This window comes from Bacteroidota bacterium, assembly GCA_016715425.1.
Lineage (GTDB): Bacteria > Bacteroidota > Bacteroidia > Chitinophagales > BACL12 > JADKAC01.
The window spans coordinates 333,358-391,028 of the sequence record JADKAC010000008.1 but is presented as its reverse complement, the minus strand read 5'-3'; the positions used below and the strand labels follow the sequence as shown (position 1 = coordinate 391,028).

Here is a 57,671-nt window from a genome sequence, read left to right as displayed (position 1 = left end):
AATAAATAAACAACCATTCACCCGCTATATTGAAATACAAGCGAAAGTGGATGCAGAAGATAATGTATTGGTAACAGCACAACTTCCGGGTATAATTAAATCTGTGTATGTAACCGAAGGGCAGACAGTTTCCAAAGGTCAGTTGCTTGCAGAAATAGATAATGAAGCGGCAAGAAAAAATGTAGAAACTATTAAAACACAATTGCAATTTGCGAAAGACATTCATGTAAAACAAAAAGCATTGTGGGATCAAAACATCGGCAGTGAAGTACAATACTTATCTGCAAAAAATAATATGGAAACTTTGGAAGCTTCTCTTGCTGCAGCAAATGAACAATTGCAAATGTCGAGATTAACTTCACCCATAAATGGTGTTGTGGATGAAGTGGATATTAAAGTTGGTCAGATTGCATCGCCGGGCATGATGGGTATTCGTGTTGTAAATATGAGTAGTCTGAAAGTTATAGGTGAAGTTTCTGAAGCACATTCGGCATCTGTACAAACAGGGAATAAAGTACTCATTTATTTCCCTGATTTGCAGCGTGAAGTGGAATCTAAAATTTCATTTACTTCCAGAGTAATTAATCAGAATAGCAGAACATTTACTACTGAAGCAAAAATTTCCAGCGATGGAATTTATAAACCGAATATGATTGCCATTTTAAAAATTGCAGATTATACAAGTCAGGATGCAATAATTGTAGATATAAATCTGGTGCAACAATCCAGTGATGCCAGTTATATTTTTGTAGCAGAACAACAAGGTGATGCATGGACAGCACAACGCCGCAGTGTTACTACCGGCAAAGTATATAACGGAAAAATTGAAATTACTTCCGGCTTACAAGAAGGCGATAAAATTATTACTCAAGGTTATCAGGAACTTGTGAATGGACAGCCAATAACGATGTAATTCGGTTTTAAAAAAAAAATTGACCAACAGCTAATTTATTATAAACATACTTCCATTATGAAAGAAGTTTTTAAAGAGTTTAAACCCTCCAGTTGGGTAATTGATAACCGCACTACAATTTTTATTATATCGCTTATCATTACCGTGTTGGGTATAACCACCTATCAGAGTTTGCCAAAAGAACTCTATCCCGATATTACATTACCTACCATTTATGTATCCACTATTTATCCCGGTTCATCACCTACGGATATTGAAAATCTGATTACCAAAGAATTAGAAAAAGAGATTGGCGCAGTAAATGGAATAAATAAAATTACCAGTAACTCGGTACAGGATTTTTCGAGTATCATGGTGGAATTTGTTTCAGGAACAGATATCAATGATGCCAATCAAAAAGTAAAAGATGCGGTAGATAAAGCAAAACCAAATCTGCCAAGTGATCTTGATCCGCAGTATGGTCCCAATGTTTTAAAAGTAGAATTTTCTGAGATACCAATCATGTTTGTAAACGTGAGTGGCGATTACGATTTGGGTACATTAAACCGGTATGCAGAATTGCTGCAGGATAAAATTGAAGAAGTACCTGAAATATCAAAAGTAGATGTAATCGGTGCGCCGGAGCGAGAGATACAAATCAATATGGATATGTATAAAATGCAGGCTTCACAGGTTACTATTTATGATATCTATACCGCCATAAGTAATGAGAATAAAATTGTTTCCGGAGGTTCTATTCGTGTAGATGAAATGCGACGCAGTATTTCCGTAAATGGTGAGTTTGATAATGTAGATCAGATAAAAAATATGTTGATTTTGAATATGCAAAATGAACCTATTTATTTGAAAGATATTGCTGAAGTAAAAGATAGTTTTAAGGAGCAGGAAAGTTTTGCAAGATTAGATGGCAAAAAAGTAATCACGCTGAATGTTATTAAAAAAAGTGGTGAGAATTTAATTGATGCATCGGATCATATTAAAACATTATTAGAAGAACTTCAACTTAAAGAATTACCATCCGATCTGGAAATTACTGTTACCGGTGATCAATCCTCAATGACTCGTACGCAATTGCAGGATTTAATTAATTCCATCATCATCGGTTTTATTCTTGTAACTCTTACCCTCATGTTTTTTATGGGAGCTACAGATGCGATGTTTATCGGTTTATCTGTGCCTCTTTCCATGTTTATTGCATTTATTGTTTTGAGTTTAATTGGTGGTGCAATGAACTTGATTGTGTTGTTTGCATTCCTGCTCGGTCTGGGAATAGTAGTAGATGATGCGATTGTTGTAATCGAAAATACACACCGTATTTTCAACAATGGAAAAGTACCTATTCGCATTGCTGCAAAGCGAGCAGCGGGGGAAGTATTTGTTCCGGTAATGGCAGGTACCTTAACCACACTTGCCCCATTCTTTCCTCTCTTATTTTGGCCGGGAATGATTGGTTCGTTTATGCGTTTTTTACCTATTACTTTAATTATCACATTAACAGCATCACTACTAGTTGCCTACTTAATAAATCCTGTATTCGCCGCAACATTTATGAAAGCGCATAATAAAGAAGATAAACCAAAACGTCGTCGTCAGTTTGTTTTCTCTGCTGTGGTTGTTGCATTCGGTTTAATCATTTCTTTCAGTGGAAATCCATTGTTGGGAAATATCATTATTACCCTTGTTGGATTTTTCTGGTTGTATAGTCTTGTATTGATTAGAGCGATAAGATGGTTCCAGGAAAAAGGATGGCCAGTTGTTCAAAATGGTTATTCCAACATTTTAAGATGGACATTAAGACATCCTGTACTTACATTCGGTGGAATATTTTTATCCTTGATTATTGCCATTGTGAGTTTGATGATTTCAAAACCGGGGGTAGAGCAATTTCCAACGGGTGATCCCAATTTTATCTATGCATATATCGTAATGCCAACAGGAACAGATCAAGCAATTACAGACTCTGTAACACAAGTAGTAGAAAAACGAATTACCAATGTGTTGGGAGAAAATAATGAGTTGGTAGAATCAGTTATTTCCAATGTTACTATCAGTGCAAGTGAAGACCCGTTTGATCAAAGTGCTTACACCAATAAAGGAAAAGTAACTGTTGCGTTTATTGAAAGTTCTATTCGTCGCAACAGAAAAACAGCACCGTATATGGTGGAATTCAGAGAAGCAGTAAAAGGAATTCCGGGTGCAGAAATAACAATAGCGGGTGAACAAAACGGACCACCACAAGGTAAGCCAATCAACATAGAAATAACTGGTGATAACTTCGATGATATCATTGCAACTTCCGGAGATGTAAAGCGCTATCTGGAATCTTTAAATATTCAAGGCATTGAAGAATTAAAAACAGATTTACAAGCAAATAAACCGGAAGTGGTAATTGATTTGGATCGTGAGCGAATGAACCGTGAAGGTGTGTCCACAAATACTGTTGGATTTGAAATAAGAAATGCAGTATATGGCTTTGAAGTTTCAAGATACAAAGAAGGCAATGATGATTATCCGATTGTGGTGCGTTACGATGAAGAACAACGCAAAAGCATTGATCAGTTAAAAGATCTGAAATTAACTTACAGAGATATTACTACGGGTAGCGTGCGTCAAGTTCCGTTAAGTGCATTTGCCGATATAAAATATTCTAGTACTTATAGCGGTATAAAACGTATTGATCAAAAACGTGTGGTAACTATTTCATCCAACTTACTTACTGGTTATGAATCGCAACAACCTGCAATCATGAATCAGATAAAAACTGCATTGGCCGACTTTGATACACCACCGGGAGTAACCATTGGATACACCGGTGCAAGCCAGGATTTTGAAGAAACAATAAGCTTTATAAGTATTGCCTGGATTATTTCATTATTCCTGCTAATTATAATTTTAGTAGCACAATTTAATTCTATTTCAAAACCACTAATTATTTTCACTGAAATTATTTTCAGCATCATTGGTGTGCTGCTCGGATATGGTCTTACGGGAATGAATTTCTCTGCAGTAATGACCGGTGTAGGTATTGTTGCATTGCTCGGTATTGTGGTGAAAAATGGGATCCTGCTTGTTGAATTTACGGATGTATTGGTGGAAGAAGGAATGAGTGTAAAAGAAGCTGTGGTAGAAGGTGCCCGAATTCGAATGACACCAGTGGTTCAAACAGCATTGTCCACTATTTTTGGGATGATACCCTTGGCAATAGGATTTAATATTGACTTCGTTGGTTTATTTACACAATTGCGTCCCGATATTTGGTTTGGTGGTGAAAATGTAATTTTCTGGGGACCACTTGCATGGACAATTGTTTTCGGACTTGGCTATGCAACTTTTGTAACACTATTAGTAGTTCCGGTAATGTATTTATTAAACGAGCAATTTAAAACTTGGCTCTACAGTAAATTTGGAATTAAAAGAACAAAAGTAATTACAGCTCCAACTCCCGTTTCAATACAGGATGTAAATATTTAATTCATATTATTATTTATAAAAGAATGCTGCTGAGTTAAGCGGCATTTTTTTTTTGCTTACTTATCAAATAATAATTTTAAGAAAACTATAATGCTTATTTTTATTTAGTACATAATAACAGGATTTGATGAAACACTTCATAATAATATTTTTTCTTTCAACAGTATTCGGTTTCAATAATGCAAAAACACAAACACCAGAAATAATTTGGCAACATACTTATGGAGGCAATAGTGATGATAGGGCACAAGATATTTTAGCTACGGATGATGGGGGATATTTAACGATTGGATATACAAATTCTACTGATGGAGATATTTTATTTAATCATGGATTAAATGAAATGCTTGTTGTAAAAATTGATAGTGTAGGAAATACAGAATGGATTAAAACTTATGGAGGTTCAGATAGGGATTATGGATATACATTAAGTGTGGGAATTGATGGTGGATATTTATTAGGTGGTGAAACCGGATCAAACGATGGTGATATTTCTTTTAATAATGGTCAAGATGATCTTTGGTTAATTAAAATAAATGAGTTTGGGGATATTGAATGGGAAAAAACGTATGGTGGAAGTTTTGAGGAACTCGCAAAGGATATTGAAATTACTTCAGATGGTAATTACATCATAGTGGGGGGAACAAACTCTTCTGATGGAGATGTTGCTGAAAATAAAGGCAGTAGTGACTATTGGATTATTAAGCTTAATCCCTTCGGCGAAATAATCTGGGAAAAAACTTATGGATCCAGTGAATTAGAAGGTGCTTATGATGTGCAAGAGGTTTCAGATGGTGGTTTTATAGTCGCAGGATATACAGTAGGCAACGATGGAGATGTAACAGAAAATAAAGGTGATAGGGATTATTGGATAATTAAATTAGATAGTGAGGGTGAATTAGAATGGCAAAAAACGTATGGTGGTTCTAACACAGACGAGGCCTATTCCATAGTCGAAAAACCGGGTGGTGGGTATTTATGTGTTGGCGTATCTTATTCTAATTACGGAGATGTGAGTGGGTCGCATGGTTTTGATGATTATTGGCTTATTTCATTAGATAGTAATGGAGAGTTAGAATGGCAAAAAACATATGGAGGAACCAATGCTGAGGATGGAAGATGTATAATAACCAATTACCTTACTCAATTCATAATAGCAGGTGTATCAAATTCTGATGATGGTGATGCTACAGAAAATAAGGGACAGGGAGATTATTGGATTTTACAAATAGACAGCGCAGGTAATATTATTTGGCAAAAATCAATAGGAGGATCCGGACTTGATTTTGCCTATAAAGTAATTCCAACTTTAGATAATCATTTAGTAGTTACCGGTTACTCCGGTTCTTCAGATTATGATGTATCTGCTACCTATAGCATATTTAATTTCTGGGTAGTAAAACTCGGCATTTGCGAAGATGTGTTTTATGCAGATGAAGATGGTGATGGTTTTGGTAATGTGATGCATGATACACTTGCTTGTGTTTTACCTGCGGGGTTTGTTGCGGATAGTTCGGATTGTAATGATGCAGATAATTCAATGTATCCAACAGCAATTGATATATGCAATGGAATAGATGATAACTGCAATGGTCTTATTGATGAAGATGCAATTTTTATTGCGTATTACTTAGATGCGGATGGTGATGGTTTTGGTGATGCAGAAACTGAAGAAATGTTTTGTGATATTCCTTTTGGTTATGTTACCGACAATACGGATTGCGATGATACCAACGAAAATATTTATCCCGGTGCAACAGAAATATTAAATGGGTTGGATGATAATTGCGATGGAGTTATTGATGAAGGATTAAGTGTAATTACACTTGCGCAAAATGCAATTAAATTATTTCCTAATCCCGCAAATACAGAAATACATATTGAACATTCACTTCATATTATTTCTATCATCACCCGCAATAATTTAGGTGAAGAAGTTGCAATAGAATTTATAAATGATGTTGCAGATATTTCTGCAATTCCACCCGGAGTTTATTTTTCAGAAATAAGAGCGGAAGAGGGAATTGTTGTTGTGAGTTGGGTGAAGGAATGACTTAGACAGTTGACAATTGACAGTGGACAGTTGACAATGAAAAAAAACTTAGACCGTTGACTTTGATTATTGACAAAAAAATTCAAGTTTCAAGTTTCATGTTCCCGGTTAAATAAACTCTATATTGATTATTCATCACTGATTTTATTACCATTAACCATTTATAATTTACAATTGCATTCTGGTAATTGCATTTTTCGCCTATTGCCTATTGCTAATTGCTTATTCACTATTCACCACTCACTAAAAAAACTCATCACTCATTTTTTCTTCACTACTCACTACTCACCATTCATAATGTCACCCCTTCGGGGTTCGGTTTTTTTTGTTACAGTTGTTTGTTATAATAATGTCACCCCTTCGGGTTTGGTCCGGAAATAATTCAAGTTGTTTTCTAAAATTTGAATTCGATAAATTATCTAATGCTTCCACGTTAGCTAACAAGGTTACATTAGCAAATTTTCAAATTCGCACATTAGCCACATTTGCCCATTATTATTATTGTCTGAATTAGGATTAATCGGATTTAAAGATTTATAGGATTTTTTTTCATTTGCACATTCTCACATTTGCACATTCTCACATCAAACACATCGGCTAATCGGCTAATCATCAAATCTGCTAATTAACTTCGCCTCATGCGTTTCATCACATATCTACTTTTATTTTTCAGCATCACAGCAAATGCGCAATCACCATTTATTATTTACAATACTGAAAATTCTTTGTTACCCGATAATTTAGTGAATACAGTTTATATAGATGCCGACCAAAATAAATGGATAGGTACACAAAGTGGTTTAGTGAAAATTGATATTGATAATAATTGGACTGTATTAAATACCACTAATTCAGGATTGCCGGAAAATGATATTCGTGCAGTGTATGTGGATGATGAAAATATATTATGGGTAGGAATGTTTCAAAACGGATTATCAAAATTTAATGGTACTGATTGGTTAAATTACAATACCACCAACTCAGAATTACCGGATGATTTTGTGCGGGCAATTATTAAAGATGCGAATGATACAATTTGGATTGGTTCCACCGGTGGACTTACAAAATGGAATGGTGCGGATGAATGGTTTACTTATACGATTAGTAATTCAGAAATTAAATCCAATAACATCACCGATATTTTAATTGATGATACAGGTAAAAAATTTATAGGAACAATTAATGGCGGACTAACCACTTTGGATAATGGTGAACTGCAATATTTCCGCACAGAAAATTCTGATATCGGAGATAATACAGTCTTGGGATTAGCAAAAGATGATTCTTATAATATTTGGATGGCAACAGCTTTCGGCGGATTATCAATTTATACTGCCGATGGAAATTTTTTAAATTTTGGTATAGCAAATTCCGATATTCCCGATTGGGAAGTTGCTGATGTTGCTGTAGATGAAAGTCAAGGTTTTCTTGCAATGAATGTTACCGGACTTGCACTTTTCAATGCTACAGATTGGGAAAACTTTACTGCGGAAAATTCTGCATTACCCGATGATAATCTTAACTCAATTGCAATGGATGCAAATGGTATTGCTTGGATAGGATCAGAAACTGCGGGTTTAGTTACTTACGACAAAAACATTATTCAATCAGTAAATACTATTTCTCAAAATGCTATTTCTGTTTATCCAAATCCAGCAAATAATTATCTGAACATTAAATCTGATTTTGAATTTCCTTTTGATATAATAATTGTAAACAGCAATGGAGAAACAGTAATTACTGTAACTAACTATTCTGAAAATACAATTGATATTTCCAATCTCACCAACGGCATGTATTTTTTAAAAATGCATTCGCAAAAAAATACTTGCTTTCAATATTTTATTAAAAGCAGGTAGTAATTTTTTTATTGTTTTACCTTTCTTATTAAATGAGGAAAATGCAATTAACCACATAATAGATACATAGATTAAATTCTACTGAAAACTTATCTTTTTTTCTATGTATTTATGTGGTTAAAAATTCATAAGTAAACTGAAATTAAAACGGATAATCCCCTCTCTTCCGAAGAGAGGGGCAGGGGTGAGTTGGAAGAACTATTTCACAAATAAATAAAATGAAAACTTATCTTTTTTTATTTCTATGTATCTATGTGGTTAAAATTTTTCTATTTATTATGTGGTTAAAAATTTCATAAGTAAACTGAAATTAACACGGATAATCCCCTCTCTTCCGAAGAGAGGGGCAGGGGTGAGTTGGAAGAACTATTTCACAAATAAATAAAATGAAAACTTATCTTTTTTTATTTCTATGTATCTATGTGGTTAAAATTATTTTTACTGCCATCTCACCAACTCTGCAATGCAATCCACTTCATCAATAATTAAAGTACCTTGTATTGTTAATACCTGATAAGCCATTGTAAGTACAGTATCATTCAGCGAACCACTGCCGGAAAATTCATAAAACACATCGGGTGCAATTGAAAACTGTTGAACCGGTATTACCACTTTCATTCCGGTAACTAATCCCGTTACTTCAAAACCTGCTTCATATAATCCTGGAAAACCAAAAATGATTTCATTACTGTTTCCATATTTAAAAAGTGTGAGTGAGTAATCAGATGTGAACGCACCACAATCATCATACACATTATAGTCGCCGATATATTCATCACGCACATCATAATAAGGCACGTTGTCATGGCAGGAATATCCAAGCACAATTATAATTGCTAAAGGAATTAATCGTAAATAATTTTTCATAATCATTTTTTTGTGAGAAGCCAAAGTTTATGCCAATGTTGCTTTCGTAAATAATTGCTTATACAAACTCAATGGCATATTAATTAAATTTGTAATTATTAAATTTTAATGATGACCACAATTTCTACTGATAAAAATACGCATTTTAAAAAGCAAATTTTAAATGGCATTCCAACTGAACTACCCGCACCAAAAATTTGGGACACTGCAATTAATCATGCACCCATCCGAAAAGATATTTTAAATAAGGAGGAAAAAATGTTAGCAGTGCGCAATGCATTGCGATATTTTCCTGAAAAAATGCATGCGGTTTTAGCAAAGGAATTTGCAGAAGAATTAAAAACATTCGGTCGCATTTATATGCATCGCTTTCGTCCTGATTATGCAATTCATGCTCGCCATTATTCTGAATATCCGCATGTATCAAAACAAGCAGCATGCATTATGTTGATGTTGCAAAATAATTTGGCTTATGCAGTTGCGCAACATCCCCATGAACTCATTACTTATGGTGGCAATGGAGCAGTATTTCAAAACTGGGCCCAGTATCTTTTAACCATGCAATATCTCGCAACGATGACGGATGAACAAACATTGGTTTTATATTCCGGTCATCCGATGGGATTATTTCCTTCGCATAAAAGAGCACCTCGAGTTGTAGTAACAAATGGTATGATGATTCCGAATTATTCTAAACCCGATGATTGGGAAAAATATAATGCACTTGGTGTAACACAATACGGACAAATGACAGCAGGATCTTTTATGTATATCGGACCGCAAGGCATTGTGCACGGAACAAATATTACTGTATTAAATGCTGCAAGAAAAATTGATGCAAATACAACAGATTGCACAGGAAAAATATTTGTAACTGCAGGCTTAGGTGGTATGAGTGGTGCGCAACCAAAAGCAACGGTAATTGCAAAAGGTATTTGTGTGGTTGCGGAAGTAAATGCTGCGGCTACACAAAAGCGACATGCACAAGGTTGGGTGGATGAAGTGTATGATGATTTGCAACAATTAGTCATACGTATGGAAGCTGCAAGAAAAAATAAAGAAGCTGTTTCGCTTGCTTATCAGGGAAATGTAGTTGACTTGTGGGAATACTTTGCAGATAATAATATTAAAATAGAAATCGGCAGCGATCAAACTTCATTACATAATCCATTTGCAGGTGGTTATTATCCTGTGGGTTTAAGTTTTGAAGAGAGCAAAAAAATGATGGCAGAAAATCCAACGTTATTTAAAGAAAAAGTATATGAAAGTTTAAGACGACATGCAAGCGCAATAAATAAACTCACTACAAATGGTATGTACTTTTTTGATTATGGCAATGCATTTTTATTAGAAGCATCCAGAGCAGGTGCTGATATTATGAAAACTGAAAATACATTTATCTATAACAGTTATGTGCAGGATATTCTCGGGCCTATGTGTTTTGATTATGGCTTTGGGCCTTTCCGTTGGGTGTGTTGTAGCAATGATCCAAACGATTTGCAAACAACAGATAACATCGCCGCTGAAGTATTAAAAGAAATGTATAACACTGCGCCGGATGAAATTAAATTGCAGTTATCAGATAATATCAATTGGATAACATCTGCAATGGAAAATAAAATGGTAGTGGGTTCGCAAGCAAGAATTTTATATGCAGATGCAGAAGGCAGAACAAAAATTGCGACTGCATTTAATGATGCAATTCAATCAGGAAAAATTTCTGCACCTGTTGTTTTAGGAAGAGATCATCACGATGTTTCCGGAACAGATTCACCGTATAGAGAAACAAGTAATATTTATGATGGCAGTCAATTTACTGCCGACATGGCGATACAAAATGTAATTGGTGATAGCTTCCGTGGAGCTACTTGGGTGAGTATTCACAATGGTGGTGGTGTGGGTTGGGGTGAAGTAATAAATGGTGGTTTCGGAATGGTGTTAGATGGTAGCGATGAAGCAAAAACAAATCTGCAACAAATGCTTTTCTGGGATGTAAATAATGGTATTGCTCGCCGTAGTTGGGCAAGAAATAATGAGGCCATGTTTGCCATTAAAAGAGAAATGGCAAGAACAAAAAATTTAAAAGTGACTTTGCCGAATATTGTGGATGATGATATTTTATCCAGTCTATTTTGATTCCATTGACTTATCAATAGTTTTATTTATTTCTGTGAAAGCATGTTTTGACAAAACCCTTTTAGTTTCGAGATATTTCCTTGACAACAAGTCCCCGGAAACAATTGCACATGGCTTTCCGGTTGCTGCCTCCATTACAAGAGTTAAAGCTTGTGGTAGTGATGCATTTGCTGGAAATAACATTTTAGCCAGATAAAGCACATCATCCTTTTTTGTCATAACTGCGGTATCAAACTCCACATCACTTACAAGGGTATATTTATATTTATACATTCCTGCGATGTCTTCTGCCGTGCATTTTTCATTTATATCACTTTCCCGGATATAAAGGGTTTTTTCCGTCAATAGCTTTACATATTCATCAGGCACCTCATCTATAGTTACACTCATATTCTTATCTGTAAGTCTTCCCTGCATATACCAGGTAGCATATTGAACAGCACAGGCAAAATCAGCAACACTGGGAAAAGAACAATTCATTCCTGCCAAGATGATTGGGAATTTATATATATCTTCTATTAAATTAAAAAAGATATAAGAATTATGTAATCCGGAACTATACCTATTTGATGTATCTAACTTATCATTAAAGATGGCGGAAGCGTCAAACTCTATTCCTTCTACCTGATGATAACCCGAACCATTTTCGCTTCTAGCGATACGGCCAATGTAAACAACTGCATACTTCTTTTTATCTTTTTTCAAATCCAAAGTTTGATCTAAAGTTTTTATTGAAAAAGTAGTTTGCTTCGGCCACATTGCTTGTACTGCTTTCTTAAAATTTGCATTATATTGATCAATGGTATGCTTATATAAAGTAACATCTCCTTTCTCTCCTTTCTTTTCCAGTTTTTTGATAACATCTTTATCATATTCTTCTTTTACTATTATTACTTTTCTTTTATAAAATTCTTCAATTTCTTTTGTTTTACCATAGGCACCTTGTGCATTTGAAACAATGCTAGTAAATAATGGTATTGCAAGATGTAGTTGAGCAAGAAATAACGCAGCAATGTTCTGGGATAAAAGAGAAATGGTGAGAACGGAAATTTCTTAATCGAATAATATGGATAATACTGTACCTTCTACATTTTAAATTGCAATAAACGCTCTTCAAAAACTCTGGATGTTATCTCTGTATTTTCCAATAATTTAAATTTGGTATTTATTTCTTGCGGATGCAATTCACTTTTTTGCGTAGCTAAATTGTAGTAATGAAAATACGTCCACATCAACGCCTTGAGTTTTGTTTTTTCGTTGTTCCACATTTTAAATTCTACCAATGTATTATTTGCATTCCATTCCACAATCGTACTTTCAATAATTACTTTCTCCATTGTCAACGCAGGTTTCAGATAAGCTATTTTATGCTGACCAACCACCCATGCGCAACCGGTTGTTTTTGAATAAGCAAATAAATCCAAATTATAATATTGCAGCAACTGATCTTCACGGGCATTTAAAAAATAATCTATGTACTTCGAATTATTTAAATGATTAAATGGATCACAATCAGAAAAGCGAATTAATAATTCCGAGGATAAGAGGATAGGCAAACTATCTGCATTATTTTTTTCCATTGTCTTTTTTTATTCTGCCGGCTTGTTTCAATGCATCATTCAACAAATATTCTATCTGCCCGTTCAGACTGCGAAACTCATCGGCAGCCCACTGCTCCAGCGCCTTCATTATTTCCGGCGACACACGCAATGCAAATGGTTTCTTTTTATCAGCCATTGTTAAACAATTTCTTTTTCTGATGCAAATTTTCTGATAGCAATTGCCATCATCTCTGCATTTTTTGAAGTTATAACCAATGAGGTATTATCCCTTTTTAAAAATTCAAAACCGTGCCCATCCTTTAATACTAATCCTGTCATTTTTTTGCGCACACTTTTTCTATAACCCCATCCATTAAATTCACCAAAGGGACTAATTTTTCGATTTTTCCATTGTGTAATTTCTGAGTAAGTCAAGGTTTTTTCATTCCAGATAAATGGTCTGTATTTATAATGAATACCGATACTGTCAATTCGAATTTGCAATGGGGTATTAAAAATTAAAAAGTAAACCAACACTTCAATTACCATTGCAATTATGGCTACAATTATCAGCTCTGAAGTTTCATCACTACCTGCTTTATATTCGGAAGCTATGGTAAATATTAATATGGAAAACACAGTGAATGCAGAAATTAAAAACAGCATTTTAATACCTAAATCGCTGATATAATGTTTTTCCGAATATTCCATAGTTAGTGATGTAAAGTACCTGCGTTCACAATTGGATTTACTGCTCTGTCAGAACATAACACAACCAACAGATTACTTACCATTGCTGCTTTTTTCTCCTCATCTAATTCAACAATATTGTTTTGACTTAACATCGCCAGCGCCATCTCCACCATACCAACCGCACCTTCCACAATTTTAGCCCTTGCAGCTACTACAGCTGTTGCTTGTTGACGTTGCAACATTGCTCCCGCAATTTCTTCTGCATACGCAAGATGTGTAATACGCACTTCTATAATTTGTACGCCGGCAAGTTGTAATCTTTCGGTGAGTTCAGTTGCTAATTCGTTGCTAATTATTTCTCCGCCGCTGCGCAAAGTAATTTCCTTTTGTGCATCATCAAAATGATCATATGCATAACTACCTGCAAGATGTCGCAATGCAGAATCGCTTTGCAATTTTACATAGTGCTCATAATTATCTACTTCAAATTTTGCTTTGGATGCATCACGCACTTGCCAAACAATTACGGCTCCGATAATAATGGGATTACCTTCTTTATCATTCACTTTTATTTTTTCACCTTCAATATTTCTTGCACGCAAAGTGATTTTATATTTTGCATAAAAAGGGTTTGCCCAGTAAAAACCATTTTCTTTTACGGTGCCCACATACTTTCCAAAAAGCGTAATCACTTTACTGTCGTTTGGGTTAATGATGAAAAATCCAATCATCATAAAAAAGGTAATAATAAACAAAGCAGCAAATGCCGGATTGAATGTGAAGGTGGCCCAAATAATGGCGCCCAACACAATAAAGAATACAATAAGCATCAGGTATCCTGAGCTGGGTTTAATGATTTTATCAGTTATCATAGTTTTCAATTTGATATCAAAGTAATATCAAATTAATTTAATAACCAAATTTATTTTTGAAATCGCTAAAAAAAAAATAGCCACGAATGCACGAATATTTATATTACACGAATGCACGAATAAAAAGGAAATCTATTCGTGCATTCGTCATTCAGCAAATTGATTCGTGCATTCGTGGCTGCATTTCATTTTTTATTATTTGCCTAACTCAATGTATTTTTTTTGTGTTTAAATTTTTTATCTGCGTAAATCTGCGTCATCTGCGGGGTTAATTTTTTTTTGTGCAAAGGCCGCAAGGTCACTGGATGGTTTGGCGTGGACGCCAACCTTGGAGAAATAGACAATTGACAGTTGACAATAAAAAAAACTCAACACTGATTACTGATTACTCATCACTGATTTTTTTACTCACAACTCACAACTCACCATTCACTATTCACCACTCACTTCTCACTATTCACTATTCACTATATGAAACGAATCTCTATCATTCAGAAACGGTAATTTCTCTCTCACTTCATGTAAAAAATCGGATGAAAGTGTAGCGGTATAGACGGCACGGTCGTGAATCATTTCCCACAGTATTTTTCCCAATGGATCTATTAATAAAGAATTACCGCTGTGATAAATATTATTACCATCGGAACCAATTCTATTTACACCTGCAACATAACATTGATTTTCTATAGCTCGAGCCGTGAGTAGTTTCGTCCACGCATTCATTCTGCGTTCGGGCCAACTTGCAACATATAATAACAGATCGTAATTATCCTGATTGCGAGACCAAACCGGAAAGCGTAAATCATAACAAATCAGCGGACATATTTTCCAACCTTTATGTTCAACAATTATGCGCTCAGTACCTTGAGTATATATTTCATTTTCTCCTGCTAAAGAAAACAAATGGCGTTTGTTGTAAAAATCATAAGTGCCATCAGGCCGCATCCAAATTAATCGGTTATAATAATTTTCATTTTCTTCTATTATAAAACTGCCGGTGATAATAATATTCATTTCTGCGGCAGTTGCTTTCATCCATTCAATCGTGGGGCCATCCATTTTTTCTGCAAGTTTAGATGCCTGCATACTAAACCCTGTAGAGAACATTTCGGGTAATATCACAATATCCGTATAGCCGGAAGTTTCAATCAGTTTACTGAATAATGCGGTGTTGCGTACTTTATCCTCCCAGGCGAGGTCGCTTTGTATAATTGTTATTTTAAGATCCTGCATTGATGATTAATTATGTTGTTTAATATAGTGCTAAAGGTAAAGAAGGCAAGTAATATTATAAATATAAAATCGGAATTCAATTGTATTTACTGGTTACAATTACTTTTTTAAAACTATCACAGGAAATTGCATTATTGCTTTACCTGAAATAAAATGTGTCAAACGATTTTGCCATCCGGGTTTATAAAGCAACTTAAATTTTAAATTTTGCAAATCGCTATATCTTCTGTGATGATAATGGTTACTCATCTCCGGGAATTGCAGATTGTTGTAATAAACAATTGTTCTTTCTTTTGCTTTTATAAATTCCGATTCAGAATAAAAAGGAGTATCTATAATTATTATTTTTCCATCATCAGCTAAATAATTCTGCAATTGAGACATAAGATTTATAAAATCAGAAAAGTATTGTGCAGATGCGCAGAGCAAAATAGTATTAAAACTTTTAGGTTGAAAGAGATTATCCGACACATCGCCAAATATCCAATTGAGATTAGCTAACTGAAATGCATTTGCTGCTTTATGTAATTCTTCTTTAAAAATATCTACACCATAAAATTCTGTATCGGCAAATTCTGTTGCAAGTAAATGTGTCAACCAACCATTCCCACAACCTACATCTAAAATGAGATTTTGATTATTTTTTTCCCTGAGATAAGTAATTAAAAATTGAGTGGAAACATTTCTGCTTTTCCAAAAATTAAACAGCGGATCATGTGTATTTACATGCGGTAGCGATTGCAGTACTGCTCCATCATAATCCCAACCTTCTGCTTTGCGAACAGCTGCATACACATTTGCAAAAGCTGAATTTTTACATTGGGTTAATAACAATCCGTTTTGTTGCTGTGAAAAGGGCTTTGCAATTATGCTGTAATTATGTTGCTGCATACAGGAACAATAAAACTACAAATACATACATTAAATTTTTTGCAGAATAGCAGCCGCTTTTTCCAATGTTCCATCCGACTTTGCAAAACAGAATCGCAACATCGTACCTTGAGAATTATTATGATAAAACGGACTCAGCGGAATAGAGGCTACTTTATGTTTTTCTGTTAATTCATTTGCAAAATCTGTATCCTTTTTATTGCTGATTGCACTGTAATCCAATAATTGAAAATAAGTGCCGGCAGCGGGTTTCCATTTAAAGCGTGAGCCTTGTAGTAAATTTATAAACTGATCTCTTTTCTGCTGATAAAATTCAGGAAGCATGGTGTATTGCTGTTTGTCTTTCAGAAAATCTGCCAATGCATATTGCGATGGTGTATGCACAGAAAATTGCATAAATTGATGTACTGCTCTGATTTCTTTTGTCAACTCTTTTGCTGCAATTACATAACCAATTTTCCATCCTGTATTATGAAATGTTTTTCCGAAAGAAGAAATAATTACACTGCGTTTTGCAAGCTCGGGATAATGTAACACACCTTCATGACGTACAGCATCAAAAATAATATGTTCATATACTTCATCACTGATAATAATGATATCGGTATCCTTCACAAGCTTTGCAAGTTGCAAAAGATCATTCGGTTTTAAAACAGTGCCACTTGGGTTTTGTGGTGAGTTTAAAACAATTGCCCGAGTATGCGCATTAATTCTTTTTTTCACCAAGTCCCAATTGATTTTATAATCAGGTGCTTGCAATTGTATAGGCACTGGGACACCGCCTGCCATTGTAATTCCGGGCACATAACTATCATAAGCCGGTTCAAATACAATTACTTCATTGCCTTCATGCAGCAATGCCTGAAATGCGGAATACAAACCATAAGTAGCACCGGAAACAATTGTTATTTCAGTTTCAGGATCTGGTGTTATTGAATAAATTTCTTCTGTTTTTTCTGCTATTGCTTCCCGTAATTGCATCACTCCCGGCATGGGTGCATATTGATTCATGCCTTGATGCATATAATGATTTACCAACTCAATTAATTTTTCTGAACTAGGAAAATCAGGAAATCCCTGCGCAAGGTTTATAGCATTGTGCTGATGAGCTAACGCCGTCATCCTAGAAAAAATACTGATGCCTGCGTTGGGTAATTTCGATCGAATTGTACCGGGGAATTGTAACATAGTCTTTTATTATAAATAAGTGTCGCCGAGATAACGCTTAATATCAGAAGTAATTTCTTTTAAATGTTGTTCCTGATCTTTTTTGCAAACCAATAATACATCTCCACTATCAACAACTACATAATCATCCAAGCCCTGTAATACCACTAATTTATTTTCAGGAGCAATCACCATACAATCTTTACTATCGTACATCAAAACCTGTTTGCCATTTACTGCATTACCCCAATAATCAGAACTATAATTGGACCACAGGGAAGTCCATGTTCCCAAATCACTCCAACCAAATGAACTTGGAATTACATATACATTACTTGCTTTTTCCATAAGTCCGAAATCAATTGAAATATTAGTACATAAACTATATGCTTTTTCAATTGCCGCTGCCTCTTCCGGTTTTCCAAAAAACTTTTGTGCAGCACTAAACGCATGATTGATATCCTGTAAATGTTTTTCGAATGCAGTAAGAATACTTTTTACATTCCAAATAAATATTCCGGAGTTCCATAAAAAATCACCGCTGCTCACAAAAGTTTTTGCAAGTTCCTTATCCGGTTTTTCAGTAAATGTTTTCACTTTATGAATACCGGGCATTATAGTATGGTCATCATATTGAATATATCCATAGCCGGTGTCAGGTCTTGTCGGTTTAATGCCTAAAGTAACAAGGTCATCGTGCGAAAACGTATATTCCAAACCCTGATACATCACTTCTAGAAATTTTTGTTCATTCAATATCAAATGATCGGAAGGAGCAACAATTATATTAGCATCCGGGTCAATGGTTGCAATTTTATGGCTTACATATGCAATGCAAGGACCTGTATTTCTACGCATTGGCTCGGCAAGAATTCGAGAAGGTTTTATATCCGGTAGCTGTTCATGAACAAGTTCAAGATAGGCCTCATTGGTAACTATAAAGATATTATCTTTGGGAGCTATTTTTAAAAACCGTTCATAGGTACTTTGAATTAAGGTCTGTCCCGTGTTAAGGATATCCAAAAATTGTTTTGGCTTATTTATCCTGCTTGCCGGCCAAAACCTACTGCCAATGCCACCGGCCATTATAGCTACATAAATATTATTCATACTCTGCTGATGTAACAATTCTACTTTATTAAAAATTAATTATTAATTGTACTATATTTAATCATTCGCAATTCATCGTGTGGATTTCACGATGGTAGGATGCGGTTTCAGAATGCGAAGTTGTAACAATACTTCCATAAAAGTGTTTATTAAAATCAAAAACAGACAAAACAATAAAATGCAGTTAGCAGAATTATCTTTAACAGGGTCATTACAGGAGTATTTCGGATTCAATGCTTTTAAAGGAAATCAGGAAGAAATAATTAAAACATTATTAGCAGGTAACGACACATTTGTAATTATGCCAACAGGCGGTGGCAAATCTCTGTGCTATCAATTACCCGCAATTTTATCGGATGGAACAGCAATTATTATTTCGCCATTAATTGCATTAATGAAAAATCAAGTGGATCTGGTAAGGTCTTACAGCAACAATAATGATATTGCACACTTTTTAAATTCTACATTAAACCGTGCAACTATAAAAAAAGTGAAATCCGATATAACAAGTGGATTAACTAAGATGTTATTTGTGGCTCCTGAAACATTAAGAAAAGAAGAGAACATTGAATTTTTTAAAGGCATAAAAGTTTCTTTTGTAGCAGTGGATGAAGCACATTGTATTTCAGAATGGGGACATGATTTCCGTCCTGAATACAGACAGATTAGAAATATGATTGAAACCATTAATGAGAAAATTCCAATCATTGCTCTTACCGCTACTGCAACTCCAAAAGTGCAAAGCGATATCAAAAAAAATCTTGATCTTCAAAACCCTACTATATTTATTTCTTCTTTTAACAGAGGAAATTTGTATTACGAAATTCGTCCAAAGCGCAGTAAGGAAATTGCGATAAAACAAATTGTAAAATACGCAAAAGAACACGCCAGAAAATCAGGAATTATTTATTGCTTAAATCGCAAAACCACAGAAGACATTGCAAAAGTGCTGAATGTAAATGGTGTGAAAGCAGCTCCTTACCACGCAGGATTAGATGCCCATGTACGCACCGAAGTACAGGACAAATTTTTGATGGAAGATGTTACGGTGATTGTTGCAACAATTGCATTCGGAATGGGTATTGACAAACCGGATGTACGTTTTGTAATTCACTTCGATATTCCAAAATCTATAGAAAATTATTATCAGGAAACAGGCCGCAGTGGTCGTGATGGATTGGAAGGCAGATGTATTGCTTTTTACAGTTATAAGGATATTGAAAAGTTAGAAAAGTTTATGCGGGACAAGCCATTATCTGAAAGAGAGATGGGTGCACAACTGCTTGCAGAAACAGCAGCGTATGCAGAAACTTCTGTTTGCCGACGCAAATTTTTATTACATTATTTCGGCGAAGATTATTTAAAAGATAATTGTGGCAGTTGCGATAATTGTTTGAAACCAAAAGAAAAAATAGAGGGTAAAGATTTTATTCATAAAGCATTGCAGGCAGTAAAGGCATTGAAAGAAAATTATGGTATTCCTTACTTAGTGGATTTGATGATGGGTAAAAAAACAACGGAGATTTTAAATTATGGTCATGATAAGCAAGACATGTTTGGCGCAGGAAAAGAAAAGGATGATCATTTCTGGAATTCTATTTTCCGCCAATGCCTATTAAATCAATTAGTGTATAAGGATATTGAACAATACGGATTAATAAAGCTTACTGATGAAGGCAAGAAATTTATTAAAACGCCTAAATCAATGATGATTTCTTTAAATCATGATTATGAAACCGATACCTCTGATGTGGAATTAGATAGTGGTGGAGCTAAATCAGTTTTAGATCCTGTGATGTTTGATCTGCTTTTAAAAATTCGTGATAGTATTGCCAAAACACAAAAGCTTCCACCTTATGTAATCTTCTCAGAAAATTCGCTGGAAGAAATGGCGACCATGTATCCATGTACGTTGGAGGAATTAACAAAAGTATCCGGTGTAAGTAAAGGCAAAGCAGAAAAATTTGGTAAGCAATTAGTCTCCGCTATTTCACAATATGTGGAGGACAATGAAATAGAGCGGCCAACGGATTTTATGACCATGAAAATAATGGCCAATAAGAGTGCAGACAAAGTACATATCATCCAAAGCATTGACAAAAAATTATCGCTTGAAGAAATTTCCCGCATGCGTGGAATCTCGATGATGAATCTGATTACAGAAATTGAATCTATAGTTTCCAGTGGTACCAAATTAAATCTGAATTATTATATTGATGATATGATCGAAGAAGATTTGCAGGAAGATGTTTTCGATTATTTCCGCACACTACAAAAACTGGATCTCAATCAGGCATTTCATGATTTGAAAGAGGAAGGTTTGTCATTTGAAGAAATTCAATTGCTACACATTAAATTTATGAGTGAACTGGCAATTTAATTTTTCCATCAGTAGAATTATATATTTTTGGAATTAACATCCAAAACAGAATTTTTGCAACATGGCAGAGCAGCAAACATTTGAAATAAAACTTCCTCAGTTCGAAGGCCCTTTCGACTTATTATTATTTTTTATTGAACGGGATGAATTAGACATCTATGATATTCCGATTTCTAAAATCACGCAGGAATTTCTTACCTATCTGCATGAGATGAATCAATTGAATATTGAGCTTGCAAGTGATTTTATTTTAGTGGCTGCTACTTTAATGCGCATAAAAGCAAAAATGCTTTTGCCCCGAAAAGAGTTAGATGAATTTGGAAACGAAATAGATCCACGAAAAGAATTAGTGGACAGGTTAGTGGAATACAAACGCTTTAAAGAAGTGCTGAGTGAGTTAACTACTTTGGAGGAAGATCGGATGCATAAATTACAACGTGGAAATATTGAAGCAGAACAACAGTTGCTTGCCAAACAATATTCCAATGAAATGGAGTTGAGCAGTGTGAATTTATTCAGTCTGCTCAAGGTGTTTGAAAAGGTGATGGAACGCTATCGCAATCAACCCGAAGTGCAGGAACATGTGGTGTTTCAATATAATTATACAGTAGATGAGGAGGCCGAACATGTATTGAGTTTTTGCAAATTAAAAGGTAAATCTTCGTTCACTGATGTGTTTGATACTTGCACAGATAAACATCAGGCAGTGTTCCGTTTCTTAGCAATTCTCGATTTAATTGCAGCACAAAAAATTCATCTGTTGATCGGTGAGGGAATGAATAATTTCTGGTTAAATCTGAATACAGATCATGTCGCAACCACCTGATGACCACAGCGATCTTCAAGAAATGATAAGCGATAATCCTGAACTGAAAAAACAGTTTAGTTATCGCAAAATCATCATCGTTATTTTAATCGGTTTACTCTTATCCGGATTTTTAATTGTTTCCACTTTCGATATAGAAGCATTTAAAAAAATTGAATGGAATGAGAAATCTTTAATCTGGATTTTCTTAGGTTATATCATGCTTGTTACCCGGCATCTCGCATTTATGTATCGTTTGCGATTGATAACAAATAATACACTTAGCTGGGGAAGTAGTTTTTCTGTAATTAGCTTATGGCTATTTTCATCTGCAATTACACCCTCCACAGTTGGTGGAGCTGCGGCTGCGGTTTATTTTTTAAAAAAAGAAAAACTCAGCACAGGTAAAAGCGCAACTACTTCTTTACTTACTGTTTTTTTGGATCAGATTGTGTTTGCAGTGTTTGCCACTTTAGCTGTTATAATAATTGGAAATGCGAAGATGTTTGGTAGCGAAACGGATTGTATGCAAGGAGGTGGAGGTGAATTGCCATTAATAAATGTGTTTCATTCTGTAAAAACTATTTTTTGGTGGACGTATTCTTTTTATCTCGTTATGATAATATTTCTGGGTTATGGATTATTTATAAATGCAAAAGCAATTAGCAATTCAATTCACAAAATATTTTCCTGGCGTATTCTTCGACGCTGGAAAGAGGATGCCTATAATACTGGTTTGGATATTATTGCTACAAGCAAAGTTTTAAAAAAGAAAAATACTGTATTCTGGTTGAAAGCTACTGCAGCCACTTTGGTTTCATGGTTTGCATTATTCAGCATTTCTGTTTGTATTATTATGGCTTTCTTCAATATCTCTTTTGAAAGTTGGCCCGTGTTATATGCCCGACAGTTTGTTGTTTGGATGTTGATGTTAATTCCGGCAACACCTGGCAGTACAGGTATTGCAGAAATCAGTTTTAGTGTATTGATGTGCGATTATACAAGCACTGCTTTAGCGCCGATAATGGCATTGCTGTGGCGCATTGTTTCTTATTATCCGTATTTAATAATCGGTATTGCTATTTTACCAAGATGGTTGAGAAAAGTATTTTAATTTTTTAAGCAATGAGTTTTTTCATTGTCAACTGTCAACTGTCAATTGTAAATTGTTTTGACCCATCTCTTATCTTCCCTCAAACAGGGAAGACGTTAATTCAGTGATGTTATCAAAGGTGTAGTTCTAATTATGATAAGAAATCATCAGCATTAAAAATTACACGGAGAATTCAGAAGTAACCACTGAGTATCACTGAGAAAAAAGTTTATTAAATACATTATTTAAATCATGCAAATCAACAAATCATTTAATTACAATTAAGACAATTGAGTTTGTTGAGCAAATGAGCGAGGAGCAATCTTTAATGATTTTTTTGCCAACCGCTAACCGCCAATAGCTAACAGCTTTATGATAACATGAAATTAATTGTATAGAATCACCCCTCTCTTCCAAAGAGAGGGGCAGGGGTGAGTTGGAAGAACCAAGATGGTTGAGAAAAGTATTTTAATTCTAAAAATATTTTATCAAACTACTTTATCCAACGCCTGACTTATATCCCAAATTATATCTTCATAATATTCAACTCCAATAGAAATGCGTACTAACTTTTCGGAGATATAATGTTTCTTTTTGTTTTCTACAGAAACATCTGCATGCGTCATTGTTGCAGGATGTTCGGCAAGTGATTCTGTGCTTCCCAACGACACTGCAAGTTTTATTAATTGCAGATTATCTAAAAATGCAAATGCTTCTTTTTCTCCTCCCTTAATATCAAAGCTCAACATAGCGCCATGGCTTTTATATTGTCTTTCTAATATTTTGAATTGTGGATCTTCTTTTTTTATTAATCCTGGAAAATATACTTTCTCTACTTTCGGATGTGCGTCCAACCATTTTGCAACATGTTCTGCATTTGTTGCCTGTAACATCATGCGTGGTTTCAATGTTTCTAAACTGCGCATTAATAACCAACATGTCATCGGATCAATTACATTTCCGAAAAATGTGCGCATACCTTTTATACGTTGAATTAATGCTTTACTTCCTAATACAGCGCCTGCAATTACATCACTATGTCCGCCGATATATTTTGTGGCACTGTACAATACTAAATCAACACCATGCTCTAAAGGATGACACCATAACGGACCCATATAAGTATTATCCACTGCCACATGCACTTTCTTTTCTGCAGTAGAAAAATGTTTTGCAATGCTGCTACACATTTCTAAATCAATTAAAGTATTGGTGGGATTGGATGGAGTTTCTACATAAATAAGGGAAGGAATTTTTCCTGTGGCTGCAATTAATTCCATAATTTTTCTCTGCTGTCAAATGCATCAAAACTTAAATAATCTACTCCCCAAATAGGAAGCACATGATGAATAAAATGATCCGTACCACCGTACAATGGAGAGCTGAATAATACTAGATCTCCCGGCCGCAACATTTCCATCATCGTTGTTGTAATTGCTCCCATACCACTTGAAAAAACTGCACATGCTTCTGATTTATCCCAAAGTGTTAATCGCTGTTCCAGAATTTCCATATCCGGATTATTCAATCTGCTGTAAATTAATCCTGATTCTTCTCCCGGATTTGGTTCACGCAATCCGTAGGCTAATTCAAAAAATGCTTTTCCTTCTGCTGCTTTTTTAAATACGAATGTAGAAGTTTGAAAAATCGGACATTTGACTGCGCCTTCGCTCAATTCCGGTTTATATCCGTAACTCATCATCAACGATTCCGGGCGCATCCATTTTTTATCAGACATAATTTTTTATTTGTATTGCAAAGATAAACTTGCTTTGCAGCAAAGCGAATGATTTTTATTAATTGCAATTTTTACTTTTCAAATAATTACATTAGCATTTCATCGAAAAAGATATTATGTATCCATATCAAATTAAATCTTTAGAAGAATACGAGAAAGCATATTCAAAAAGTGTAAATGCACCGGAAGAATTTTGGAGTGACATTGCAGAAAATTTTTTGTGGCGAAAAAAATGGGATCGGGTGTTGGATTGGAATTTTACAGAACCAAAAATTGAATTTTTCGGAGGCGGAAAATTAAACATTACTGAAAATTGTATTGACAGACATTTAATTTCAATCGGCGATCAGCCTGCAATTATTTGGGAGCCAAATGATCCGGATGAACATCATCGAATTTTAACCTACAATGAATTATATAAAAAAGTAAATCAGTTTGCATGCGTATTAAAAAATAATGGCGTACAAAAAGGTGATGTAGTTTGTATTTATATGGGAATGATCCCTGAATTGGCAATTGCGATGTTAGCATGTGCAAGGATTGGTGCAATACATTCTATCATCTTCGGTGGATTTAGTGCGAGAAGTATTGCAGATAGAATTCAAGATGCAGATGCACATTTTGTTATTACTTGCGATGGTGCATTTCGTGGCGCAAAAGATATTCCTTTAAAAGTATTATTGATGATGCATTGCAAATGTGCGATAATGTAAAACGTGTAATTGTTTATACACGCACACATACACCTGTAAGTATGCTGAAAGGAAGAGATGTGTGGTGGAATGATGAAGTACATAAAACAGAAACTTTAAACATGCAGGAATGTGTTGTGGAGGAAATGGATGCAGAAGATCCACTATTTATTTTATACACTTCAGGCAGCACAGGTAAACCAAAAGGAGTAGTTCACAGCACTGCGGGTTATTTGATTTATACAAATTATACATTCATAAATGTATTTCAATATCAACCCGGTGATATACATTTTTGCACGGCAGATATCGGATGGATAACAGGACATAGTTATATTATTTACGGACCCTTAAGTGCAGGCGCAACTACACTGATGTTTGAAGGAATTCCAACATATCCTGATCCGGGTAGATTTTGGGATATCATTGATAAATATGGCGTACATATTTTATATACAGCTCCTACAGCAATTAGAAGTTTAATGCGACATGGAGTTACATCATTGAAGAATAAAAACCTGAATTCATTAAAAGTATTAGGCACAGTTGGTGAACCGATAAATGAAGAAGCATGGAAATGGTATTATGAAAATATCGGCAAGAAAAAATGCCCTGTTGTAGATACCTGGTGGCAAACAGAAAATGGTGGCATATTAATTTCCAATCTTGCCGGAATCACTCCGCAAAAAGCGAGTTATGCAACACTTCCATTACCAGGAATTGTACCTGTATTAATGGATGAACAGGGCAATGAAATTCATGGTAATAATGTGAGTGGAAATTTATGTATCAAATTTCCATGGCCATCTATCTTGCGCACAACATATGGCGATCATGAACGATGCAGACAAAATTATTTTGCCACTTATCCCGGTTATTATTTTACGGGTGATGGTGCCTTGCGTGATGCAAACGGATTATATAGAATTACAGGAAGAGTAGATGATGTATTGAATGTGAGTGGTCATCGCATTGGAACAGCAGAAGTTGAAAATGCGATTAATATGCATACCGGAGTTGTTGAAAGTGCAGTAGTTGGCTTTCCGCATGATATAAAAGGACAAGGAATTTATGCCTATGTAATTTATAATGGCACACATGAAAATGAAGAGCTGACACGACAAGATATTTTGCAAACAGTAACTCGTGTAATTGGTGCATTGGCAAAGCCGGATAAAATTCAATTCGTAAATGGGTTACCAAAAACTCGCAGCGGAAAAATTATGCGTCGTATTCTGCGCAAAATCGCCGAAGGTGAAATAAATCAATTGGGAGATACTTCTGCATTGTTAGATCCGAGTATAGTGGATGAAATAAAAGAAGAAAGAATTTGATGTGCAAATGTGCAAATGTGAGAATGAAATGATTAGCCGATGTGATGATTAGCAGATTAGCCGATGAAAAAAATGAATAATTAATATTATTAAAAAATATTTTCCAATGAAAAAAAAGGATTCAAAAGAAATAAACGAGCAAGAAGAAATAAAGAAATTAGAAAAGCGATTAAAAGAACTTGAAGAGCAGGCTAAAGTGTTAGATATTAAATTAATGTTCTTAGATAAAATGATTGAGATTGCCGATGAAAAATATAATATTGATATCAAAAATCAATATAAAGAATCCCAACATTCTGAGAAGAAAAAGAAATAGAGTTTTAAAAGTTTCGGGTTTCAGGTTTCGAGTTTCAGGTTTCGAGTTTCATGTTTCAAGTTTTTCGATTCGACAATTCGACAATTCAACAGTTCTACATTCCGATAGCTAACAATTCTTCGATTCTACATTTTATTAATTCTCACATTCTTCAATTTTCACTTAATCCCATCAGCTAATCGGCTAATCATCTCATCGGCTAATCACTAATTCGCACATTCTCACATTTTCACATTTGCTAATCTGCTAATCATTCCATCGGCTAATTAACAATTCTCTATCTTTGCACATGGAAAATTATTCGAACAAATTCAGAGGCACCAGCCTCACATTCGATGATCTGTTAGTTGTTCCCGCTTATTCAGAAGTACTGCCACGGGATGTAGATATCAGCACCAAGCTTACCAGAACTTTACGCATCAATGTGCCAATAATTTCGGCGGCAATGGATACCGTTACCGAATATCGTATGGCCATCGCAATGGCTCGTGAAGGTGGTATTGGAATTATTCATAAAAATATGCCCATCGCTTCGCAGGCCGAACAAGTGCGCAGAGTGAAACGTGCCGACAGCGGAATGATAATAGATCCTATAATTTTAAATCAAAGAGCAATTATTGGCGATGCATTGCAACTGATGCGTGAAAATCGAATTGGCGGAATTCCTGTTGTGGATGATGAAGGAAAATTAGCAGGTATTCTTACAAACAGAGATTTGCGTTTTGAAAATAATATGAATCGTCCTGTAGTAGAAGTGATGACCAGTGAAAAATTAATTACTGCACCTGAAGGAACAACCTTACAACAAGCAGAAGAAATTTTAAAAAATCATCGCATTGAAAAACTGCCGGTTGTTGATGCAGATTTTATGTTGAAAGGATTAATTACTTACAGAGATATTATGAAATTGCAAAGTCATCCGAGAGCTTGTAAAGATGGTTTTGGAAGATTGCTTGTAGGTGCTGCAGTGGGAGTTACCACAGATACATTGGAGCGTATTGAAGCATTGAAAAATGTGAGTGTTGATTTGATAATTATTGATACAGCACACGGACATAGCAAAGGTGTTTTGGAAATGGTGAAGCTGGTGAAAAAAACATTTCCTGCTCTGCAAATTGTTGCAGGAAATATTGCAACCGGTGAAGGTGCAAAGGCATTAGTGGATGCGGGAGTAGATGGTGTGAAAGTGGGTGTTGGTCCGGGTTCTATTTGTACAACAAGAGTAGTTGCCGGAGTTGGTGTTGCACAAATTTCTGCAATTTTTGAAGCAGCAAAAGCAATTGAAGGAAGTGGTGTTCCGATAATTGGTGATGGCGGAATTCGCTATACGGGAGATATTGTAAAAGCAATTGTTGCGGGAGCAGATTCTATAATGGCCGGAAGTTTATTGGCAGGTTCAGAAGAAAGTCCGGGGGAGACAATTATTTATGAAGGCAGAAAATTTAAAAGCTATCGTGGAATGGGAAGTGTGGAAGCGATGGAGCAGGGAAGTAAAGACAGATATTTTCAGGATGTAGAAGATGATATAAAAAAATTAGTGCCCGAAGGCATTGTTGGTCGTGTACCATTTAAAGGAACAATAGAAGAAGTGATGGTGCAATACATCGGTGGTTTGCGTGCCGGAATGGGATATGCCGGAGCAAAAAATATTGAAGAATTAAAGAAAGCGCAGTTTGTACAAATTACTTCCAGTGGTATTCGTGAAAGCCATCCACATGATGTGGTGATTACGAAAGAAGCACCGAATTATTCGAGGTGATATTAAATAAAAAAAGCAGTGAATATTCACTGCTTTTTTTATTTTCATTTTTACTTTTATTTCCACACCTGATACCCAAACGGATCTAAATTAAAACTCGATTTTGATTTGAGTTTTATTTTTTCTCCTGTAAATGCATTTGTATATTTTCCTTTTAGTAAATCATTATTTAATGTAATTGCTCTGCTTTCACTTGAACAATTAATTACAACCAACACTTTATCTTTTCCTTGCTGACGAGTAAATACATACACTTCATTTTCTGTATTTATCACATCAAATGTTCCGCCGTAACTTCCATTCCAAAGCGCACTGTTATCATGCTTTAATTCCAATAGTGTTTTATAAAAAGATTCATATTTATTTTCAATACCAAATCCAATTGTGTCCTTATCAAAAAAGCGTAAACGTTTATTTAATCCTGCTTCCTGTCCGCTGTAAATTAATGGCATACCTGGAATAGTTGCTGCCAAAACAAACATGGCTTCTGCTCCATTTCCCATGCGTTCGAACTCTGTTCCCTGCCAGGAATTTTCATCGTGATTACTTGTAAAATACATGCGATAACTATCTGCAGGATATGCGAGTCGTTGTGTTTGAATAATTGAATCTAAATGTGCGAGTGTTACTTTTTCTTTTGTTAAATCATTCATTGCATGATGCACTTGCCATGTGTAAGTCATGTCGAATCCATTTTCATGAAATTCAGGACCTTCCGCTTCGGCAAGCATAAATAAATTGGGTTTTGTCTTTTGCAATTCTTCTACTGCTGTTTTCCAAAAATCATTAGGCACCATGTAGGCAACATCACAACGAAAGCCATCAACATCTGCTTCAGTAATCCAATAGCGCATTGCCTCAATCATTGCTTTGCGCATGTCGGCATTATCAAAATTTAAATCCGCAACATCTGCCCAATCTGCTACCGGCGAAATAATAAAACCATCCTTTCCTTTGGTGTACCAATCAGGATGTTCTGTTATCCAGGGATTATCCCATGCAGTGTGATTTGCCACCCAATCTACAATTACATACATACCTGCTTTATGTGCAGCACTCACCATTTTTTTAAAATCTTTCATGCTTCCAAATTCAGGATTTATTGCGGTGTAATTTTGAATGGAATAATAACTTCCCAAACTTCCTTTTCTGTTTTTTACACCAATAGGTTGCACAGGCATTACCCATAAAATATCCACACCCATATTATCCAATCGGGAAATATGTTTTGCAAATGCATCTATAGTTCCTTCCGGTGTGTATTGACGAATATTTACTTCATAAATATTTGCTGCCTTACTCCATTCCGGTGGTGATTTCATGGATGTGGATTGTGCATTTACTAAATTCATTGTGGTTACTATTAAAACGAAGAATATTATTTTTTTCATTTGTCTAAAGTTTTATTCATTGTAATTATTTCAAAGCTATAAGGATTTAAAACAAGGACGTCGTTGACATCAGCAGCCATTATTTCAGAACCAAATTGTACCGCATATTTTTCTTTAATAATTGTATCATTTAATTTAATATAAATTGTTTTAGAAGATTTATTAAAGTAAACATACACTGTATTTTCAAAATAATTTCTTGTGTAAGACCAAACTTCATTTGTAACGCTGATGTTTCTGAAATCACCGTACAACAATGCCATATTCGCACTGCGTATTTCATTTAATTTTTTCACAGTATTGCGCATATCCAATTCATCTTCACTTAAGCTATCAAATCGCATCATGCGTCTGTTATCCGGATCACCTGCGCCGGGCATACCTATTTCATCGCCATAATATGTAATCGGAATTCCGGGGATAGTTGCATTAAATGCATGCAACATTTTTAATTTATTATAACCTATCAGATCTTCTACTTCTATATCACGATTCCATCCTGCTTCTTTTTCATCTTCATCCCATCGCAATCCTTTTCCTGCATAAGAAATAAATCTCGGTAAGTCATGATTACCCGAAATATTTCCCATGGTATGATGATATCCATAATAATCAAAAGTAGTTTGTAGTGAAGTTTCCATCATCTCAAAAGAAACGTCATCAATTGCAAATGCACTGCGTGAATCGAAGTAAGTATTAAAATCAAATTGCGCATTTAATAATCCGCTGCCTAAGTAACTGCCAATTAATTCTCTGCTTCCAAATGATTCACCTATCTGATAAATATTGCGCTGTTGTGGCACTTCAATTTCTTCTTTTATTCTGCGTGTGAGTAATCTCCAATATTCTATTTCAATATGCTTTGTAGCATCATGACGAAATCCATCCAGATTAAATTCTGTAATCCAAAACATTGCACTATCTGCAACTGCATTTGCAACGATTGGTTGTGAATGATCAAAGCTCGGCATATATGGTTCGAACCAAGTTGTTAAACGATACTCATCCCACAAGCGTAAATTATTTCTGCCATCGGGCAATACCAAAGGAGAAAACCATTCGGGATGTTCTTTCCATAATGGATGTTCAATATGAATATGATTTGAAACATAATCGAGATATACATTCATATCATTATTATGTGCATCACTTACTAAAGATTTAAATAATGCATTTGTACCAAAACGCATATCCACTTGCGATAAACTGATGGGCCAATAACCGTGATATCCGGTGAACCAACGATGTGGTTCCGGATATTCCTGATATGCTCCCCAGGGATTTTGATTTACAGGAGAAATCCATAATGCATTAAATCCTAAATCCTGAAAATAATGTGTATTTATTTTTTGCTCTATTCCTGCAAGATCACCGCCGTAATAATTTGCTTTAGCTTCCACTCTTGCATCATCCACTTTTTATCATTCGTTGTATCGCCATTCATAAACCTGTCAACAAAAACAAAATACATAATTGTTTTTGTAAATCATTGCGGTCGAGTAAAGTTGCATCTTGAATTACTTCTCCATTTTCCAACGGAATTAAAATATCATTGCTTTCTCCAAAATTATTATATGCATACACACGAATATGCGAACGCTTAACAGTAGTTGCTTGTGGTGGAATAGTAATTTTTAAAATTCCTTTTTCATCTATTGCATAATTTAACGCAGTATTTTCCCAAAGTACAAACCATTGTTTTACATTATTCTCTGCGGTAATAAAAATATTTTTTCCTGTTGTATTTCTTGTTGTGATAAAAGGAATAGAATCATGATTTGTTCCTGGAATTGTCAATATCGTATTATATCCGCCCATACCATTTGGCATCACATCTTTATTGTTGGGATCCAACATCCAATTGCCATCAGCAACTATCTGACAGGCATAGCGACCGGGATTTAAAACAAGGGTTGTATGCCATAATCCATTCTTAAATTCTAATGGAGTTGCCGTTGGATTCCAGGCATTCATATCACCCACAATAGTTACTGTGTTATAAATGGAATCCATTGGATTAAACTGAAAATCAAAACTCTTTTTTTTGGATTGTTTTACAAGAATAGAATATCGCTGTGTGCCCGCAACAAAATCTATTTTACCGATTGGCAGCATAGTTTTATTTGTGTTTATAATTAGAATTGTATTGTCTGCATTACGAACAATACTCAAATAATCAGGAGCAATTATTTCTGTAACTGCATTTGTATCATTAAAATAATCTTCCAGAAAAACTATTGTGGAATCCGGATTTAATTCAATAGGTGTTGCCAATCCGAAAATGTCTGTATGTTGTGCAAATAGATTTTCAGCAAACACCAAATGAAATATTATACTTACAATTATTAAACTTCTTTTTATCATACTTTTTTATTTTTCAAAAAACCATTTATAAGCAACAGGAAATTCTTTGCGCCAGAAAATTTCATTGTGTTGTGCATCTGCTTCAATCACATACCGATAATGTCCGTTAGCATCTTTATTTGCTTTTAAAATTTCATACATGCGATTCATTTCAGGTTCCATTGTTTCACTTTCTTTTCCACCTGCAATAAAATATAAATATGTAGATCCGGAAAATATTGTTGTATCCGCAACAGTAAATAAAGGTTGTGCAATCCAGAATGCAGGAGAAAAAACAAATGCATTTCCAAACACATCATTATTGCGCAACACCGCATACAAACTCATCAATCCACCTAAAGAACTTCCTGCAATATATGTTTGCTCTCTATAACTTTTTGTGCGGTATGTCGAATCAATAAAAGGCTTTAATGTCTCCACAATAAAATCAATAAATGCATCACCATCTCCGCCGCCATAAATAGAATCTTTCCAAGGTAAATATTCATTAGTTCTGTCCGCACCCGCATTATCAATTCCTACAATTATTGCTGAAGGAATTTGATCTGTATAAAAAGTATGCATCGTTTCATCTATTCCCCATTCACCAAAAGGAGCTGTTGCTTCATCAAATAAATTCTGTCCATCCATCATATAAATTACAGGATAATTTTTTGAATTAATGATATATTCAATAGGAAGTAAAATCCGCAAATGTTTTTCTGTTTCTAATTGTGGTGAATATATATCGAAATGAATTACGTCAGGATTTAATGCGACAGAATCGTATGTAAACATATCGTGCCATGCATTCACAGCCGCCCAACTTTTTACACCGGGAGCATTCATGAGTTGACGATTTGGAATATCTTTTCCATTCAACATTGTTTCCACTGTTTCCCAACTGCCTCTTGTTATTTTAAATTCAATATCATCTGTATTCGCAGGTATAAATGAAAGTGTGGGAACATTATTTTCCAGATAAAACATAAAATTGGGATCAGCAGGATTCCAATCATTAAAAGTACCGGCAGCATAATAAGGTCCTATACTATTTTTTGGTACAGAAATAATTGTTATAGTAATCTGTGCATTACCAGATATAAAATTGAAAACTATAATAAAACACAATATTAATTTTGGAATACAGTGGTGAAGTCTGTTCTCTGAATTATTGATGAATGAAAATACAATCATGCTATACTCTTTTTGTCATTACTCTGTTGAAGTGCAAGTTAATATAATCGCTACTGAATAAAAAGCTTATAAACCCATATTGCTTTTATAATTTTAAATTTGTTTTTTAATAGCTGTTATGCGCAAAATAATATTGATTTTTTTTCTTGCAATTGCCACAGTCAAAGTTCATGCTCAGGAATTTATGATTCAGAGTTGGTATTGGAATTATCCTACTTATGTGGTTACCGATTTTTATATGGAATATTTAGAAAGTCTGGCCGATGAATTTCATGAAGCCGGATTTACTTATGTGTGGTTGCCGCCGTTGTCAAAAGGTTCGGGTGGATCTTATAGTATGGGTTATGATGTAAAAGATTATTATGATCTCGGCAATTTCGATATTTGTCGTTGGGGTAATCGTCCGGCATTTGATAATCTGGTAAACACATATAATGCGAATGATTTAAAAATTGTTGCGGACATGGTTTACAATCATCGTGATGGTGGCGCATGGGAAGATAATCCTGCTGTGGAAGGTTGGATTGAAAATATGAATGCTACAAAAATTGCTGCAGGCGATCAACCCTTTCCAAGCGATAGATACAGATGTTATTTACCTCTTGGTGGTGTATCTGGAAATGGAGCAGGCACATATTATTTTAAAATAAAATCTGCAAGTGGTGCTTCCGGTCTTTATGATAAACCATTTACTGTAATGATGTGGACGAACACCATTGATGCGAATTATGCTTTAGCTGCAACAATAGAATCAGAACCAAATGGCGGCGCAGATTGTGGCGAAGGAAATAATACAATTACATTATCAAAACGTTTGGACGCAACAATTGATAATAGCGGTTGTGGTGTGGATGAATTTGCATTGACAATTACAACTTCGCAATTTGATGTGGATGGTGATACCTTATGGATTAGAATGTATAATACCGGTTCGGGTGGCTTGAGTGATATGACGGATCATTTTATTTATGGTTTATGGAGTGGAGTTGCTGCAGAAGATATTCAAAATGAAATTGCATATCAAACTGCGACAGATTTTACCAATATGCAAAGTGGAAATGGCGCAATGAATTATTTAAATTTTAAACCCAATGGTTCTCCAACTCAATTAGCAGGCGATCAGGATGCGATGTATTTTTTTTATGATCTGGATCAAAATGTAATTAATACTCAGGATGTTTTAAAAGAGTGGACGAAATGGATGTGGGATGATGCCGGTGTTCGTGGTATTCGTGTGGATGCAGTAAAACATTTTCCGGCTTCTTTTATGGGTGATCTTTTAGACTATATGCACGACAATGGCAAAGATTTAGAAATGGTGGTTGGTGAATCGTATGAATACAATGCATTTGTTTTGAAAGCATGGTTGGATGATGTGCAGGCAAATATGGATGATGATACTAAGGATGCAATTGATATCCGCATTTTTGATTTTGCATTGCGCAATAATTTAGAACAAGCTTGTGATGCTTTTGGATATGATGTGCGGAATGTATTTAATGCTTCTTTAGCTGATGCAACTGGTACTTCAGGATATAATATTGTAACGTTTGTAAACAATCATGATTTCCGTGATCCCGGTCAGCCGGTTGACAATAATCCGATACTTGCTTATGCATATATTCTCACCAATAATAAACTCGGAGTACCATGTGTTTTTCAAACAGATTATTTTGCGCCGGGAAATTTGCGCTATAAAATAAATGGATTAATGGAAGCACATCGTCGCTATATTTTTGGTGCAACACAAGTGGATTATCTCAGCAGATTTAGTACACCATATTCTGCGGATTTTAGTGGTGGGTTTGCAAACACTTCTCTCATCTATCAATTGAGTAATGCAGTAAGCGGAAGAGAAGTAATTGTTGCAATAAATTTTGCAGGAGAAACACTACAAGTGAATCAGGAAATAAATACAACAAATATTTTTTCGGGTGATACACTTACTAATATTTTTTCTGAATCTCCGGGTGAATATATAATTGTTGGTGGCGATAATAAAGTAAATCTCGAAGTGCCTGCACGCAGTTTTGCTGTTTGGGTGCAAGGTGATTTGCGGAATGAATTAATTGATATCAGTACGCCGTTAGATACCACACAAAATCTGCAAAATTTATCTGCATCAGAAATACATTGCTTCCCAAATCCTGCAAAAGATTTTATACAAATTGCAATTCCAATCAGTGGAAAGTATTATTTAGAAATACAAGATATCAATGGTAAATTAATATTGAAAAAGGATTTGGTATTGGTAGGTAACGGTTTAAATACAATTGCAACAAAGGATTTTGCTGCCGGTATTTATCAATTGCAATTATTTGGCAAAACTGAAAACTATTATGCAAGATTTGTTATTGATTAAGTGAATGAATTTCATACTTACATGTTATCAAAACAGTAAACATAAAATAATATGGCTATCAAAGAATTGAATAAAGAATTGCCTGCAACAGAGAATGTTTGGCTTGAAATATTTCACGAAGAAAATGCTGTTCCCGAAAATGCAAAAGTGAAATTTCCTATTCATCAAAAGGAATATTTAATAAATGGAGAATTGCGAATTTGGGAAGGTAAGTCAAACACTATTAAATCTCCGGTATATTTTAAAACAAACAAAAGTTATGAAAGAGTAACTATTGGAACTACACCCATGCTAAGTATAGATGCTGCGGTTGAAGCAGTGGATGCGGCTTATCATGCGTATGATTTAGGCAGAGGATTATGGCCAACACTTTCCGTAAAAAAACGAGTGGATAGTATGTTGCGATTTGTAAAAGCGATGGAAACAAAACGTGAAGAAGTAGTGCGGTTGATGATGTGGGAAATTGGAAAAACAAATACGGATTGTGAAAATGAATTTGATCGCACTATAAAATATATTTATGATACACTCGACGAATTAAAGGACATGAATCGCCGCAGTGCTGTTCTGGAAAAAGAGGAAGGTATTTATGCGCAGATACGTCGCAGTCCCATAGGGCCGGTGTTATGCATGGGGCCATTTAATTATCCGTTGAATGAAGCCTTTGCAACACTTATTCCTGCGATACTTATGGGCAACACAGTTGTATTTAAGCCTGCAAAATTAGGAGTGCTTTTAATGCGCCCGATGTTGGAATTATTTAAAGCACATTTTCCAAAAGGTGTAATCAATGTTATCTATGGTGATGGTAAAGAAATTATAGGTCCTATTATGGCAACCGGAAAAATAGATGTGTTTGCTTTTATCGGAACAAGTCGGGTTGCAAATATTATTAAGCAATATCATCCGAAGGCAAACAGATTAAAAAGTGTGTTGGGATTAGAAGCAAAAAATCCTGCTATTATTTTACCCGATGCAGATTTAGATAATGCCGTTAAGGAATGTATTAATGGTTCACTTGCATTTAATGGTCAGCGATGTACGGCATTAAAAATTTTATTTGTGCATGAAACTATTGCGCAGGAATTCAATAACAAATTTGTGGCTGCATTACAACAATTAAAAGCGGGAATGCCCTGGGAAAATGATATAGATATTACGCCATTACCTGAAAGGAATAAACCGGAATATTTAAAAGAATTAGTGGATGATGCATTAGCAAAGGGTGCAAATATTATTAATCCAAATGGTGGCGAACAAGCATTAAGTTTTTTTTATCCCGCTGTATTATTTCCTGTAAATAAAGATATGCGGGTTTGGCATGAAGAACAGTTTGGTCCTGTTGTTCCGATAGCAACTTTTAGAAATATCAATGAACCACTTACTTATATGCAGACATCTCCTTACGGACAACAAGTAAGTGTGTTTGGAAAAGATTCTAATCGTCTTGCAGAATTAATTGATCCATTAGTAAATCAGGTAGGTCGTGTGAATTTAAATTGTAAATGTCAGCGTGGTCCGGATTTATATCCTTTTAATGGAAGAAAAGATTCCGCAGTATCTACGCTAAGTGTGTATGATGCATTGCGTGCATTTTCTATTCGCACAACTGTGGCATTTAAGGATACAGAAAATAACAAACAAATTATTTCAAACATCATCGAAAACAGGAAGAGCAATTTTGTTACGACGGATTATATATTATAACAGGTATTGAAATAGAGCTATGCAAAGTATAATGTAAATATTTAAAGTATGCCGTAGAGGCACGATATATTATTTATTAGAAAAAAATAAACTGATACGACAATCCTATAGAATTATAATTATAACCTGCCACTGAAAAAGCACCTGTATTAAATTGCAGTTTTACTGAATGTTGTGGTGAAAAATTAGTTGACCAAGTAATTCCGACCCGGCTGTTGTTTAATGGGAATTCTGCTGGATAGCCATCAATAGAAGAATCGCCGCCCCAAAACCAATTGCCATTTATACCCAGCCACATGTGATTTTTAAATGTATAATTTCCATGTGCTTGCAAACTGAAAACCGGATTTTGTTCTCTTATTTTTCCTCCATAAAAATTTGGATTATCTGTATAAAACCAAACTCCTGTATATAAATCTATATACACTTTTTTAAATCGTTTACTGGCACCAATCTCTGGTTTAAAACCCCAACGGTTAGTACCGAGATTTACTAATTTGTCAGGAAAATATTGACCAGTTGGTGCAGAGATTACTACGCTAAATCCTACAATTGTTTTCTGTTCATATTTAGAAAATTCCTGGATAGCTAATGCATCGCCTCCAATTATATTCATACCAATCCGCATGCGCAAATCTCCAAATCCGGAACGTGCGCCTGTAGTATCCGCTCCTTGATATACATAGTCGCCATTCATTAAAATCAATGGTGCTCCAATTTGTACTCTTGCAATTTTTCCGGCAATACTAAACGTACGCATGTATCCTGCACTGACATTATGCGAAACAATTTCCAAATCAGAAATCGGAATGGAAGGATCTAAGATTACATTGCCTTTTGTATAAGTATAACCTAATGCAATTGCATTTAATGCCTTTGGTAAATTGGCGTAAGCACGGGGTTCCAATTCCTGTGCAGAGACTGAATGAATAACGATTAAAATATATAATACAATAATGCTGTGCGATTTCATAATAAGAATTAAGCATTTGCAAGTTAATGCACTTAAGATTATCTGCGCATAGTTTATGAAATGAAACAAAAAGAAAAATGCTGATTGTTGTAATCACTAATAAAATGTATTTTACATCAAAGTATCTATCAAAATAACTGAAAATGTTTTAATAAAAAGATAAAGTGTATAAGTATCTCTATCAATCAATTCGCTTTCATTTTTTGTAACTTGCAGCCATAATAATTAACGCAATTATGTCAAGCGAAAGAGCAAGTGGAATTTTACTTCATCCTACATCATTACCCGGTAAATATGGTATTGGCACACTCGGAATGGAAGCAAGAAAGTTTGTTGATTTTTTAGTAAAAGCAAAACAAAAATACTGGCAAATATTACCGCTTGGCCCGACAGGTTATGGTGATTCACCGTATCAATGTTTTTCTTCTAAAGCAGGTAATCCTTTATTAATTGATATGGATCATTTGGTAGAATTGGGATTGTTAGAAGCTGATGATTTACCGATTTCAGGTGCATGGGGAACAGGTCGTGTTGATTTTGGAAAAGTGATTGATGGAAAATATCCTTTGCTGAAAAAAGCAGAACAGAATTTTATAAATCTACATGAACACATATTGAAAAATGAGTTTATACAATTTAAACAACTCAATACTTCATGGTTGGATGACTATGCATTGTTTATGGCATTAAAAGAAAAGTTCGATAATAAACCCTGGAGTGAATGGCCTCAAGAATATAAAATGCGCAATGCAGATGCAATTGCTTCTGCAAAAATTGAATTAAATGAAACAATTGAATTTCATAAATTTATTCAGTGTGTATTTTTTAATGAATGGATGTCATTAAAAAAATATGCAAATGAAAGTGGAATAGAAATAATTGGTGATATACCTATTTATGTTGCAATGGATAGTTCGGATGCATGGACAAATACACATCTGTTTCAATTTGATGTAAATAAAAATCCGATTGCTGTTGGTGGTGTTCCGCCTGATTATTTCAGTGAGACAGGTCAGCTTTGGGGCAATCCATTATTCAATTGGGAAGCAATGGCAAATGATGGATTTGCATGGTGGGTAGATCGCATTCATACAAGCTTGTTTATGTTTGATAAAGTGCGTATTGATCATTTCCGTGGCTTTGCTGCGTATTGGTCAGTGCCGTTTGGAGAAACAACTGCCATTAATGGAAAATGGATTAATGCACCCGGTCAGCATTTATTTGAAACCATTCGCTATCGTCTCGGCGATGTGCCAATTATTGCAGAAGATCTTGGTGTGATTACTCCTGATGTAGAATCATTGCGTGATGGATTTAATTTACCCGGAATGAAGATTTTACAATTTGCTTTTGACAGTGCAGAAGCAAATGATTTTTTACCACATAACTATATTAAAAATTGTGTGGTATATACCGGCACTCATGATAATGAAACGGTAAGAGGTTGGTTTATAAATGCAAAACCGGAGGATAAAAAGTTTGCATTGGAATATATAAATGGCACAGTAAAAGGAATTCATTGGGATATGATTCGTGCTGCATGGAGTAGTGTTGCGGATACGGCAATTGCCCCGATGCAGGATTTTCTTGCAGCAGGCTCAAGTGGCAGAATGAATTTACCGGGAACTACAAAAGATAACTGGCAATGGCGCATGAAAAATAGTGATTTTAAAGAGGCATTGGCAAAAAAAATTGCAGCTATTACATTGTTGTATTCAAGAGATGTAAAATGAGAATTGCAAGATGTAATGATTGCTTTACGTTTAATATGTTATGCGCAAATTAACCGCCGATATTATTTTCCCAATTACTTCTGCTCCGGTGAAAGATGCCGTGTTATTAATCAGTGATGAAAATAAAATTATAAGTATTGAACCTCGCAGTAATTTTTTAGATTCTGAATTAGAAATTTTTAAAGGCGCATTAATTCCGGGTTTTATAAATACACATTGTCATCTCGAACTATCACATTTAAGAAATCAATTTGCGCAAAAAACAGGCTTGCCTGTATTTCTTGAAAATGTAACTCATAAAAGAGAAAGTACGGATGAAGAAATATTTTCTGCTATCATAATTGCAGAAGATGAGATGATTAAAAATGGTATTGTTGCAGTGGCTGATATTTGCAATACATCACATACATTTCAGCAAAAAGCAAAACGCAATTTACACTATCATACTTTTATTGAGTTGATTGGTTTTAATCCGCAAAGTGCTTCTGCTGTTATGGATAAGGGTAACAGATTATTAACGGAGGCACATAGTTTTGGATTGCATGCTTCCTTTGCTCCGCATGCGCCTTATTCAGTTTCAGAGAGGTTAATAGAAAGAATCAGTAACCACAATTTTGAGAATAATTCTCCCACGAGTTTTCATATGTTAGAAAGCAATGATGAAAATGAATTGTATGTGCAGGGTACAGGTTTGTATCGCAAATTATATCGTGATTTGAAAATTGATATTTCTTTTTTTAAACCAAGCGGCAAAACAAGTTTAGAAACATTACTTCCTTATTTTAATCCTGAAGTAAATACATTGATGGTGCATAATACAATTGCCACACCCTGGGATTTATTATATGCAGAAGAATTACATCCCAATTTATTTTGGTGTTTATGTCCCAATGCAAATATGTTTATTGAAGATCGTCTTCCGGATATTTTAACCTTGCGCAATCAAGCACAATATTTTACAATTGGAACAGATAGTTTGGCTTCCAATTTATCATTGGATATTTTATCAGAATTACAACTTCTTCAAAAACATTTTCCTTCATTACAAACCAATGAACTTTTGCGTTGGGCAACTTTATACGGTGCTAAATTTTTAAATATTGATAATGAATTTGGCTCCTTTGACACAGGCAAAAATCCGGGTGTTGTTTTACTGAAAAATTTTAATACCGATACAATGCTGTTAGAAGGAAGTTCTGTTCATTTGACAGTTGACAATTGACAGTTGACAATGACTGCTGACTTAGACAATTGACTTAGACTGTTGACTTAGACCATTGACTTAGAACTTATCTATGATTAACTGGCTATTAGCTGTTAGCTTTTGGCTGTTGGCGAAAAAATGTTTCGGGTTTCGGGTTTCGAGTTGAAAAAAGCTCATCACTGATTAACTGGTTATTGGCGATTAGCTGTTGGCTTTTGGCGAAAAAATGTTTCGAGTTTCGGGTTGATAAAAACTCATTACTCATTACTGATCACTCATTTTTCTCACTACTCACTACTCACCATTCACCATTCACTACTCACCATTCACCATCCACTACTCCACCGTAACACTTTTTGCAAGATTTCTTGGTTGGTCTACATTGCAACCTCTCATTAAAGCAATATGATAAGCTAATAATTGTAATGGAATAACTGAGAGCAAAGGAGTAAGTGCTTCTTCCGTATCCGGAATTTTTATAACATGATCAGCAAGGCCATACATTACTTCATCATGCTCGGATACAATTGCGATTACTTGTCCTTTACGTGCCTTCACTTCCTGTACATTACTTACAATTTTTTCATAAGCACTTTTATTTGTTGCGACAACAACTACAGGCATATTTTTATCAATCAAAGCAATAGGTCCGTGTTTCATTTCAGCAGCAGGATATCCTTCGGCATGTATGTATGAAATCTCTTTTAATTTCAAGGCACCCTCTAACGCAACAGGGAAATTATATCCCCGACCGAGATATAAAAAATTAGTTACGTCTTTATATTTTTCAGCTATCTGATAAATGAATTCATCAGTTTTTAAAACCTCTGCAACTTTCTCAGGAATTTTTGTCAACTCAATTGCAATTGCCTGATATCTTGATTCAGTTATTGTACCTTTTTTACGACCAATAGATAAAGCCATCATTGTAAGCACTGTTACTTGTGCGGTAAATGCTTTAGTGGATGCAACACCAATTTCAGGACCTGCATGTGTATAGCTTCCGCCATGTGTTGCTCTTGCAATTGATGAACCTACAACATTACAAATTCCTAATACTGTAGCACCTTTTGATTTTGCCAATTCAATTGCTGCTAATGTATCTGCAGTTTCCCCACTTTGTGAAATAGCAAGCACAATATCTTCTTCATTTAATACAGGATTGCGATAACGAAATTCAGATGCGTATTCTACTTCCACAGGAATACGTGCGAGATCTTCAAATAAATATTCACCTACTAATCCTGCATGCCATGACGTGCCGCATGCAATTATTATAATGCGTTTGGCATTCACTATTTTATTTTCGTATTCAATGATTCCACCCAGAATAATTCTGTTGCCTTCACCTAAACGTCCACGCATGGAATCTTTAATGGAGTTCGGCTGCTCATTAATTTCTTTCAGCATGTAATGCTCATAACCGCCTTTCTCTAACAAGTCGAGTTGCATTTGCAATTCTTGTATATAGGGAGTCTGTTCTTCATTGTGCAATGTTTTAATAACCAGCTCACCATTGCGATGTACAATTGCTATTTCTTCATCATTGAGATAAACTACATTGCGTGTATATTCAATTAATGGCGTAGCATCAGAAGCAAGAAAAAATTCGTCTTTCCCAATTCCTACAACAAGTGGAGAACTTTTGCGGGCTGCAATTAATTTATCGGGTTCTTCTTCACTAATCACCACAATGGCATAAGCACCAATTACCTGATTCAATGCAATGCGCACTGCTTCTTCCAATTCCACTTTTTCTTTTTGCTGGATATCTTCTATTAAATGAATCAGCACTTCGGTATCAGTATCGCTTTCGAAAATATGACCACGTTTCAACAACTCTGCTTTTAAGGATGCATAATTTTCAATTATGCCATTATGAATAATTGCAAGCTTCTGTCCGTTGGACATATGCGGATGTGCATTACGAGTATTAGGTTCACCATGAGTGGCCCAACGAGTGTGACCAATTCCAATAGTACCTTTTACATTTTTACCATCTGTGAGTGCTTCCAAATCACTTACTTTTCCCGGACATTTATAAATACGCATGTCGCCATTTAATAATGCAACACCTGCGGAATCATATCCCCGATATTCTAAGCGATGTAAGCCTTTAATGATTATGGGAAATGCTTCCCTTTTTCCGATATAGCCAACTATACCACACATAAAAAAATTGATTTAAGTATGATTAAAAAAAATTATTCAGCCACGTTTGTGTATGTAATCGAGAGGTATGGTTTTAAGTTCTCATTGCTGTGACCGCTTCCTCCCAAAATTACAGAATTGGGTATTCGGTATCCGGGAAAAACAATCAACATAAAACCATTATTTGGCAAGTCGCCCTGTATTACTTTCTGAAAGTGCCGGGTTAAATTGAATTTATAAGTCATAACCGGTTGACCAAATGCATCAACACCACTTAACAGATTCCCACCGTAATCATAAGTAATTCCTGAAAAAAAGATATCTTGATCTACTACTGAAATAAAAGTTTCAGTGGCATAATCTCTATAGATAAATTGATTTTTTTTCAAGGAGTCTGATGTAATAAACATCAACTCATTAGGTGGTGGAAAAATAGAATCCACAGGTCGGGCAAGTGTAAATGTTATCTCCGCTTTATTAATTGCCACACCTTCCAGATTCTTTAAATACGGAATTTGAATGTATGCTTTCAACCCGGTTAATCCCTGCACATATAATAAACTGTCACCCGTTTCATAATTAGGATTTGTTAATGGCAGAAATGCATTACTGCCCATATAATTATGGGTGAAGGTATTTACTTTAGGACCGAGAATGGGAAACAAAACAGTGAGAGAATCTGCCAAATCATTATGATAGTAAACCGCCATTCCCGATAATGAAGAATACAAATTGAGCAGCATCACATTGTTTTTGAATCCGGATAATGTATCGGTTTCTATATATAATCCTTTCAGGAAATTAGTAAATAAAGTATCGTTTAAAAATTTAGTGGTATCGGCAGGATTTAAAAATTCCTGAACAAATGCATCATTCATTTTAATACGCAATGCAGGTGCTGCTTTTTTACCATACACAATTGTGCTGTCCTTTGGCTTGGGAATGAAATTACTTTTCTTACCAATACTTACAGGCAGATAATGAAATTTTGCATCGCTGAAATAGGGGATAGTGGTAATAAAACGATCCACCATTTTATAGACACTTACTGTTTGTGTTGAAGTAGAGTCCCCATAAAAACCACCATAATTTAAAATGAGTACAATGGAATCAACTGCAGCATTCGGACCCAGATATAAATTGTTTGTAGGCAGATTTACCTGTGTATAAATACCGGCGGATGATTTACCGAAATCTGTATTGTTTACACTTCCCAAAGCATAAAATACATTGAAGCTGGTAATGGCGGAATCATCAGGAAGAATGGTAGTAATTATTGTAAAAGTATCCTGACGCTGCGAGTGTAATTGATCGTAAGGAGGTATTAAATCCTCTCCCAACATTGTGGGTCGCTTACAACTTTGACTTATAAGTATTGAAACTGTGAGAACAACAATAAGCCAACATTTATTTTTCATCTTCCAGATATCGGAATTAATTTAAAATTATTGCCGGCTTACAGTCCATTATAAAATGCCGCATACTTTTCAAGGTAATCTTCTCCGCCTTCATAATCCAAAACAGGTTTGTCTAAACCCTTTAAATATTTTAGAATGTCCTTGTCCAACTCATTGCTTCCGGCAATTACAGCATCAGCAAAAGCAGCTCCGCCTTTATTAATACCTGAATTTTTTAAGTCTTTAAATTCATCCAAATGTTCTTTGGTTACGGCTTCAGAAATAGGCGCTTTATCAAAAAAAGATTTTGACAATTTATCTTCAAAGGCATTTTTATATACGCTGTAAACAATCTTCGCATTTTGCAACACAGGTTCATTTTTATAAACTGTTTTCAGATAAAGGGGAATTAAACTTGTCATCCATCCGTGGCAATGAATAATGTCAGGTGCCCATTGAAATTTCTTCACTGTTTCTAATGCAGCTTTACAGAAAAACACCATACGCTCTGCATTGTCCTCATAAAAAGCTTCATTTTCATCATGGAAAACATACTTACGCTTAAATAAATCATCGTTATCCAGGAAATAAACCTGAATACGGGAACCCGGCAAGGAGGCTACTTTTATGATTAATGGGTAGTCGTCTTCTTTAATAATGATATTCATACCGCTAAGGCGAACTACCTCATGAAGTCTGTGGCGGCGCTCGTTAATAGTGCCGTAACGTGGCATAAGAATACGCAGTTCATTACCATGATTTTGCATGTATTGTGGCAATTCATTCACTAATTCACTCATCTCCGTGCCGTTCAGATAAGGTGTAAGTTCTTGAGTAATTATCAATATCCGCTTATTATCCATACTTATTTTTGCTGCTTTTTGAAAGGAGGTTAAATTCTTTTCAGAATTTTAATTTTGAAGCGCAAAGTTACATAATATCGTTTATAACTTAATTATACAAATGAATCTTGAAACCTTGAACCATCATTTATGAAGCTGTTTTTACACCAATCTGATCTTAAAAAATACCTGCATTCTGTAAAGAAGCAAGGGCATTCCATTGGTTTTGTTCCTACTATGGGAGCTCTGCATGCCGGTCATATTTCATTGATTCAACAATCGAAAACAACGAATGACCTTACTGTGTGCAGCATTTTTGTTAACCCTACACAGTTTAATGATTCAACTGATCTTGCAAAATATCCTCGCACTACTGAAGCGGATATTTCTATGTTGTTAGCCGCAGAATGTGAGGTGTTGTATTTACCTCAAACCAAAGATGTGTATGGTGATGTGGTGAAAGTGCAAACTCAATTTGATTTTGAAGGATTAGATACCGGATTGGAAGGCAGCAGCCGCCCGGGGCATTTTGCAGGAGTAGCGCAGGTGGTAAAACTGTTATTGGAAATAGTGCAGCCGGATATTTTATATCTGGGTCAAAAGGATTATCAGCAATGGGCAATTATCAACAAAATGAATTCACTTTTAAATCTTTCTGTACAAGTAGTTCGCTGCCCGATTTATAGAGAGGAAAATGGCTTGGCAATGAGTTCCAGAAATGCAAGATTAAGTGTGGAAGCAAGAAATACTGCGGGAATTATTTATACCACTTTGCAATGGGCCATATCAAAACTTGCGGAAATGAAATTTGATACGATAGAAATGGAAGCAAGAAAAAAGATAGATGCAAACGCTGATTTTAAAACAGATTATTTTAAAATTTTAAATGCAGAAAATCTCAAACCTATGGTGAAGTATAATGAACAGAATGCATTTGTAATCGTTACCGCAGTTGTAGTAGAAGGAATCAGATTATTGGATAACGTAGTAAAGGAAACTACTTAAAACTTACCTTTGCACCATGCAAATTGAAATGCTGAAAAGCAAATTACACCGTGTAACTGTTACTGAGTCAAACTTGAATTATGTCGGGAGCATAACTATTGATGAAGATTTGATGGATGCTGCCGATATGTTGGAATATGAAAAAGTACAAGTTCTAGATATTAACAATGGCTCACGGTTAGAAACATATATCATTAAGGGCGAAAGAGGTTCGGGTCAAATTTGTCTGAACGGTCCTGCAGCACACCTTGTAAAGCCCGGACATATCATTATTGTATGTGCATATGCATCTATGACAATGGCTGAAGCAAAAAATCATAAACCACTATTAGTATTTCCGGATACTGTTACCAATACACTTATTCGATAGTGGCAAAAAAAATTCTGACAAACATTTTTAAGTTCGGTTTTTTCCTGAGCATTGGTTTGTTATTGATATGGCTCATCACTAAAGATTTAACTGAACAAGATCGTCGGGATATCAGCGATTCTTTTCGCAATGCAAATTATTGGTGGGTGGCAATTTCAATTGTTGTGGGAATTGTAAGTCATATTGTTCGTGCCCTTCGCTGGCAAATGATGATAAGACCATTGGGTTATGAAACACGATTTAGGGTAACATTCAGTGCTGTGATGATTGCATACTTATCAAATCTTGCACTGCCGAGATTAGGTGAAGTAACTCGTTGCGGAATTATGCAACGATATGATAAAGTACCTTTTGATAAAGCATTGGGGACTATTGTTGTGGAAAGGGCAATTGATTTATTATCGCTAATTATTATTACGGTGTTTGCATTAATGTTTCAATTCAAAACTATTTCCGGATTTTTTGATGAAAAAGTAATAACTCCACTTTTTGGAAAATTTTCTTTTACATCTGTTACCATTTTAATTATTGTTGTAATAGTTGCCGCAATATATTTTTTATTCCGTTTTGCAATTAAAAAATGGAAACATACCGCAACCTATTTACGCATTCAATTATTGATGATGAATGTGCGTGATGGAATTTATTCTATTCGTCATCTGAAAAATTTACCACTGTTTATTTTTTATACCATCGCTATGTGGTTTTGTTATTACAGCATGATATGGCTGTGTTTTTATGCATTGCCGGAAACTTCAAATTTTGGAATAAATGAAGGATTGGCAATTCTGGTTTTTGGAACATTAGGTATTATTTCCACGCCCGGAGGCATTGGTGCATATCAATTTATAGTTACAGAATTACTTACTAGTATTTATATGTTAGCAAGGCCAATAGCTTACGCCTTTAGCTGGATTGTTTGGGTTGGGCAAACACTTATGGTGATACTGTTCGGCTTCTTAGCCTTAATACTATTACCTTTGATTGCCCGGGAAAAAGAAATGGAAAATGAAGCAGCAAGTAACACTCAATAAAATTTGTGATCGTCCGCAACTTGAAAAAAAGATAGCACTCTGGCGTTTTTTGAACCGCCGTATTGTATTTACAAATGGATGTTTCGATGTGCTTCATGCCGGTCATACTCACTTATTAAATGCCGCTGCAGATTTATCTCCAAATGCAGCATTAATTATTGGACTAAACAGCGATGATTCCGTCCGCAATTTAAAAGGTGAACGCAGACCAATAAATGCATTTAATGATAGAGCAACTGTACTTGCATCGCTATATGCGGTTGATGCAGTTATTGGCTTTGAAGAAAATACACCGGCACAATTAATTGAATGGATTAAACCAGATATTTTAGTAAAAGGCGGCGACTATCAAGCAGATGAAATTGCAGGTGGAGGATTCGTATTATCTTACGGTGGCAAAGTAGAAATTATTCCATTTTTACATGGATATTCTACAACAGAAATTTTGAGAAAAGAGAAATAATAATTTTTTAAATACTTAAATCAGTACAATGAATTTTGAACTTACAGAAGAACATTTGATGATTCGTCAGGCGGCAAGAGATTTAGCTCAGAATATTTTAAAGCCAGGTGTTATTGATCGTGATCGTGAAATGAAATATCCGACTGAAGGCGTTAAGCAAATGGCAGAACTTGGATTTCTGGGAATGATGGTAGATCCGAAATACAGTGGTGGCGGAATGGATACAATAAGTTATGTATTGGCAATGGAAGAAATTTCAAAAGTGGATAATTCATGCTCTGTAATTATGAGTGTAAATAATTCATTAGTGTGTTGGGGTTTGCAGGAGTTTGGAACGGAGGAACAAAAGCAAAAATATTTACCCGATTTAGCCAGCGGAAAAAAAATTGGTGCATTCTGTTTATCAGAACCGGAAGCAGGTTCTGATGCCACCAGTCAACAAACAACCGCAGAAGATAAGGGTGATTATTATTTAGTAAACGGAACAAAAAATTGGATTACAAATGGCTCGTCAGCATCTATTTATTTAGTAATTGCACAAACACATCCGGAGTTAAAACATAAAGGCATTAATTGCCTGATTATGGAAAGAGGCATGGAAGGTTTTATAGTAGGCGCTAAAGAAGATAAACTCGGAATTCGTGCAAGTGATACACATACTTTAATTTTCAATGATGTGAAAGTGCCAAAGGCAAATCGTATTGGTGAAGATGGCTTCGGATTTAAGTTTGCAATGAAAACTTTAGCCGGTGGCAGAATAGGAATTGCATCACAAGCTTTAGGAATTGCATCCGGTGCTTATGAACTCGCATTAGAATATTCAAAAACACGTAAAGCATTCGGAAAAGAAATAGCCCAACATCAGGCAATACAATTTAAGTTAGCAGATATGGCTACTGACATTGAAGCAGCAAGATTATTAATTTATGAAGCTGCATGGTTAAAAGATCAACATGAAAATTATGATATCGCTTCCAGTATGGCAAAAGTATTTGCAAGTGAAGTGGCAATGAAAACAACAGTTGAAGCAGTACAAATTCATGGTGGTTATGGCTATGTAAAAGAATATCATGTAGAGCGATTAATGCGTGATGCAAAAATTACACAGATATACGAAGGCACCAGTGAAGTGCAGCGTATTGTAATTTCTCGAAGTATATTGAGATAATAATTTCACCGCTTTGCAATGCTATCTTTAACGGCGGTGAAATCTTATTTTTCAAAACAAATATCCAATCCTTTTTTTTATGCAGTATGCGCTGCATTGTTATTTCTACCATTCTTAGGGCATGTACATTTATTTGATTGGGATGAAATAAATTTTGCAGAAATTTCCAGAGAAATGTTGGTACTTGATAATTATTTACAAGTGCATGTACGCTTTTTACCTTTCTGGGAAAAGCCACCTTTATTTTTTTGGTTACAGGCATGCTGTATGCAATTGTTTGGCGTAAATGAATTTGCTGCACGATTGACTAATGCGTTATGTGGAATAATTACTTTGCCTGTTTTATTTTGTATCGGTAAAAAATTATACGATGAAAAATTCGGTTTTTTCTGGGCATTGATTTATGCCGGAACATTGTTGCCGACGCTCTATTTTCAAACAGGAATAATTGATCCGATTTTTAATCTGTTTATGTTTCTGGGTATTTATTTTTTTATACTTTTCACCTGGAAAAAAAAGAATGAAACTAATATTGAGTTAGTGCATTCTGCATTGTATTATTTATTTTTTGCCGGTTTATTTACTGGTCTTGCCATGCTCACTAAAGGTCCTGCTGCATTTATAATTCTTGGGCTTTGTTATTTTGTGTATTGGGTAATTGTAAAGTTTAAATGGTATATCAGTGTACCACAATTTTTATTTTATACACTCATAGCTTTTTCTTTGTCTGCAATCTGGTATGGAATTGAAACTTTAATGCATGGTTCTTATTTTATCACAAAGTTTTTTGAATATAATTTTCGATTATTCAGTACAGAGGAAGCGGGACATGCAGGTTTCCCTGGTTATCATTTTGTGGTGGTATTTCTCGGTTGTTTTCCGGCATCCTTATTTTTATTTAAAGGCTTATTCAAGCAAGAACATGCATTGAGTTATCGCAAAAATTTTAAAACCTGGATGTTGATTTTATTCTGGAGTGTATTGCTATTATTTTCACTTGTCAATACTAAGATTGTACATTATTCTTCGATGACTTATTTCCCATTAACATTTATTGCAGCATTGACATTATATGAAATGTATAAGCAGAAAACTGTTTTACGTAAAGATATTTTTTGGAGTATTCGTATTTTGTCAATTGTAATTGGAGTTGCTTTGATTGCATTGCCAATTATTGGTTTAAATATAGAATGGCTGCAGAATAAAACGCAGGATGTTTTTGCAAAAGCAAATATGAATGCAGAAGTTAGTTGGACAGGTATTGAATCAATTATTGGAGTGTTATTTATTATTTCTGCGTTTGTAGGAACAGCATTAATGCGAAATGGAAATATTATGAAGGGAAGTGTAATATTATTTATTTCAACTGCTATTGTATTTAAGTTGGCAATGATTGTATATGTGCCCAACATTGAAAAATATTCGCAGGGTGCAGCAATAGAATTTTATGAAAGTATAAGCGATGAAGATGTGTATTTACAACCCATAGGGTTTAAAACATACGCACCCTTATTTTATGCAAAACTTCTTCCTCAAAATGCACCCAAGGTTTCTGATTATAGCGATAAAAAACAAGTGGCAGAATGGGAGAAATGGTTATTAAATGGGGCAATAGATAAGCCCGCATATTTTATTACCCGCATTGATAAAAAAAATACATTAGAATCAAATCCAAAACTAAATTTGCTTATGAATAAAAATGGTTTTTTGGTATATAAGCGGATGCCTGAGTAAATACTTTTTTTAAATTACTTTGCACAAAAAAATATTTTATTTGCGGTTTTTAATCCTATAAAAAAAATGCATTAACACTCCGTAAGTATTAATGCATTAAAAGAAATTGGTATTACTAAAATTCTTTTCCTATAGATAAATAAAATGTTCGTCCATCTGCAGGCAATATTCCTGGACCAGGATAATTGTTTATTCTGCGAGTAAAATACACTGCATCATTAAAATTATTAATACCAAATTTTATAATAAAGTCATGAGTAAAACGCATTGTACTATTCCAATCCATAATCAAATAAGAAGGCACTATACCCACTACACCACTTGCAGAAGATTCGGTATTTAATGCATCCGCATATATATCACTTACATAACTGCTCTGTATTGTAGTTGAAAAGTTTTTATAATTATAAGTGATACCTGTGCGAACAATCCACTCAGGTGCATTTTCAAGAACATTACCTTCCAATTGCACGCTTTGTCCATTTGCGGAAGTAATTGCATCTACATATTCTGCATGATCATAAGCAGCGGAAACAAAAATTGCGAAGTCGCCATATTTGCTTGAAACATTATTGAGCTCTGTCGGTCTGAATTCGATAAATGATTCTACACCTTTTGCTTCGCTGGTTCCAATATTTGTTTTATAAATGTATAACTCATCATCATCATTAGTAAGTGCAAGAGCACCTACTCTGTCGCCATATTTCAAATAGAAAACACCAATATCAAATGTGATAAACTCCTGAATTTTTCCTCTTATACCTAAGTCTGAATTAAACCCTTTGCTGTCCTGCATATCCGGATCAATCACATCCAAACTTCCTACAGGTGTAAGATCGCTATATAAAATTGGTCTGTATGCCTGAGTCCAATTTGCATATAAATTCATATTCGAATTCAGATTATATTGAACACCCAATCCAAGCAAAGGAATATTTCTGTCTTTATCATAATCAATCAATGATGCAACACTTTCAATATTACCTTTCATACTTGTATTAATAACTTCATAACGTACACCGGGTGTAATACTTAATTTATTAGTAATACGAAACATGTTTTCAGCGCTAATAGCATAATTTAAAGTTTTGAAATTTAAATCACGAGCGAAAGGTTCAGAAACAGAAAGATCAAAGTCAGTACCTGTGGTACCTATACCTTCTTGTTGGCGATGTGTTCTTGCATCAGCAAATTTAATTCCTACAGAAATCGCACTTTCTTTTTCTAAAAATTGATACTTATGTAATAATCGAAGTTCATTTGCAAAGCTTGTATAGGTATCTAAATCTACAACCCGAGGATCATATTGAAGAGTAGCTGCTGAGATGGTATCAGGTAAGTCTGCAGGTCTGATATACATAACACTATTGCGTTCACCAAATAATGCGTTTGATTTCAAACTAAGCAAAGTGTTTTTATTTATTTGCCAGTCAAGTGTAAATGCCGGTATATTATGATTGGGTTGGAAATAATTTCTGCTTCGAGTACTTTGATAAGGATCTTCATCAAATTGTTCATCAGTTAATCCACCTGCTATTTGATTTACATAATACATTTTTGAAAATTCAAATCCTAACTTCAAATTTTCAGTAGCCTGATAATGAAACCCTGCGAAATAGTTATAATATTCATATGTACTATTTGGTCTGAAACCATTTGAACCACGATAATTAAAATAGGAATAATAATTTAATTTGCCCACTGTACCGCCAATTGCGTTATAAGTGTTTACCATTTGATTGGAGCCAAAAGATTGCTTTGTTTCAAAATCAAATACTTTGTCGGTAGGCCCTTCCTTCATTTCATAATTCAGCATTCCACCAAACTGAGGTCCATATTGAAGGCATGCTCCACCTCTTACTAATTGCACTGACTTCAATGCTTCTGTAGCAGGAGCATAATGACTTTCGGGATACCCAAATTCATCACTTGCAATACTATATCCATTTTGTCTGACATTAAATTCCCAACTTCTATGTGGGCTTAATCCACGAACAGATATGCTCGTTTGTGTACCACTTCCATCTAAATCCCATTCATATACACCGGGTACTTTTGAAAAAACCTGACGAGGAATATTTTCAGCAGTATTTGCATTTGTTTTATCCAATATTATCACATCATTTCTTTTACCTGCAAATATTAAAGCGCCTTCAATATCTTCCATGTGTTTTACATTATTAAAATCTTTATCAGAAGTAATTACCACAGAATTCAACATGGTACTTAAGGGTAAAATAAAGTTGTGAGAAACAACTTCATTTTTCTGAATAGTAAGAGTGGATGTGTCTGGTATGCAGCCAACAAAACTGGCAATAAATGTATATGTACCCGGAGCAATATTGATTGTGTAAAATCCATTCTCATCGGCAATGCTACCTTTGGATGTACTTTTTTCAAACACATTTGCACCAATAAGTAGATTGCCTGTGTCGTCTTTTATATATCCTTTTACTTGTTGTGCATTTAAAAAATTGAAATTAAAAATGAAGATTATGAGGAGCAGTATAAAGTTTTTCATTTATAATAATATTTAATTTGAATATCACGAAAGTACGTACATATTTATATTTAAATAATTCTTTAAAAAAAATTTAAAAAAAATTAGCTGCAACTAACTAAACTGATTAATGCGATACTTTTAAGTATTTAGATCAATGAATGTTTAGTTGAAAAATGTAGTATAAAATACATGCTTGTTGATTTATCTTCATCCTTAAATAAATAATTTTGAATTACACTATTATCCACTTACAATTTTTTTTATTGAGGTTACAGTATACTAAGATTACCTTTGCATCGTGGTAAAAATCCGCAATATAGAACTTGGTGAATTTCCTTTGTTGCTTGCACCAATGGAAGATGTGAGCGATCCTCCATTTCGTGTGCAATGCAAACAATTGGGTGCAGATATGATGTACACAGAATTTATTTCAACAGAAGGGTTGATAAGAAATGCAACCAAGAGTTTAAAAAAATTAGAATTTTTTGAAGAAGAACGTCCACTCGGAATTCAAATATTTGGTGCCGATATAGAAGTGATGAAAGGTTGTGTGGAAATAATTGAAGAAGCAAATCCAAATCTGATTGATATTAATTTTGGTTGCCCTGTAAAAAAAGTGGTTTGCAAAGATGCGGGTGCAGGTATATTGCGAGATATACCTCGTATGATAAAACTTACTTCCGAAATTGTAAAAGCCTCTGCATTACCTGTTACCGTAAAAACTCGTTTGGGTTGGGATGATGCAAGTAAAAATATTGTGGAAGTTGCGGAGCGATTACAAGATATTGGAATTGCAGCACTCTCTATTCATGGACGCACAAGAGCACAGATGTATAAAGGCAGTGCAGATTGGACATTGATTGGGGAAATAAAAAATAATCCTCGCATACAAATACCGATTTTCGGAAATGGCGATATTGATAGTCCGCAAAAAGTAGTTGAAATGAAAAATCGTTACGGCGTAGATGGCGTTATGATAGGCCGTGCTGCAATAGGTTATCCATGGATATTTAAAGAGATAAAACATTTTCTTGCAACGGGTGAAATATTAGAAGCTCCATCTATTGAAGAAAGAGTTGATGTATGCAAAGCGCATTTAGAAAAATCAATTGAGTGGAAAGGTGACGTGTTAGGCATACTTGAAATGCGTCAACATTATACTAATTATTTTAAAGGAATTCCCAACATAAAACCATATCGACTTCAATTAGTAACACTAAATAAGAAAGAAGAATTATTACAAGTATTCGACGAAATTGTTGCGATGGATACTGTGGTTTTTTAAAAAATTTGCGACAACAATTCTGAGTTCTATTATCCCACTATTTTCTATACCATTGAATTGAAATTTTTAAAGCAGTAATTTTGAATTAAAATAGACACATGATAATTCCAATTATAATTGTAGTAGTGGTTGTATTTCTCCTTGTGGGATTATACAACTCACTTATCAGCCGTCGCAATCAGGTAGATCTTACATTCGGCAATATGGATGTAATGTTGAAGCGCCGATATGATATGATTCCCAACCTGGTGGAAGTGGTAAAACAATACATGACTTTTGAAGGTGATACTTTAAAACGTATTACAGAATTGCGCAGCAGATTAACGGATCAATCTGATATGAACTCTCCTGCAAGAATGAAAGTAGAAAATGAATTAACCGGTTTGCTTTCCGGTTTGCATGTAGCAGTTGAAAATTATCCTGAATTAAAATCCAATGAACGGTTTGCTCAATTACAATCTACATGGACAGATGTGGAAGATCAGATTGCATCATCCCGCCGTAGTTACAATGCTGCCGTTGTTTCTTACAATAATGCAGTAGAAATGTTTCCAACTAATGTAATGGCTTCATGGATGCGTTATTTGCCAATGGAAGTACTTGCTATTGCAGAACCTGAACGTGAAAATGTTTCGGCAAAAGAGCTATTTAAAAATTAAGTTGAAGTACGTTCGTCTGTAGATTAAACTTTTCAGAAAACACTTGCGTTATTTTGCAAAATATAAAAACATAAAATAAAAAAATGATAGGAGCTTATATTATCGGTATTCTCTTCGCTGTGGTCGGAATGATCGTAAGCGGTGTATTAAAGAGTAAATTCAAAAAGTATTCAAAAATTCCGGTTGCCCGTGGATTAACCGGACGTGATATCGCAGAATTAATGTTGCGTGAAAATGGAATTAATGATGTGCAGGTAATCTCCGTTGCGGGTCAACTTACTGATCATTATAATCCAATGAATAAAACAGTAAATCTGAGTGAAGGCGTTTATAACACAAACAGCATTGCAGCAGCAGCGATTGCCGCACATGAATGTGGTCATGCGGTTCAACATGCCACCGGTTATGCATGGTTAAAATTCCGCAGTCAAATGGTGCCGATGGTTAGTGTTGCATCAAAATGGGTGATGTGGGTAATTCTTGCCGGTATTTTATTTATCAATGCTTTCCCGCAACTGTTATTAGCCGGGATTGTATTATTCGGATTAACAACCATATTCAGTTTTGTAACACTGCCTGTTGAATTTGATGCAAGCCGAAGAGCAATCGCCTGGTTGCAAGGTTCTTCAGTTGCCGGAAGTATGGAAATGAGTAAAGCAAAGGATGCACTTAGATGGGCTGCTTCCACTTATGTTGTGGCTGCATTAGGTTCCATAGCAACATTAGCTTATTACGTTTTAATTTATATGAACCGCAGGTAATACAGATCAGTAAAAATTAAATCTGTTCCAAAATAATACTGAAAATGAAAGGGTTACGATAAGTACCCTTTTATTTTTTTAGTATTCCTTGCTTTGCGCAAATGGTAATAATATCTTTGCACTCCGCTTTTTAAGAGGCGTTTTTAATAATCAGAAAAATATTCAGTAGTGGATACTTTAAGTTTCAGAACAAAATCGGCAAATGATGCCACAGTAACACACGGTTGGTTTATCGTAGATGCTGAAGATCAAATCTTAGGCAGACTAAGCTCACAGGTGGCAAGCATCCTGAGAGGAAAAAACAAACCCTATTTTACACCGCATACTGACTGTGGCGACTATGTAATCATTATTAATGCCGAGAAGATAAAACTTACCGGTAATAAAATGATGGATAAAGAAATCCAGCATTATACAGGGTATCCGGGTGGACGTAAAGTGGTAAACGCAAAAACTGTATTGGCAA

The 57,671-nt window shown here is 34.9% G+C and carries 43 protein-coding genes and 2 pseudogenes (2 of these 45 only partly in view); 25 read left to right on the top strand and 20 right to left on the bottom strand.

The genetic code is table 11. From position 1 onward, the window contains the following. From IPN31_15730 to IPN31_15715, 4 genes are all read left to right on the top strand, one after another. Positions 1 to 913 carry the 3' portion of an efflux RND transporter periplasmic adaptor subunit gene (locus IPN31_15730; GenBank protein MBK8683324.1) on the top strand. 209 nt of this gene lie to the left of the window's left edge, so only the last 913 of its 1,122 coding nucleotides appear in the window; its start codon lies beyond the left edge, outside the window; the stop codon is at positions 911 to 913. Positions 914 to 970: 57 nt separating this feature from the next. Continuing rightward, positions 971 to 4,384, top strand: coding sequence for an efflux RND transporter permease subunit (locus IPN31_15725; GenBank protein MBK8683323.1), 3,414 nt, complete (start codon positions 971 to 973; stop codon positions 4,382 to 4,384). A 127-nt stretch (positions 4,385 to 4,511) separates the two neighbouring features. Then, positions 4,512 to 6,437, top strand: a complete 1,926-nt coding sequence (locus tag IPN31_15720) for a putative metal-binding motif-containing protein (protein MBK8683322.1) — start codon at positions 4,512 to 4,514, stop codon at positions 6,435 to 6,437. Positions 6,438 to 7,075: 638 nt separating this feature from the next. Then, a complete protein-coding gene (locus IPN31_15715) occupies positions 7,076 to 8,296 on the top strand; it encodes a T9SS type A sorting domain-containing protein (protein ID MBK8683321.1) in 1,221 nt (406 codons plus the stop codon). Positions 8,297 to 8,734: 438 nt separating this feature from the next. On the opposite strand, the gene IPN31_15710 is transcribed toward IPN31_15715, so the two are convergent. Next, positions 8,735 to 9,163: a hypothetical protein gene (locus IPN31_15710; protein ID MBK8683320.1), complete on the bottom strand. Its 429-nt coding sequence runs from the start codon at positions 9,161 to 9,163 to the stop codon at positions 8,735 to 8,737. 111 nt (positions 9,164 to 9,274) lie between these two features. Between IPN31_15710 and IPN31_15705 the strand changes: the two genes are divergently transcribed. After that, positions 9,275 to 11,299 (top strand): urocanate hydratase, encoded by a 2,025-nt coding sequence (locus tag IPN31_15705; protein ID MBK8683319.1) that lies wholly within the window; start codon positions 9,275 to 9,277, stop codon positions 11,297 to 11,299. On the opposite strand, the gene IPN31_15700 is transcribed toward IPN31_15705, so the two are convergent. From IPN31_15700 to IPN31_15660, 9 genes are all read right to left on the bottom strand, one after another. Beyond that, on the bottom strand, positions 11,291 to 12,004 hold the full coding sequence (locus tag IPN31_15700) for a hypothetical protein (protein MBK8683318.1): 714 nt from the start codon (positions 12,002 to 12,004) through the stop codon (positions 11,291 to 11,293). The genes IPN31_15705 and IPN31_15700 overlap by 9 nt on opposite strands. 380 nt (positions 12,005 to 12,384) lie before the next feature. Beyond that, positions 12,385 to 12,879 carry an acyl-CoA thioesterase gene (locus tag IPN31_15695; GenBank protein MBK8683317.1) on the bottom strand — a complete coding sequence of 165 codons (495 nt, stop codon included), beginning with the start codon at positions 12,877 to 12,879 and terminating at the stop codon, positions 12,385 to 12,387. After that, positions 12,866 to 13,036 (bottom strand): Arc family DNA-binding protein, encoded by a 171-nt coding sequence (locus tag IPN31_15690; protein MBK8683316.1) that lies wholly within the window; start codon positions 13,034 to 13,036, stop codon positions 12,866 to 12,868. The genes IPN31_15695 and IPN31_15690 overlap by 14 nt, the downstream gene beginning before the upstream one ends. Before the next feature lie 2 nt (positions 13,037 to 13,038). Beyond that, positions 13,039 to 13,551, bottom strand: coding sequence for a hypothetical protein (locus tag IPN31_15685; protein ID MBK8683315.1), 513 nt, complete (start codon positions 13,549 to 13,551; stop codon positions 13,039 to 13,041). A gap of 2 nt (positions 13,552 to 13,553) precedes the next feature. Continuing rightward, entirely contained in the window at positions 13,554 to 14,405 is an 852-nt protein-coding gene (locus IPN31_15680; GenBank protein ID MBK8683314.1) for an SPFH domain-containing protein, read from the bottom strand. 453 nt (positions 14,406 to 14,858) lie between these two features. After that, positions 14,859 to 15,638 carry an amidohydrolase gene (locus tag IPN31_15675; protein MBK8683313.1) on the bottom strand — a complete coding sequence of 260 codons (780 nt, stop codon included), beginning with the start codon at positions 15,636 to 15,638 and terminating at the stop codon, positions 14,859 to 14,861. A gap of 99 nt (positions 15,639 to 15,737) precedes the next feature. Then, on the bottom strand, positions 15,738 to 16,529 hold the full coding sequence (locus tag IPN31_15670) for a class I SAM-dependent methyltransferase (GenBank protein MBK8683312.1): 792 nt from the start codon (positions 16,527 to 16,529) through the stop codon (positions 15,738 to 15,740). A 30-nt stretch (positions 16,530 to 16,559) separates the two neighbouring features. After that, positions 16,560 to 17,717, bottom strand: coding sequence for an aminotransferase class I/II-fold pyridoxal phosphate-dependent enzyme (locus IPN31_15665; protein ID MBK8683311.1), 1,158 nt, complete (start codon positions 17,715 to 17,717; stop codon positions 16,560 to 16,562). 9 nt (positions 17,718 to 17,726) lie between these two features. Further along, the gene (locus tag IPN31_15660; GenBank protein ID MBK8683310.1) at positions 17,727 to 18,806 is read right to left on the bottom strand and encodes a mannose-1-phosphate guanylyltransferase; all 1,080 of its coding nucleotides are present in this window, start codon (positions 18,804 to 18,806) and stop codon (positions 17,727 to 17,729) included. A gap of 178 nt (positions 18,807 to 18,984) precedes the next feature. Between IPN31_15660 and recQ the strand changes: the two genes are divergently transcribed. From recQ to IPN31_15645, 3 genes are all read left to right on the top strand, one after another. Continuing rightward, a complete protein-coding gene (gene recQ, locus IPN31_15655) occupies positions 18,985 to 21,186 on the top strand; it encodes a DNA helicase RecQ (GenBank protein MBK8683309.1) in 2,202 nt (733 codons plus the stop codon). Between the two features lie 61 nt (positions 21,187 to 21,247). Beyond that, positions 21,248 to 22,012, top strand: coding sequence for a segregation/condensation protein A (locus IPN31_15650; GenBank protein ID MBK8683308.1), 765 nt, complete (start codon positions 21,248 to 21,250; stop codon positions 22,010 to 22,012). Continuing rightward, a complete protein-coding gene (locus IPN31_15645) occupies positions 21,996 to 23,105 on the top strand; it encodes a flippase-like domain-containing protein (GenBank protein ID MBK8683307.1) in 1,110 nt (369 codons plus the stop codon). Before IPN31_15650 ends, IPN31_15645 begins: the two co-directional genes overlap by 17 nt. A gap of 467 nt (positions 23,106 to 23,572) precedes the next feature. Here the strand turns inward: IPN31_15645 and IPN31_15640 are convergent. After that, a pseudogene (locus tag IPN31_15640) lies at positions 23,573 to 24,822 on the bottom strand (cystathionine gamma-synthase family protein). A 116-nt stretch (positions 24,823 to 24,938) separates the two neighbouring features. On the opposite strand from IPN31_15640, the pseudogene acs reads away from it, so the two are divergent. The 3 genes and pseudogenes from acs (at position 24,939) to guaB (ending at position 28,923) form a co-directional block, all read left to right on the top strand. Beyond that, positions 24,939 to 26,848: pseudogene (acs, locus tag IPN31_15635) on the top strand (acetate--CoA ligase). 106 nt (positions 26,849 to 26,954) lie between these two features. Then, the gene (locus IPN31_15630; GenBank protein MBK8683306.1) at positions 26,955 to 27,164 is read left to right on the top strand and encodes a hypothetical protein; all 210 of its coding nucleotides are present in this window, start codon (positions 26,955 to 26,957) and stop codon (positions 27,162 to 27,164) included. 289 nt (positions 27,165 to 27,453) lie between these two features. Further along, on the top strand, positions 27,454 to 28,923 hold the full coding sequence (guaB, locus tag IPN31_15625; GenBank protein MBK8683305.1) for an IMP dehydrogenase: 1,470 nt from the start codon (positions 27,454 to 27,456) through the stop codon (positions 28,921 to 28,923). 56 nt (positions 28,924 to 28,979) lie between these two features. Here the strand turns inward: guaB and IPN31_15620 are convergent, their stop codons facing one another. Genes IPN31_15620 through IPN31_15605 form a run of 4 tightly spaced genes read right to left on the bottom strand, consistent with a single transcriptional unit; the run spans position 28,980 to position 33,854 of the window. Next, positions 28,980 to 30,314, bottom strand: a complete 1,335-nt coding sequence (locus IPN31_15620; GenBank protein MBK8683304.1) for an alpha-glucosidase C-terminal domain-containing protein — start codon at positions 30,312 to 30,314, stop codon at positions 28,980 to 28,982. After that, positions 30,311 to 31,729, bottom strand: a complete 1,419-nt coding sequence (locus tag IPN31_15615; GenBank protein MBK8683303.1) for a hypothetical protein — start codon at positions 31,727 to 31,729, stop codon at positions 30,311 to 30,313. The genes IPN31_15620 and IPN31_15615 overlap by 4 nt, the downstream gene beginning before the upstream one ends. 25 nt (positions 31,730 to 31,754) lie before the next feature. Further along, the gene (locus IPN31_15610; GenBank protein ID MBK8683302.1) at positions 31,755 to 32,678 is read right to left on the bottom strand and encodes a hypothetical protein; all 924 of its coding nucleotides are present in this window, start codon (positions 32,676 to 32,678) and stop codon (positions 31,755 to 31,757) included. Positions 32,679 to 32,684: 6 nt separating this feature from the next. Beyond that, complete coding sequence (locus IPN31_15605) at positions 32,685 to 33,854, bottom strand: alpha/beta hydrolase (GenBank protein MBK8683301.1); 1,170 nt, start codon at positions 33,852 to 33,854, stop codon at positions 32,685 to 32,687. 118 nt (positions 33,855 to 33,972) lie between these two features. Here IPN31_15605 and IPN31_15600 point away from each other — a divergent pair, with 118 nt between their 5' ends. Together IPN31_15600 and IPN31_15595 are read left to right on the top strand one after the other, a co-directional pair. Continuing rightward, complete coding sequence (locus IPN31_15600; GenBank protein ID MBK8683300.1) at positions 33,973 to 36,216, top strand: T9SS type A sorting domain-containing protein; 2,244 nt, start codon at positions 33,973 to 33,975, stop codon at positions 36,214 to 36,216. Between the two features lie 51 nt (positions 36,217 to 36,267). Next, entirely contained in the window at positions 36,268 to 37,923 is a 1,656-nt protein-coding gene (locus IPN31_15595) for an NADP-dependent glyceraldehyde-3-phosphate dehydrogenase (protein ID MBK8683299.1), read from the top strand. 76 nt (positions 37,924 to 37,999) lie between these two features. Here IPN31_15595 and IPN31_15590 read toward each other — a convergent pair whose 3' ends face one another. After that, the gene (locus IPN31_15590; GenBank protein MBK8683298.1) at positions 38,000 to 38,896 is read right to left on the bottom strand and encodes a transporter; all 897 of its coding nucleotides are present in this window, start codon (positions 38,894 to 38,896) and stop codon (positions 38,000 to 38,002) included. A 236-nt stretch (positions 38,897 to 39,132) separates the two neighbouring features. On the opposite strand from IPN31_15590, the gene malQ reads away from it, so the two are divergent. Then, positions 39,133 to 40,629: a 4-alpha-glucanotransferase gene (gene malQ, locus IPN31_15585; GenBank protein ID MBK8683297.1), complete on the top strand. Its 1,497-nt coding sequence runs from the start codon at positions 39,133 to 39,135 to the stop codon at positions 40,627 to 40,629. 40 nt (positions 40,630 to 40,669) lie between these two features. Continuing rightward, entirely contained in the window at positions 40,670 to 41,851 is a 1,182-nt protein-coding gene (locus IPN31_15580; GenBank protein MBK8683296.1) for an amidohydrolase family protein, read from the top strand. Positions 41,852 to 42,169: 318 nt separating this feature from the next. On the opposite strand, the gene glmS is transcribed toward IPN31_15580, so the two are convergent. The 3 genes from glmS to IPN31_15565 are packed head-to-tail and all read right to left on the bottom strand — an operon-like array spanning position 42,170 to position 46,244. Further along, positions 42,170 to 44,005, bottom strand: a complete 1,836-nt coding sequence (gene glmS, locus IPN31_15575) for a glutamine--fructose-6-phosphate transaminase (isomerizing) (GenBank protein ID MBK8683295.1) — start codon at positions 44,003 to 44,005, stop codon at positions 42,170 to 42,172. A 32-nt stretch (positions 44,006 to 44,037) separates the two neighbouring features. Further along, a complete protein-coding gene (locus IPN31_15570; GenBank protein MBK8683294.1) occupies positions 44,038 to 45,402 on the bottom strand; it encodes a DUF4270 domain-containing protein in 1,365 nt (454 codons plus the stop codon). Between the two features lie 38 nt (positions 45,403 to 45,440). Next, a complete protein-coding gene (locus IPN31_15565; GenBank protein MBK8683293.1) occupies positions 45,441 to 46,244 on the bottom strand; it encodes a glycogen/starch synthase in 804 nt (267 codons plus the stop codon). 129 nt (positions 46,245 to 46,373) lie between these two features. On the opposite strand from IPN31_15565, the gene IPN31_15560 reads away from it, so the two are divergent. From IPN31_15560 to IPN31_15535, 6 genes are read left to right on the top strand one after another with little or no spacing between them, the layout of a single operon-like run. Beyond that, positions 46,374 to 47,228, top strand: coding sequence for a pantoate--beta-alanine ligase (locus IPN31_15560; GenBank protein MBK8683292.1), 855 nt, complete (start codon positions 46,374 to 46,376; stop codon positions 47,226 to 47,228). Positions 47,229 to 47,244: 16 nt separating this feature from the next. Then, positions 47,245 to 47,598, top strand: coding sequence for an aspartate 1-decarboxylase (locus IPN31_15555; protein MBK8683291.1), 354 nt, complete (start codon positions 47,245 to 47,247; stop codon positions 47,596 to 47,598). Then, positions 47,598 to 48,632, top strand: a complete 1,035-nt coding sequence (locus IPN31_15550) for a flippase-like domain-containing protein (GenBank protein ID MBK8683290.1) — start codon at positions 47,598 to 47,600, stop codon at positions 48,630 to 48,632. The genes IPN31_15555 and IPN31_15550 overlap by 1 nt, the downstream gene beginning before the upstream one ends. Next, a complete protein-coding gene (gene rfaE2, locus IPN31_15545) occupies positions 48,607 to 49,095 on the top strand; it encodes a D-glycero-beta-D-manno-heptose 1-phosphate adenylyltransferase (GenBank protein MBK8683289.1) in 489 nt (162 codons plus the stop codon). The genes IPN31_15550 and rfaE2 overlap by 26 nt, the downstream gene beginning before the upstream one ends. 28 nt (positions 49,096 to 49,123) lie before the next feature. Further along, positions 49,124 to 50,263, top strand: coding sequence for an acyl-CoA dehydrogenase (locus tag IPN31_15540; GenBank protein ID MBK8683288.1), 1,140 nt, complete (start codon positions 49,124 to 49,126; stop codon positions 50,261 to 50,263). 18 nt (positions 50,264 to 50,281) lie between these two features. Further along, positions 50,282 to 51,997, top strand: coding sequence for a glycosyltransferase family 39 protein (locus IPN31_15535; protein MBK8683287.1), 1,716 nt, complete (start codon positions 50,282 to 50,284; stop codon positions 51,995 to 51,997). Positions 51,998 to 52,112: 115 nt separating this feature from the next. Here the strand turns inward: IPN31_15535 and IPN31_15530 are convergent, their stop codons facing one another. Next, a complete protein-coding gene (locus IPN31_15530) occupies positions 52,113 to 54,518 on the bottom strand; it encodes a TonB-dependent receptor (GenBank protein MBK8683286.1) in 2,406 nt (801 codons plus the stop codon). A 280-nt stretch (positions 54,519 to 54,798) separates the two neighbouring features. Between IPN31_15530 and dusB the strand changes: the two genes are divergently transcribed. From dusB to rplM, 4 genes are all read left to right on the top strand, one after another. Then, positions 54,799 to 55,785: a tRNA dihydrouridine synthase DusB gene (dusB, locus tag IPN31_15525; protein ID MBK8683285.1), complete on the top strand. Its 987-nt coding sequence runs from the start codon at positions 54,799 to 54,801 to the stop codon at positions 55,783 to 55,785. A 98-nt stretch (positions 55,786 to 55,883) separates the two neighbouring features. Continuing rightward, on the top strand, positions 55,884 to 56,444 hold the full coding sequence (locus IPN31_15520; GenBank protein ID MBK8683284.1) for a LemA family protein: 561 nt from the start codon (positions 55,884 to 55,886) through the stop codon (positions 56,442 to 56,444). 83 nt (positions 56,445 to 56,527) lie between these two features. After that, positions 56,528 to 57,205: a zinc metallopeptidase gene (locus tag IPN31_15515; protein MBK8683283.1), complete on the top strand. Its 678-nt coding sequence runs from the start codon at positions 56,528 to 56,530 to the stop codon at positions 57,203 to 57,205. A 168-nt stretch (positions 57,206 to 57,373) separates the two neighbouring features. Next, positions 57,374 to 57,671: the 5' portion of a 50S ribosomal protein L13 gene (gene rplM / locus IPN31_15510; GenBank protein MBK8683282.1), read on the top strand. The gene runs 143 nt beyond the window's last position; only the first 298 of its 441 coding nucleotides appear in the window; the start codon lies at positions 57,374 to 57,376; its stop codon lies beyond the right edge, outside the window.

Coding starts and splice junctions, on each gene's coding strand:
- IPN31_15725 (MBK8683323.1), top strand. CDS start 971: ATGAAAGAAGTTTTTAAAGAGTTTAAACCCTCCAGTTGGGTAATTGAT.
- IPN31_15720 (MBK8683322.1), top strand. CDS start 4,512: ATGAAACACTTCATAATAATATTTTTTCTTTCAACAGTATTCGGTTTC.
- IPN31_15715 (MBK8683321.1), top strand. CDS start 7,076: ATGCGTTTCATCACATATCTACTTTTATTTTTCAGCATCACAGCAAAT.
- IPN31_15710 (MBK8683320.1), bottom strand. CDS start 9,163: ATGAAAAATTATTTACGATTAATTCCTTTAGCAATTATAATTGTGCTT.
- IPN31_15705 (MBK8683319.1), top strand. CDS start 9,275: ATGACCACAATTTCTACTGATAAAAATACGCATTTTAAAAAGCAAATT.
- IPN31_15695 (MBK8683317.1), bottom strand. CDS start 12,879: ATGGAAAAAAATAATGCAGATAGTTTGCCTATCCTCTTATCCTCGGAA.
- IPN31_15690 (MBK8683316.1), bottom strand. CDS start 13,036: ATGGCTGATAAAAAGAAACCATTTGCATTGCGTGTGTCGCCGGAAATA.
- IPN31_15685 (MBK8683315.1), bottom strand. CDS start 13,551: ATGGAATATTCGGAAAAACATTATATCAGCGATTTAGGTATTAAAATG.
- IPN31_15680 (MBK8683314.1), bottom strand. CDS start 14,405: ATGATAACTGATAAAATCATTAAACCCAGCTCAGGATACCTGATGCTT.
- IPN31_15675 (MBK8683313.1), bottom strand. CDS start 15,638: ATGCAGGATCTTAAAATAACAATTATACAAAGCGACCTCGCCTGGGAG.
- IPN31_15670 (MBK8683312.1), bottom strand. CDS start 16,529: ATGCAGCAACATAATTACAGCATAATTGCAAAGCCCTTTTCACAGCAA.
- IPN31_15665 (MBK8683311.1), bottom strand. CDS start 17,717: ATGTTACAATTCCCCGGTACAATTCGATCGAAATTACCCAACGCAGGC.
- IPN31_15660 (MBK8683310.1), bottom strand. CDS start 18,806: ATGAATAATATTTATGTAGCTATAATGGCCGGTGGCATTGGCAGTAGG.
- recQ (MBK8683309.1), top strand. CDS start 18,985: ATGCAGTTAGCAGAATTATCTTTAACAGGGTCATTACAGGAGTATTTC.
- IPN31_15650 (MBK8683308.1), top strand. CDS start 21,248: ATGGCAGAGCAGCAAACATTTGAAATAAAACTTCCTCAGTTCGAAGGC.
- IPN31_15645 (MBK8683307.1), top strand. CDS start 21,996: ATGTCGCAACCACCTGATGACCACAGCGATCTTCAAGAAATGATAAGC.
- IPN31_15630 (MBK8683306.1), top strand. CDS start 26,955: ATGAAAAAAAAGGATTCAAAAGAAATAAACGAGCAAGAAGAAATAAAG.
- guaB (MBK8683305.1), top strand. CDS start 27,454: ATGGAAAATTATTCGAACAAATTCAGAGGCACCAGCCTCACATTCGAT.
- IPN31_15620 (MBK8683304.1), bottom strand. CDS start 30,314: ATGAAAAAAATAATATTCTTCGTTTTAATAGTAACCACAATGAATTTA.
- IPN31_15610 (MBK8683302.1), bottom strand. CDS start 32,678: ATGATAAAAAGAAGTTTAATAATTGTAAGTATAATATTTCATTTGGTG.
- IPN31_15605 (MBK8683301.1), bottom strand. CDS start 33,854: ATGATTGTATTTTCATTCATCAATAATTCAGAGAACAGACTTCACCAC.
- IPN31_15600 (MBK8683300.1), top strand. CDS start 33,973: ATGCGCAAAATAATATTGATTTTTTTTCTTGCAATTGCCACAGTCAAA.
- IPN31_15595 (MBK8683299.1), top strand. CDS start 36,268: ATGGCTATCAAAGAATTGAATAAAGAATTGCCTGCAACAGAGAATGTT.
- IPN31_15590 (MBK8683298.1), bottom strand. CDS start 38,896: ATGAAATCGCACAGCATTATTGTATTATATATTTTAATCGTTATTCAT.
- malQ (MBK8683297.1), top strand. CDS start 39,133: ATGTCAAGCGAAAGAGCAAGTGGAATTTTACTTCATCCTACATCATTA.
- IPN31_15580 (MBK8683296.1), top strand. CDS start 40,670: ATGCGCAAATTAACCGCCGATATTATTTTCCCAATTACTTCTGCTCCG.
- glmS (MBK8683295.1), bottom strand. CDS start 44,005: ATGTGTGGTATAGTTGGCTATATCGGAAAAAGGGAAGCATTTCCCATA.
- IPN31_15570 (MBK8683294.1), bottom strand. CDS start 45,402: ATGAAAAATAAATGTTGGCTTATTGTTGTTCTCACAGTTTCAATACTT.
- IPN31_15565 (MBK8683293.1), bottom strand. CDS start 46,244: ATGGATAATAAGCGGATATTGATAATTACTCAAGAACTTACACCTTAT.
- IPN31_15560 (MBK8683292.1), top strand. CDS start 46,374: ATGAAGCTGTTTTTACACCAATCTGATCTTAAAAAATACCTGCATTCT.
- IPN31_15555 (MBK8683291.1), top strand. CDS start 47,245: ATGCAAATTGAAATGCTGAAAAGCAAATTACACCGTGTAACTGTTACT.
- rfaE2 (MBK8683289.1), top strand. CDS start 48,607: ATGAAGCAGCAAGTAACACTCAATAAAATTTGTGATCGTCCGCAACTT.
- IPN31_15540 (MBK8683288.1), top strand. CDS start 49,124: ATGAATTTTGAACTTACAGAAGAACATTTGATGATTCGTCAGGCGGCA.
- IPN31_15535 (MBK8683287.1), top strand. CDS start 50,282: ATGCTATCTTTAACGGCGGTGAAATCTTATTTTTCAAAACAAATATCC.
- IPN31_15530 (MBK8683286.1), bottom strand. CDS start 54,518: ATGAAAAACTTTATACTGCTCCTCATAATCTTCATTTTTAATTTCAAT.
- IPN31_15520 (MBK8683284.1), top strand. CDS start 55,884: ATGATAATTCCAATTATAATTGTAGTAGTGGTTGTATTTCTCCTTGTG.
- IPN31_15515 (MBK8683283.1), top strand. CDS start 56,528: ATGATAGGAGCTTATATTATCGGTATTCTCTTCGCTGTGGTCGGAATG.